Origin of the sequence: Streptomyces sp. NPDC002619 (assembly GCF_042889305.1) — a bacterium.
Lineage (GTDB): Bacteria > Actinomycetota > Actinomycetes > Streptomycetales > Streptomycetaceae > Streptomyces.
Genome location: NZ_JBIAQV010000012.1, coordinates 1 through 55445, shown reverse-complemented (window position 1 = coordinate 55445; position 55445 = coordinate 1). Strand labels below are relative to the sequence as shown.

The following is a 55445-nucleotide window of genomic DNA, read 5'->3' as shown; positions in this document are numbered from 1 at the left end:
AGAACTAGAACGCGTACTAGTTCTGTCAGCAGTCTGCTGACACCGCGTCCATAACCGCAAGAGTGGTGCATGAATTGGGGGCTCCGTGCCCCTTGCGACTTGTAGAACCCGTTACTACCTTCTCGGCAGCCCTGAGTTCCTGATGGACCGTCAGAATGCTGGGAGTGAGTCGCCCATGCCCTGTCCCGCGCTGCCCGACGGCTTCGACTTCACCGACCCCGACCTGCTGCACCGCCGCGTGCCCCTGCCGGAGTTCGCCGAACTGCGGCAGGCCGAGCCGGTGCGCTGGATTCCCCAGCCGCACGGGCTGGCCGGGTTCGCGGACGACGGCTACTGGGCCGTGACCCGGCACTCGGACGTCAAGTACGTCTCCACGCACCCGGAGATCTTCTCCTCCTGGCTCAACACCGCGATCATCAGGTTCGGCCCGCACATCGAGCGGGACGCGATCGACATGCAGCGGTTCATCCTGCTCAACATGGACCCGCCCGAGCACACCCGGGTCCGGCAGATCGTGCAGCGCGGGTTCACGCCGCGTGCCATTCGCGCCCTGGAGGAGCGGCTGCGGGCGCGGGCGCTGGCCATCGTCGAGAGTGCTCGGGCGCAGTCGGGCCCGTTCGACTTCGTCACCCAGGTCGCCTGCGAACTGCCCCTCCAGGCCATCGCCGAGCTGATCGGCGTACCGCAGGAGGACCGGACCAAGATCTTCGACTGGTCCAACAAGATGATCGCGTACGACGACCCGGAGTACGCGATCACCGAGGAGGTGGGCGCGGAGTCGGCCACCGAGATCATCGCCTACGCCATGAACATGGCCGCCGACCGCAAGCAGTGCCCGGCACAAGACATCGTCACCACGCTGGTGGCAGCCGAGGACGAGGGCAACCTCAACTCCGACGAGTTCGGCTTCTTCGTGCTGATGCTGGCGGTAGCCGGCAACGAGACCACCCGCAACGCCATCACCCACGGCATGCACGCCTTCCTCACCCACCCCGACCAGTGGGACCTCTACAAGCGCGAGCGCCCGGCGACCGCCGCCGAGGAGATCGTCCGCTGGGCGACCCCGGTCAACGCCTTCCAGCGCACGGCCGCCCAGGACACCGAGCTGGGCGGGCAGCAGATCAAGAAGGGCGACCGCGTCGGCCTCTTCTACGCCGCCGCCAACCACGACCCCGAGGTCTTCACCGACCCCGACGTCTTCGACATCACCCGCGACCCCAACCCCCACCTCGGCTTCGGCGGCGGCGGACCGCACTACTGCCTGGGCAAGTCCCTGGCCGTCCTGGAGATCGACCTGATCTTCCACGCGATCGCCGACGCCATGCCCAGCCTGAAACTGGTCGGCGATCCGCGCCGTCTGCGCTCCGCCTGGATCAACGGTGTGAAGGAACTCCAGGTCAGCGCGGGCTGACGTACACATACTCGGGCCGACGGCTCCCGGCGCCGCCGGCCCGTCCCGAGGGAGGCAGGTGCACTCCCCATCCCCACACCCCGCCCCTGCCTCCCCCGAGACGGACGCAGCCGGTGCTCAGTCCCGGCCCGACGCCAGTACGGCCAGCGCCGCCGAGGCCACCGCCGCGACCAGCAGCGGGATGCCCAGGCCGTGGTGGCGTACGAGGAGTCCGCCCCCCGCGGCGCCCACCAGCATGGCGACGACGGCGCCCACCCGGCGTGGGGAGCGGCGGCCGGGGCCCTCGGCGCGGGGGTCGTCGGAGGCCAGGCCGGTGAGGGTCATGGTGAGGATCGTGGTCGTGAGGTCGGCCACGCCCAGCCTGCGCACGGTCGCGTTGCGCAGGCCCATGGCGATGGCGGTGAGGCCGATCAGGGCGTCCGTCGTGCCGTCGGTGTGCGGCTCGGCGAAGGCCACCGCGGCCGCCGCGGCCACCAGGACCGCCTCCGCGCCGAGCGTCGCCCGGGCCCAGGTCCGGCGCGAGCCGCCCTTGAACCGCGTGGCCACCCGGCCGCCGATGTGCGCGCCGATCAGGAAGCAGGCCAGCGAGGTCGCCGTGTGCGGCACGGAGAAGCCGGGTGCCCCGGCCATGGCGAAGCCGAGGACGACGACATTGCCGGTCATGTTGGCCGTGAAGACGTGGCCGAGGCCCAGATAGCTCACGGCGTCGATGAGCCCGCTCACCACGGTCAGGAGCAGCAGCACGAGCACGAGGCGAATCCCGCGCGCTTCCGGATCAGGGCCGGTTGTCCCGGTTTCCGCCGTCGTCATCGGTCCTCCGGTCGGCCGGGTCGGCCGGGTCGGCCGGGTCGGCCGGGTCGGCAGGGGGCGTCAAGTTCACCATGGGTGGGGGGACATACGAACGCACCCCCGCCCGGTGTGGGCGGGGGTGCGTCGAGTTGAGGGACCGGCTCAGTACCAGTGGTTGGTCTGCCAGAAGTTCCACGCGTCGACGGGGCTGCCGTAGCGGGAGTCCATGTAGTCCAGGCCCCACTTGATCTGGGTGGCCGGGTTGGTCTTCCAGTCGGAGCCGGCGGACGCCATCTTGGCGCCGGGCAGCGCCTGGACCAGGCCGTAGGCGCCGGAGGAGGCGTTGGTCGCGGTCGGGTTCCAACCGCTCTCGTGCTCGACGATCTTGCTGAACGCGTTGTACTGCGCGGCGTCCGGGATCATCTTGTGCGCGATCGCCTGAGCGGAGGAGGCCGAGGTCAGGGTGGCGGCCTGGGCGGGAACCGAGGTCAGAACCATTCCGGTCGTGGCAGCGGCCACGGCGGCAGCGGCGAGGGCCTTCTTCGGGGAAGCGATGCGGCGGATGAACGAGACGGACACAGAACACCTCTTCGTCGGGGACAAGGGATCGCGGTGTGCCCGAATCCCGATCGAGTCGGTGGGGGCGTTCACCCGGCTCCGTGGCCCTGGCGGGCTTGTCGGTGCCTTGCGACGGGATCCAGAGAAGCAGGCGGAAGAAGCGTCCGCAATGACCCCTTTTACTAGTTGTGGCCGGATGGGAGAGGAAGGTCGTTTGTGTGACCTGGGTCGCAAAGTGCAGGTCGGAGGGGGTGTGGATGTCGACATTTCGGACAAGTCGCACTACGATCCGGCATCGTAGGTGACCTGCGTCATGTGGCGTGCTTCACCGGGTGGCCAACTGTCCGCACACGCACGCTCACACCGAAGTCATGCCTGAGGGGCCTCGAATGTGACCCGGGTCTCGAAGGCGGCCCGGCGGGTGGCCCGGCGCAGGGCGCGCAGCAGGGCCGGGCCGAGTACGAGGGTGAGGACGACGGTGCAGACGGCCCGGCCGAGGTCCCAGCCCAGGGACGTGGCCAGGCAGTACGCGACGAAACGGGCCAGGTTGGCGGGGACGCCGGCGTGCGCGTCGAGGGCGATGTTCGAGGCCAGGGCGCCCATGAAGGGCCAGCCCGCGAGGTTCATGACCGTGCCGTAGGCGAACGCGGCGAGGAAGCCGTAGGCCGCGAGGAGCGCGAGTTCGGTACGCCCGCGCAACCGGTCCGGGCCCGGGAGCAGCCCGGCCCCCATGGTGAACCAGCCCATCGCCAGCATCTGGAACGGCAGCCACGGGCCCACGCCGCCCGTGAGCAGCGCCGAGGCGAACATGGTGAGTGAGCCGAGGGTGAAGCCGAAGCCCGGGCCCAGGACGCGTCCGCTGAGCACCATCAGGAAGAACATCGGCTCGATCCCGGCGGTGCCCGCCCCGATGGGGCGCAGCGCGGCCCCGGTCGCGGCCAGCACGCCCAGCATCGCCACCGCCTTCGGGCCGAGCCCCGACTCGGAGATCGTCGCCCCGACCACCGCCACGAGGAGTGCGAGCAGACCGGCGAAGAGCCAGGGCGCGTCCTGCGCATGTGCGCTGATCTGCGAGGACGGCGGGGCGAGGAAGGGCCAGCCGAAGGCGACGACCCCGACCGCGCCGACGAGGAGGAGGGCGGCGGTGGAACGGGGGCCGAGACGGACGGCCCGTGATTGAGGGGTCGTACTCGTACGGGGGCTCATGCGAGGGCCTCCCGGACCTGCGCGACCGTGAGCCACTCCTGTGGGGCAAAGATCTTGGTGACCTGCGGGGCGAAGGACGGCGAGGAGACGACGATGCCGGCGGTCGGGCCGTCGGCGATGACTTCACCGTCGGCCAGCAGCACCACCCGGTGGGCGAGCTCCGCGGCCAGCTCCACGTCGTGCGTGGCCAGCACGGTGGCGTGTCCCTCGGCGGTGAGCTCGCGCAGCACGCCGACCAGCCGGGCCTTCGCCGCGTAGTCCAGGCCGCGGGTCGGCTCGTCGAGGAGGAGCAGGGGAGGGCGCGCGGTCAGGACCACGGCCAGAGCGAGGGCCAGTCGCTGGCCCTCGGAGAGGTCGCGCGGGTGTGTGTCGTCGGTGACGCCGGGGAGAAGGCCCGACACCAGTGCGCGGCAGGTCCCGGCGGCGGCGCCCGCGTCCCGGTCGGCGGCCGCGCACTCGGCGGCGACCGTGTCGGCGTACAGCAGATCGCGCGGCTCCTGCGGCACAAGCCCGACGCGGCGCACCAGTTCGCGGGGCGGGGTCCGGTGCGGGACGGCCCCGCCGACGCGTACGGAACCGGCGGTGGGTTCGACGAGCCCGACGAGAGCGTTGAGCAGGGTGGACTTTCCGGCGCCGTTACGGCCCATGAGTGCGATGGTCTCGCCGGGGGCGACGGTGAGGTCGATGTGCCGGAGGGCGTCGACGCGGCCTCGGCGGACGGCGAGGGAGCGGACTTCGGCGACTTGTGGGGGTGCGGGGGTGGGGGTGCGCCTGCGGAGGAGGCGACGCGGGGAGGGGAGGAGTGGGGCTGGGGGTGGCGGGGGTGTCTCCGCGTGTGGGGCCTCCCGACCGGCGAGGCGTTCGCGCAGGTCGGTGGCTCGGCGACGGGCGTCGCGGATCGTCAGGGGGAGCGGGGTCCAGCCGGCGAGGCGGCCGAGGTCCACCACCGGTGGGTAGACCGGGGATACGGCCATCACCTCGGCCGGGGCGCCGAGTATTGGGGCGGCGCCCGGCTCGGGCATGAGGACGACCTGGTCGGCGTACTGGATCACCCGCTCCAGACGGTGTTCGGCCATCAGGACGGTCGTACCGAGGTCGTGGACGAGGCGCTGGAGGACCGCGAGCACCTCCTCCGCGGCGGCCGGGTCGAGCGCCGAGGTCGGCTCGTCGAGGACGAGGACCTGGGGATGCGGGGTGAGGACCGAGCCGATCGCGACCCGCTGCTGCTGTCCGCCGGACAGCGTGGCTATGTGCCGGTCGCGCAGGTCGGCGAGCCCGAGCAGGTCCAGGGTCTCCTCCACCCGCCGTCGCATCACGTCCGGTGCGATCCCCAACGACTCCATGCCGTAGGCGAGTTCGTCCTCCACCGTGTCCGTCACGAAGTGCGCGAGCGGATCCTGGCCCACCGTGCCGACGACGTCGGCGAGTTCGCGCGGCTTGTGCGTACGGGTGTCCCGCCCGGCGACCGTGACGCGACCGCTCAGGGTGCCGCCGGTGAAGTGCGGCACGAGTCCGCCGACCGCACCGAGCACCGTCGACTTGCCGACCCCGGACGGGCCGACGAGCAGCACGAGTTCGCCTTCCGGCACCTCGAAGTCAACGCCACGGACCGTGGGTTCGGCGGCGCCGTCGTATGTCACGCTGACATCCTCGAAGCGGATCACGACGGCTCCCGGGGTACGACGAAGGCGGGCAACAGGGCGAGGAGTACGGCCGCCGCCGGCCACAGGGGGAGCGTGGGCGCGGTGAGCGGGACGACCCCGGGGTGCAGGGCGGACGGGTCCCTCGCGGACGCCAGCGCGAGCAGCGCGGCAACTGCCGCACCGGACGCGGCGACGAGCCAGGCCCGCGCGTCCCAGGGGTCGGGCCGGTACCGGGTGCGCGGCGAGCGGCGGCCGCCGAGACGCAGGCCCGCGAGGGCGGCGACGACTCCGGCGAGCAGGACGGGCAAGCCGTACGTGCCGCCTTCGGCGGTGAGCAGTCCGTACGTTCCCGCGCAGACGCCGAGCAGGCCGCCGAGCGTGAGCGCGGTGGTCGTACGGCGGACGGGGGCGGGAACCTCGGCGGTACGGCCGTACCCGCGCGCGTCCATCGCGGCGGCGAGGGCGACGGAGCGCTCCAACGCCCCCTCCAGCACAGGGAGTCCCACCTGGAGCAGTCCGCGGGTGCCGCTGTCCGGGCGGCCGCGCAGTCGGCGCGCGGCGCGCAGGCGCTGGACGTCGGCGATGAGGTTCGGCGCGAAGGTGAGCGCGACGACCACGGCCACGCCCATCTCGTACAGGGCGCCGGGCAGGGACTTGAGGAGGCGGGCCGGGTTGGCGAGGGCGTTCGCGGCGCCGACGCAGACGAGGAGGGTGGCGAGGCGGAGGCCGTCGTAGAACGCGAAGACGAGCGACTCCGCGGTGACCTTGCCGCCCAGTCGGATGCCTTGCGCCCAGTGGGGGAGCGGGACTTCGGGGAGGGTGACGAGTACGTGGGTGCCGGGGATGGGGGAGCCGAGGGCGATCGCGAAGACGAGGCGGATGAGGAGGACGGCGAACGCGAGCTTTGCGAAGGCCGTGTAGGAGCGGGACCAGGGTGCTGTGGTGCGGTGGGTGGCCACTACGTAGCCCGCGGTGGCTATGAGGAGGGCGAGGAGGAGGGGGTTGGTGGTACGGGTGGCGGCGGTGCCGAGGGCCAGGGACCAGAGCCACCAGGCGCCGGGGTGGAGGGCGGCTCGTCTAGGCACGGTTCCGCGCACGCCAGACCGCCGCAGCTCCCAGGAGGACCACCGCTCCAACTCCGGCCCACAGGCCCAGTGACGGGCCGTTGTTGTCGGGGGTCGCCGTCTCCCTCGGTTCCTTCTGCTCCTTCGATATCTGCTCGCCGCAGCCCTTCTCCGGGTACCCGGAGATCGCGCACAGCAGGGCGTTCGTGTCGTAGCGCAGGGGCTTGGCCACGGTCGCCAGGGCCTCGGCTGTCGTCGCGTCGGACGACACGCGCGCGCACGCCGTTCTGGCCGCGGGCGGCGTCTCGCCGGACGGGGCGTCCGTCGCCGTACCGAAGTCGATGACCAGGGCCACTCGCTTCTGGCCCTCCCTCGCGGGCGTCTTCGCGCAGATGGAACCGAAGTCCGCCGTGCCGCGCGGGCGCGTCGCGTCGGCCGAGTCCTCGCTCACCGCGAAGCGGAAGCCCTGGACGTCGCCGTCGGAGGGGCGGGCGGAGGAGGGGCCCTCGGTGGCGTACGTCCAACTGCCGTCGGCGCGCTCCCAGAAGGACCAGTAGCGGTAGCCGACGGCCTGCGCCTGGCCGACGGTTCCCAGGACGAGGAACGCGGTCAGGAGCAGGAGCGCGGCACGGCGGACGGCGGTCACAGCTGTTGCTGCTTCCGGCGGCCGCTGAGCAGGAAGCCGATGCCGATCCCGGCGACGAGTCCGGTGCCGACGATCCACCAGACGCTGGTGCTGCCGGAGTCGTCGGACTTCTTGTCAGCCTTCTTGGCGGGCTGCTGTGGGGCCGGTCCTGTCGCGTTGAGGGCCCGCACCAGGTCCGTACCGCCGAAGTCTCGGGGATCCGCCCCCGAGGCGTCGGCCGCGAAGATCAGCTGGGCGTAGGCGGCGGGGCCGCTCTGCTTCGCCCAGGCCGCGGCGTTGTTCTCCAACCACGCCAGCGGCTTCTGCGCCCGCTCGGCCCCGCCCTGCGCAGCGAGCGCGACGACCGCGTCGGCGGTGTTGCCGTAGTCGGGCTGGGCGGGGGCGCCGGGGAGTGCGGAGGTGAGGTGGCCGTCCTTGGCGACGGCCTGCGCGAGGTACGAGGCACCGTTGGCGGCGGCCTGCGCCGGGGTGAGCGTGCCGGAGTCGGAGCAAGCGGCGTCGGACGTCTTCCCGGCCCCGGTGTTCAGACCCTGCCCCAGGGCACCCAGCACGGCCGCCGCGGTCGCGTCCGCGTTGGCGGCGGGCTTGCCCTTCTTGTCGGGCTGGTAGGCGAAGGCGCCCGCGCCGTCACCGGTGCAGGGCAGGGCCAGCTTCAGGAGGGCGTCGTACGGGGAGCTGCCGCTCTTGACGACGTCGGCGGGCTTATCGCCGGCGGCCGTGAGCGCGCCGATGACGACGGAGGTCGAGTTCGCGTCGCTGGGCCCGCCGGGGGCGTACCCCCACCCACCGTCGGCGTTCTGCACGGACTTGAGCCAGCCGACGGCCTTGGCCATGTGACCGTCCTGCCCGCCGACCGCGTGCAGGGCCTGTACGGCGGCTGCCGTGCTGTTGCTGTCGACCATCACCTTGGCGTCGCAGGCCTGGGCGGGGTCGGGGCGGAAGGCGGCGAAGGCGCCGTTCGCGCACTGCTGTCCCGTCAGCCAGTCCACTGCCTCGGCGGCGGGCCGGTAGCCGGTCGCGCGCTGGGCGAGCAGGGCGAGGGACTGGCGCCAGACGCCGTCGTACTTCGGGTCCGTGCTGCCGTACAGCCCGGACGGGAGCACGGGGGACGCGGACGGTGACGGCGACGAATCGGCGGCCATGGCGGGCGATGTGGCGGCGAGCACGCCGACGGCGGCCAGGGCCGCTGCGCTGCGACGGACGTTCATGGTCGGCGGGTGCCTCTCCCTACGGGGAGCCGCGCAGCACGGGACGGAACCCACCCCGGGCGGCTCGACTCCGTAAACCTCGACGGTGCCGTGCGCGGGCGGACGCCTGCGCACGAGAGCCGGTCAACGTCCCGTACGAGGCAGTCCGGCTCACCGCCTGTCCGGCGGCTCACGGTTGCGGGTCAGCGCCGGAATTGCACCGGCTTCCCCCCGTACGGGTGTGATGACGACGCGGCCACTCTACCGGGCCGTAGCCGGAGGCTGAGGGGCGGCTGTGCACGGGTAATACGGTGAGCGCCATGACGACGGGGAGACCGCTCGGCTCGGGCCGCTCGGCGGACGTGTACGAGATCGACGAGGCGTGGGTGCTGCGCCGGGACCGGGAGGGGTGGGGGGCGCGGCGGCCGAGGGGGAGGTAATGACGTACGTACGCTCCCACGGCTATCCGGCACCTCGAGTACGCCCGTCCACGTCCCGCACGGACCTGGTGATGGAACGCCTGTCGGGCCCGACGATGCTGGGAGCGCTGCTGGAGGGCTCGCTGGCCCCGGCGGAGGCGGGCAGGGAGATCGCGCGCCTCCTACGGCAACTGCACGCGATCCCCGCCCGTGACACGGCCGCCCCCGTGTCCCGCGTCCTCCACCTCGACCTGCACCCCGACAATGTGATCCTCACGCCCGCCGGCCCACGGGTCATCGACTGGTCCAACACGGAGAACGGCACCCCGGGACTGGACTGGGCCATGCCGGCGGTGATCCTCGCCCAGGTGGCGGTCTCGGACACCGAGATCGCGGCCCCGGCCCGAACGATGCTCACCGCACTCCTGGCCGACCCGACACCGCTGACTCCCGAAACCCTGAAGGAGGCCCGCACCCGCCGGGCGGCCAACCCGACGATGACGCCGCGAGAAACCGAACTCCTCGGCGAAGCGGAGGACTTGATACGGACGCCGGCGTTCTAGTCACACCGCCACGTACGTCACCGGATCGCTCCCCGTCACCGGTTCCGCCCGCCCCTGCTTCACCAGTCGCCGTAGATGGGCCTCGGCCTCCGAGACCGCGATGTTTCTCGAGCCGTACGGGATCTGCTCCCAGGGCCTGTTCCACTCCATGAGTTCCGCCAACTGCCAGGGCGTGTGCGGCTCGACGAGCAGGGCCAGCAGGCCGGCGAGCCGTTCCTCGTGGTGGGCCAGCAACTGCCGTACGCGGGACGGTGCGTCGGCGAAGGCGTGCTGGTGGGCGGGGAGCACCTCGGCCGGGGACAGCCGGCCCACACGCTCCAGGGAGTCCAGGTAGTCGCCCAGAGGGTCCGTGACCGTCGCGTCGTCCGGATCCTCGTACAGGCCGATGTGCGGGGTGATCTCCGGGAGCAGGTGGTCGCCGGAGAACAGTCGGCCGTGGCCCGGGAGTTGGGCCGGGTGGTCCTCCTCCAGGTGCAGGCAGACGTGACCGGGGGTGTGGCCCGGCGTCCAGATGGCCCGGAGACGGCGGCCGGCGAGGTCCAGGAGTTCGCCGGGCACGATCTCGCGGTCCGGGAGGGCAGGGGAGAGGCCGGGGAGGGTGCGGCGGCGGACCGTGCGGAGAGGGGCGACGTGGTCCTCCGGGGCCCCTGCCGCCGTGAGCTTCGCCGCCATGTACGTGAACCACCGCTCGGGGCGCGTCTCGCGCGTGCGCCGTACGATCGCCGCGTCCGCCGCGTGCATCGCGATCCAAGCGCCGGAGGCGTCCCGCACTTGCCCCGACAGCCCGTGGTGGTCCGGGTGGTGGTGTGTGATGACGACGCCGTGGACCTCCGCCGCCGACGTACCGCACGCCACCAGCCCCTCGGCGAGGGTGTCCCAGGACCCGGGGTCGTCCCAGCCCGTGTCGACCAGTACCGGCCCCCGGTCGGTGTCCACGACGTACACCAGCGTGTGGCCGAGCGGGTTGTCCGGGATGGGGACCGCGACCGACCGCACGCCCCCACCGTGATCGAACGTCCTCGTCGCCGTCATCCGTGTCCTCCGCCCCCGGGGTGGCTCCATGACCGTTGCCGACTGACCATTCTCCACCGACCATTGCCCACTATAACGAGAACTGATTGAACGTCAGATACGTGTGCGAGCGCTCCAGTGGGGATCACGCTGACCAGCTGAGGAACCTGGTGTGGCCTGTCGTTGTCGGTCGTTGTCGGCCACCCTTGGACGGCCCAGAGGTGGCCCAGCCCGGGGCGACTCGGCAGATTTGCAGCGGGCTCCGTTCCCCTCATCTGACCTGCGAGTTCCCTTGAGGCTGGAGTTGGCGGGGGGCGCCTGGGGGAAGCAGGGCTCGACGCCGTCGCGCGCACCCGGGCGGGCCTGTGGCACGTCGACTTCGTTCAACCGGTTCGGCTGGTCGGCCCTCGCCATCGACCCAGGCGTCCGTGCCGTGGCTGGCACGTGCCACGCCGGTTGCAACACTCCCGGTTCGAGTTATTTACTAGTAGGTACATAACCGAACAAATAGGCGGAATGTCGATGGCTCCCGCCGGCAACGAGGGCGTCGGTTCCCTCTGAGGGTCTCTGCAGGCTGAACACGCCGCCGGGTCGGCTGTGCGAGCCGATGCCGGGCAGCTCGCACGGTCTTGGCACACGAGCGAGGAAGAACACCGTGACCACACACCGCACCATTGGCGTACTCGGCGCAGGAGAGGTGGGACAGGCGGTCGCCGACAAGGCCATCCGCCACGGCCATGAGGTACTCATCGGCAACAGCCGGGGTCCCCAGACTCTCGAAGCCCTCGTGGGCAAGCTGGGGCCGAAGGCCCGCGCGGTAACGGCCGAGGAGGCGGCGAAGCCGGAGCTCGTCTTCCTCGCGGTGCCATTCTTCGCCGTGCCGGAACTGACAGACCTCACCAGCTGGCCCGGGAAGATCGTCGTCGACACGACGAATCAGTTCGCGGCGGCCAACCCCTACCGGGGCCGGTACGACGTCGGAGACCTCACGGGCAGCGAATGGGTCGCCCGCCACCTTCCCGGTGCCCGGGTCGTGAAGGCTCTCAACACGCTGTACGGCCCGTTCATCGCCGCGGACCCCCGGCATGCCGAAGGACGGCTCGTGGCCTTCTATGCGGGCGACGACACCGGCGCGAAGGCAGCCGTGGCCGGCTTGCTGGACGAGTTCGGATTTGCCGCCCTGGACCTTGGCGGTCTGCGAGAGGGCGGCCGGCTGATGCAACTGGACGGAGCACTCAGCGCAAAGCACCTGCTGCTGCAGGACGTCGGCTGACGCCCTGGCCAAGCCCCACACATACCAGCGCGCAGGAGGAGAATCATGAACCGTCGAGTCGTCTACACCCGCGGCGGGCCACCCGCCGACGTCCTGACCGTCATCGAGGAGCCGGAGCCGGCGGCTGAGCACGGCCAAGTCCTCATCCGCACCACGGCCTTCGCAGTGCACCGCGGTGATCTCCTGGCCGTCGAGGCCTACCCCGGGACGGCTACAGAGCCGGTTCCGGGCGGTGTGGAGGCCACCGGCGTGGTGGAGGCGATCGGCCCGGGGACGCGCGTGGCGCCGGGTGTCGAGGTCGGCGGCCGCGTAGCGGTCTTCCTCCATCCAGGCGCGTGGTCCCAGTGGATCGTGGCGGATGCCGAGGTGGTCGTCGCCGTTCCGGACGAGCTGCCGGACGAGGTCGCCGCGCAGATGATGGTGAACCCGCTCACCGCGGTGATGCTGCGCCGTGAGGCACAGGAGCATCTGGCCTTCGGATACGACGGCTTTCTGGTGCAGACCGCCGCGGGCTCGTCGGTCGGGCGGCTGGTGACGGGCGTGTGCCAGTTCCACAACCTGCCGCTCGTCAATGTCGTCCGCAGCGACAGCGGTGCCGCCGAGCTTCGCAAGCGGTTCCCGGACGTGCCGGTCGTGGCGACAGAGCATCCGGGCTGGGCCGACGAAGTCCGAAGGGCGGCCGGCGGCCGTCCGGTGAGTGTGGCCTTCGACCCGATCGGCGGGAAGCTTGTGGAGGACCTTTTGGACCTGTTGGCACCAGGCGGGAAGCTGGTCATTTACGGGCAGCTCGCCGAAGAGCCGATCACGGTGCATGCATCGACGCTGCTGCACCAGTCGCTGACCCTTAGGGGCGCAACCCTCGGCCGGTGGGTGCTGGAGGCCTCCGCCGACAGGCGGGCATCCGACATCGCGACCGCGAAGCAGATCGCGCTGGCGCTCACGGACCAGTTCGACGTGGCCGCTACGTACAGCCTTGACGAGTTGACCACCGCCGTGGAGCACGCAGTACGGCCCGGCAAGGTAGGCGCCGTCCTCGTCCGCCCCTGATGGCCGCCCCTGTCTGTACGGGTGTCCTGATCGAAGGTCCAACGCAGTCGTTCATCGTCCGACAAGATGTCCCACAGGCCCATTCGCCGCAGCCCACGACGAGTCGTTCGGCCAGGCTCCAGGCCCCCGACTCGACGCGATCGCGTGATCGACCGGACAGCTCCAAACCGGTCACCGGAGGCGATTTTGGCTGTTGTACGCGGCGTACAGTTGCCCCATGGCTCGGCCTCGACAGTTTGACGAAGAAGAGGTTGTGCACGCTGCCCGCGACCAGTTTTGGTCTGTGGGCTATAACGGCACCTCCCTGGATGACCTGAGCGCCGTGACGGGCCTGGGTCGAGGAAGTCTGTATGGAGCCTTCGGGGACAAGCATGCGCTGCTCCTGCGGGCTCTCGACAGCTACAACAGTGACGCCCTGGGAGCCTGGCGTACAGCTCTGGGGGGCCCAGGACCGGCCCTGCTGAAGCTGGAGCGGCATGTACGTAACGTCGCTGAAGGCATCACCAGGGATAGGGAACGACGCGGCTGCATGATGGCCAAGATCGCAGCGGAACTGTCGTCCGTCGACCAGACCGTTGCCGAGCGGATCGCCGCGGTTGTCCGTGGGCTGCACGGCGCGCTGCGGGGCTGTATCGCGCAGGCCCAGGCCGAAGGCTCGCTGGATGCCGATGCGGACGCGGACGGCCTCGCCAGCCTCCTACTTGCCGTGCTGCGGGGGCTTGAGGCCCTGGGCAAGGCGGGCGCCACTCCGGAGGTTGTCAATGGGGCTTCTGAGCAGGCCTTGGCACTGCTTCCCCGCGTTTCGACGGACGAACGTGCGCCGGGTTCCACGTCCCCGGCTGGGGCCTGATCGCCGCTTCGGCGTCACCGGGCGGCCGTCGTCGGCGCGCAGTCGGCCGGCCTCCGGGGCGGCATGGGCCTCGGGCGGGAGCGCCTCCCCGACCTCGGTCAGTCGAATGGCGCGTCTAGAGCGGATGAGTAGTTCGAACTCGAGATGGATGGCAGAGGAGGCATCATGCGCGTACTACTGACCGGCGGTACCGGCTACATCGGCGGCACCGTGCTCGAACGGCTCATCGCCAAGGGCCATCAGGTCACCGCCCTGGTGCGGAACAGCGACAAGGCGAAAGTCGTCCGCGCCAAGGGCGCCGAAGCGGCGATTGCCGACCTGTCAGACGGTGAGGCCATCCGCAAACTCGTCGCGGAAAGCGACGGCGTCATCCATCTGGCGTCGCCCGGTGACGAGACCGGCGCGGCCGTCGAAGAGGTGGCGGTCGCCAACATGCTCCGAGCACTACAGAACACCGGCAAGGCCTTCGTCCACACCACAGGCGTCTGGGATCACGGCAGTGGCAGCGCCATCACCGAGTCGACCCCGATGAACGCGCCGCGACTGACGGCGTGGCGCGTGCCCATCGCCGAGCGTGTCCGCACAGCGCCGGGTGTGCGTTCCTCGGTTGTGGCGCCGGCCGTGGTCTACGGTCGCGGCGGCGGACTGCTGAACCTGGTTGCCGCCGGTCAGAGAACCGCCGGGGACGCACCCGCACTCACCATGATCGGCCCCGGAGACCAACACTGGAGCACGGTCCACGTGGACGACGTCGCCGAGCTGTACATACTCGCGTTGGAGAAGGCTTCTGCGGGCTCGTATTTCCTCGGTGCGAGCGGCGTGAACCCCACCGTTCGTGAGATCACCGAAGCGGTGAGTCAGTCCGTCGGCCTGTCCGGCCGGGTCCAAGCCGAGCCCGTGGCGCACACACTCGAGCGGCTCGGACTGCACGGCGAAGCACTGCTGCTCGATCAGCAGGCGTCGGGCGAGACCGCACGGCGTGCCCTGGGCTGGTCGCCGTCGCGCCCGACGGTACTGGAGGACATCGCCGCGACGTCCTTCGAGTCGGCCAGCTGACCGCATCCCGGGGCCTTTCAAACCAGGTTGAGGGAGTGCGCGTGGCCCTTCATCACTGAGCAAGCACGGCATGTGCGCAGACCGGCACCAGGCCGGCTCGCTGCGGGAACCGAACGCACCGATACAAGGGCATCCGCCCGGGTCCGGGGCATCCCCAGGCCGGCCACGCCCCTGAGCCCGCGGTGATGCCCTCCGTCAGCTGATCGACGCTCTCCCTTGCCATGTCCGGCAGCCTTACAGCGGGCTCCGTGCACCTGCTGCGGCCTGCAAGTAGCCAACGTATCAGCCGTGTTCGCACCGCCGGAGCGTGGGAAGGTGCGCGACGTGTCCTTACCCGAACGGGTCGTCGGGCAGGCGTTCGCGGCCCACATGAAGCGGTTCCCGCCCAAGGAGGTGACGTTGCCGTGGCTCGTGCCGGGCGGGCGGCCCGTCACCAAGAAGCTGTTGTTCACCGCCCCCGAGGGTGGCGCGCTCGTGCGCAACAACTGCAACGTGCAGGCGTGGAAGCCCGCCCTCGTAGCCGCTGGTGTCCTCCCTGAGCCTGAGTCGGGCCAACGGATCGCGGAGTCCCGGGAGGGCGGCATGCACGCGCTCAGGCACTTCTACGCGTCCGTCCTGCTGGACGCGGGGGAGAACGTGAAGGCGCTGAGCCGGTACCTGGGGCACAGTGACCCCGGGTTCACCCTGCGGGTCTACACGCACCTCATGCCGAGCAGTGAGAGCCGCACGCGGAAGGCGGTCGACGGCATGTATCGCGCGGCCGGTGAAGGGAACGATGGCCCACGCGGCATGACGGCACCCCCACCGGCGGGAAACCCGCTGGTGGGGGCCCATTTGGTCCGGACTCTGGCTTAGTTTAACTAGAACTGATATCAGTTCTGAAACAGCGTCAGAAAACGTGCCGCAGGAGGCAGTCGGCCATGACCGAGCTCGTGGAACACGGACAGCTGTTCATCGGCGGGGAGTTGACCGACCCCCTCGGCAAGGACGTCATCGAGGTGATCTCCCCGCACACCCAGGAGGTCATCGGTCGCGTCCCGCACGCCTCACGGGAGGACGTCGACCGGGCCGTGGCCGCCGCCCGCCGTGCCTTTGACGAAGGGCCCTGGCCGCGTCTGACTCTCGACGAACGAATCGAGGTCGTCACCCGCATCAAGGACGCGATCGCCGTCCGCCACGAGGAGATCGCCCGGGTCATCTCCTCCGAGAACGGCTCCCCGTACTCCTGGAGCGTCCTCGCCCAGGCGCTCGGCGCGATGATGGTCTGGGACTCGGCGATCAAGGTCGCCCGCGACTTCACGTACGAGGAGACGCGGGACGGGGTTCTCGGGAAGCTCCTCGTGCGGCGCGAGCCGGTCGGGGTCGTGGCGGCCGTGGTCCCCTGGAACGTCCCGCAGTTCGTCGCCGCCGCCAAGCTCGCGCCCGCGCTGCTCACTGGCTGCACGGTGGTGCTGAAGCCGTCCCCCGAGTCGCCGTTGGACGCGTACCTCCTCGGCGAGATCGCGCGCGAGGCCGGGCTGCCGGAAGGGGTGCTGTCCATCCTCCCCGCCGACCGCGAGGTCAGCGAGTACCTGGTCGGGCACCCGGACGTGGACAAGGTCTCCTTCACCGGCTCGGTCGCGGCCGGCAAGCGCGTGATGGAGGTCGCCGCGCGCCATCTCACCCGCGTGACACTGGAGTTGGGCGGCAAGTCGGCCGCCGTCGTCTTGCCGGACGCGGACGTGGCGGCGTCGGTCGCGGGCATCGTCCCGGCCGCCTGGATGAACAACGGCCAGGCCTGCGTCGCCCAGACCCGCATCCTCGTACCCCGCTCCCGTTACGACGAGTTCGCGGACGCCCTCGCGGCGGCGGCGAGCGCGCTCGTGGTCGGCGACCCGCTGGACCCGGCGACCCAGGTGGGCCCGCTCGTGGCGGAACGGCAGCAGCGCAGGAACCTGGACTACATCCGCATCGGCCAGGAGGAGGGCGCCAAGATCCTCACCGGCGGCGGGCGCCCGGCGGGCCTGGACCGGGGCTGGTACGTCGAGCCGACCCTCTTCGGCGACGTCGACAACTCCATGCGCATCGCGCGGGAGGAGATCTTCGGCCCGGTGATCTGCCTCCTTCCCTACGGCGACGAGTCCGAGGCGGTGAAGATCGCGAACGACTCGGACTACGGCCTGTCCGGCAGCGTGTGGACCTCCGACGTCGCGCACGGCATCGAGATCGCGCGACAGGTCCGTACCGGCACCTACTCGGTGAACACCTTCAGCCTCGACATGCTGGGCCCGTTCGGCGGCTACAAGAACTCGGGCCTGGGGCGGGAGTTCGGGCCGGAGGGGTACGGCGCGTACCTCGAGCACAAGATGATCCATCTGCCGGCGGGATGGGAGGCGTGAGCGGCGATGGGGGACCGCTGGCATCTTGAGGTCGACCGCTCCGTCTGCATCGGCTCCGCCCAGTGCGTCCATCACGCCCCCGACGCGTTTCTTCTCGACCCGGGCCGCCAGTCCCGGCCCGTCGAGCCGGACACCGACGCGGGCGAACAGATCTTGGCGGCGGCCGAGAGCTGCCCCGTGGAGGCGATCGTGATCACGCTGCTGGGGAGGGGGGAGGCGGTGTTTCCGCCGGAGGAGTAGCGGAGGGGCTGGGGCGGAAGTGGCGGGCTTGCAAAATTTCCGCTTTGGGGGGTTCCGTATCCGCTCGTCCGGTCTATCCTGAAAGTGGCCTACGGGACGAGTGAGGGAGTTCGACCGGAGTAGCCGACTTGGGCGTGACGCTGCGGCATCCGCCGAGGCCGACGTCGACGGTCGGGCTGAGAGGCTGGAAGGCAGCAGTCAGGCCGGAAGGCGACCCCCAATACCTGATCCGGACAATGCCGGCGAAGGGAACCCGTCTCGTAGGTTCTTCTTGTGCCCCCTCGGTTCTACTTCTGCCCTTCGGGCGTCGTCAGGTCGATCAGTCGGCACACCGTCTCGATGTCGATCTTGACCTGGGCGATGGAGGCGCGGCCCGAGAGCCACGTGATCAGGGCTGAGTGCCAGGTGTGCTCGATGACACGGACCGCCGAGAGCTGCTCGGGGGTCGGATTCTCCAGGCCCATCGCGTCCAGGATGATCGCCGTCGTCTGACGGGAGACCTGGTCCACCTCGGGCGACACGCTCCGGTCTGCGAACGTCAGCGCACGGACCATCGCGTCCGCCAGGTGCGGCTCGCGCTGCAGGGCGCGGAACGCCCGCATCAGCGTCTCCGCGACCCGCTCCGCCGCCGTGTCACCCGTGGGGGGCTTCTTGCCCAGCGCGCCGTGCAGATGCTCCAGCTGGTCCTGCATCGTGGCGACCAAGAGGTGCACCTTGGAGGGGAAGTAGCGGTAGAGCGTGCCCAGGGCGACCTGCGAGGACTCCGCGACCTCCCGCATCTGCACCGCGTCGAAACCGCCCCGGCTCGCCAACTGCGCGCTCGCGTGCAGGATCCGCCGGCGGCGGGCCTCCTGTCGCTCGGTGAGGGGCGGCGAGGCCGGCTGTCTCGCGTGGGCGGCAGTGGCTTCCACCTTGGCTTCCGCAGGCATGGGTCCCGTTCCGTGACAGTCGGTGAGGGCAGGTGATCACACAGCATGGCAGGGGTCCGCGCCGTGGCGCGAATCACCTGATCCACTGCTCACAGCACCCCTACCTGCCGGTAGATTCAGAGCCTCTTGAACGATCAAGTCTGAAACTTGTTCTAGATTACCGTCCCGTCGTAGTCTCGCGGGAAGTGCAGGGAGAAGGGGGTCCGGAGTGACCGCTGAGGCCAGGGGTGCGGGTGCCCGGCAGGACTCCGCAGCCGACGGCGAGCGACCGCTCGACATCGCGCTTCTCACCTATAAAGGGAACCCGTTCTGCGGCGGGCAAGGTGTCTACGTACGGCACCTCTCGCGCGAGCTGGCCCGCCTCGGGCACCGCGTCGAGGTCATCGGTTCGCAGCCGTACCCGATCCTCGACGAGGGCGCGGAGTACGCCGACCGGCTGAGCCTGACCGAGCTGCCGAGCCTGGACCTCTACCGCCAGCCCGACCCCTTTCGCACGCCGAACCGGGACGAGTACCGGGACTGGGTCGACGCCCTCGAAGTCGCGGCCATGTGGACCGGCGGCTTCCCCGAGCCACTGACCTTCTCCCTCCGCGCACGCCGTCATCTGCGGGCCCGGCGGGGCGAGTTCGACGTCGTGCACGACAACCAGACGTTGGGTTACGGGCTGTTGGGGGATGTGGGTGCGCCTCTCGTCACCACCATCCATCACCCCATCACCGTGGACCGGCAGTTGGAGCTGGACGCGGCCGAGGGGTGGCAGCGCCGGTACTCCGTGCGTCGCTGGTACGCCTTCACGCGCATGCAGAAGCGGGTCGCCCGGCGCCTGCCGTCCGTCCTGACGGTCTCCGGCACCTCGCAGCAGGAGATCGTGGACCACCTCGGTGTCTCCCAGGACCGTATCCACGTCGTCCACATCGGCGCCGACACCGACCTTTTCTCGCCGGATCCGTCGGTGCCTGTGGTGCCGGGCCGGATCGTGACCACGTCCAGCGCGGACGTGCCGCTCAAGGGGCTGGTCTTCCTCGTCGAGGCGCTGGCGAAGGTGCGTACCGAGCACCCCGACGCCCATCTCGTGGTCGTCGGCAAGCGCGCCCAGGATGGGCCGGTGGCGCAGGCCATCGAGCGGTACGGCCTGGAGGGCGCCGTCGAGTTCGTGAAGGGCATCTCGGACGCCGAACTGGTCGACCTGGTCCGTTCGGCCGAGGTCGCCTGCGTGCCGTCGCTGTACGAAGGCTTCTCCCTGCCGGCCGCCGAGGCGATGGCCACCGGAACGCCGCTGGTCGCCACGACCGGCGGCGCGATCCCCGAGGTCGCGGGCCGCGACGGCGAGACGTGCCTGACGGTACCGCCGGGCGACGCGGGCGCGCTGGCCGCCGCGCTCGGCCGGCTCCTGTCCGACCCGGACCTGCGCACCCGCCTCGGCACGGCGGGCCGCGAACGGGTCCTCAGCCACTTCACCTGGGCCAGAGCCGCCCAGGGCACGGTGTCCCGCTACCGAGAGGCGATCGCCTCCGGCGGTTCGGCGGTACGGGGTCCGCGCCGCGGCGCGAGCGGGACCGGGGGCCGTGCTCCAGCGGTTTCCGAGGGTCCCGGGGTCGATGCCGGTCGTGCTGCGGGGGGTTCCGAGGGTCCCGGGGTCGATGCCGGTCGTGCTGCGGGGGGTTCTGCGGGTCTGGGGGTCGATGGCGGCCGTGCTGCGGGGGGTTCCGACGGGCTCGGGGCCGATGGCGGCCGTGCTGCGGCGGTTTCCGAGGGTCTGGAGGCCGATGGCGGCCGTGCGGTGGGGGGTTCCGGGGGGCTCGGGGCCCATGGCGGCCGTGCCGCGGCGGGCTCCGGTGGGGTTGCGGCCGACGGCGGCAGCGGCGGCGGTTCGGGCGGCTTCGCCGAGTCCCCGGCCGGTAGCCACGGCCGTATGACGAGTGTCTCCGCGGCCGACGACCTTGTTGGCTCCCCGGGCTTGGCCGAGTCCCCGGCCGGCAGCCAGAGCCGTATGACGAGTGTCTCCGTGGCCGACGACCTCGGTGGCTCCCTGGGCTTGGCCGAGTCCCCGGCCGGCAGCCGCGGCCGTATCGCGAGTGTCTCCGCGGCCGACGACTTCGGCGGCTCCCCGGCCGAGGGGGCCGTGGGTGCTGCCCCGAACAGTGTCACCGGTGTCTATCCCGAAAGCAGGGCCACGTGCTGACCGTCGACTTCTCCCGGTTCCCGCTCGCCCCGGGCGACCGCGTCCTGGACCTCGGCTGCGGGGCCGGCCGGCATGCCTTCGAGTGCTACCGGCGCGGCGCGCAGGTCGTGGCCCTCGACCAGAACGGCGAGGAGATCCGCGAGGTCGCCAAGTGGTTCGCGGCGATGAAGGAGGCCGGCGAGGCCCCCGCCGGTGCCACCGCCACCGCCATGGAGGGCGATGCCCTCGCGCTGCCCTTCCCCGACGAGTCCTTCGACGTCGTCATCATCTCCGAGGTGATGGAGCACATCCCCGACGACAAGGGCGTCCTCGCCGAGATGGTGCGTGTGCTCAGGCCGGGCGGCCGGATCGCCATCACCGTGCCCCGCTACGGCCCCGAGAAGGTCTGCTGGGCCCTCTCCGACGCCTACCACGAGGTCGAGGGCGGGCACATCCGGATCTACAAGGCAGACGAGCTGCTGGCCAAGATCCGCGAGGCCGGTCTCAAGCCCTACGGCACGCATCACGCCCACGCCCTGCACTCGCCGTACTGGTGGCTGAAGTGCGCCTTCGGTGTGGACAACGACCAGGCGCTGCCCGTGAAGGCGTACCACAAGCTGCTGGTCTGGGACATCATGAAGAAGCCGCTGGCCACCCGGGTCGCCGAGCAGGCGCTGAACCCGGTCATCGGCAAGAGCTTCGTGGCGTACGCGACCAAGCCCCACCTTCCCCGGGTGGACTCCAAGTGACCACTCCCCGGACAGAACACCTCGTCCTGCCCGGGGTCCTCACCGCCGAGCAGGCCGCCGCGACCGTCCGTGGCGTCCTCGCCGTGCAGCGGGAGGACGGCGCCATCCCGTGGTTCCGCGGTCACCACCTCGACCCGTGGGACCACACCGAGGCCGCGATGGCCCTGGACGCGGCGGGCGAGCACACGGCTGCCGAGCGGGCGTACACCTGGCTCGCCACGCACCAGAACGAGGACGGCTCCTGGTACGCGGCCTACGCGGACGGCGCCCACGACGACGTCACCGACCGCTCCCGCGAGTCCAACTTCGTCGCCTACATAGCCGTAGGGGTCTGGCACCACTACCTCTCCACCGGCGACGACACGTTCCTGGACCGCATGTGGCCGTCCGTGTACGCGGCCGTCGAATGGGTGCTCAGGCTCCAGCAGCCCGGCGGCCAGATCGGCTGGCGGCGCGAGGACGACGGCATCGCCACCACCGACGCGCTGCTGACCGGCAGTTCGTCGATCCACCACGCCCTGCGCTGCGCGCTCGCCATCGCCGAGCAGCGCGAAGAGCCGCAGCCGGACTGGGAGTTGGCGCTCGGCGCTCTCCGGCACGCGATCCGCCGCCACCCCGAGCGGTTCCTCGACAAGGACCGTTACTCGATGGACTGGTACTACCCGATCCTGGGCGGCGCGCTCACCGGCCCGGAGGCCAAGTCCCGCATGGAGGAGTCCTGGGAGCGGTTCGTGGTCCCCGGACTCGGTGTGCGGTGCGTCGTCCCCAACCCCTGGGTCACCGGCGGCGAGTCCTGCGAACTCGCCCTGGTCCTCTGGGCGATGGGCGAGTCCGACCGCGCGCTGGAGATCCTCCAGTCCATCCGGCACCTGCGCGATGCGGACTCCGGCCTCTACTGGACGGGCTACGTCTTCGACGACGGCACGATCTGGCCGCGCGAACTCACCACCTGGACGGCGGGCTCGCTCCTGTTGGCGGTCGCCGCCCTCGGCGGCCACGAGGCCACCTGCGCGGTGTTCGGCGGCGAGCATCTGCCCAGTGGCCTGGACCCCGACTGCTGCACCTAGACCACCGGGTCGAGGCCGTATCCGGCCTCGACCCGGGCCCACGCCTCGTCGAAGGTGCTGTGTCATGCGGGAGGGACCCCCGCTCCCCGGTGGTCGTGCGACCAGCCGGCTGTGTCGTTGCGCCCGGGCCGCCCGGCGGCGTGGGTTCTCAGTGTCGGTGCAGGCGGTTGGCGACGGCGTGGCCGACGAAGAGGTAGACGACCGCGGCGAGGCCGTATCCGGCCACGACCCGGGCCCACGCCTCGTCGAAGGTGAACAGATCGTGCGACCAGCCTGCGAGCCACGCGGCCGCGTCGTGCACGAACTGGACGAGATCGTTTGCGCGATTGGCGTCCAGCAGGTACATCAGGATCCACAGGCCCAGGACGAAGGCCATGACGTCGGCGACGATCGCGATGACCGTGCCGGTCTGGTTGGCTCCATTGCGATATCGAGGGGACATGTCCTTCGGCTTGCCGCCGGCGGCGCGGTGAAACAGGAAACGCTCCGGTAAAACCGGAAAGGTGAATTCCGTACCGGTTCCCCCAAGTGGCGTAAGCAGCCGAGTTGGGTGACGGTGGCTGAGGGGACATCTGCTCGCGAGAAGACCCCGGAGGTCCTCGTGCCCGTACCCATACGGCGCCTCGTCCTGGCGCTCACGCTGTGCTGTGCCCTGCTCGCCGGTGCCACCACCGCCTACGCGGGCAGCGAGACCACCGACCGGGACAACGCGGCCACGTCCCTCGTGGCCGCAGCCGAACCAAGTCCGAGTACGTCGGCGGAGAAACAGAAGTTCGCCAAGACGCGCTTCGTGGCGAACGCGGGCCTCGCGGCCGGAGCCACCTACCAGTGGATCGTGAAGCCGTGGAAGGCCGGCAAGTTCAAGAAGGGGGCGCACGGGCGCAGGGCCGCCCTGATCAAGGCCGGGGTCGCCGGAGCCTTCGCGTACAACAGGCTCAAGGCGGCGCTGCGGAACGCCAAGGGCGACCCGACGCTGTCCAAGGCTGTCGCACCGCTGACCGCCGGCGTCGACGCCCTCAAGGACCTGCCGAAGAAGCTGCGCAAGGGCGGCGGCTCGACCGACTCTGCGGCCGGTTCCTTCAACGACATCATCGGTCAGGTCAAGGACGCCGGGAAGAGCGCGGGCGCCGAGGTCAAGGACAAGGTGCCGTCCGCCGGTCAACTCGCAGGCGGATAAGGACGGGTGACGCAGCGTCAGGCAGGCACGACGGGACTGGCATTCGCCCCGAGTTCGCCCGCCGTTGGCCCTTCCGGCGGTGAGCGTTGGGCGTGGTTCCTGATGATTCTGCCCCCGAAAGAGGCAGGAGAGCAGGTGTCCGACGCCAGACTCGGATCCGGTCGCCATCTTCCGGGCGGCGGCTAGGAGTTGAGCTCCGCGAGCACCGCTAGCGTGTGCGGGTCCGGTGCCAGGGCCAGCAGGTCCGTCACCGGGCCCTTGCGCCACGACTCCAGCCGCTCGGCGATGCGTTCGCGCGGGCCGACCAGGCTGATCTCGTCGGCGAAGGCGTCCGGTACGGCGCGCACCGCCTCCTCATGCCGCCCGGCCAGGAACAGCTCCTGGATCCGCCGGGCCTCCTCCTCGTACCCCATGCGTGACATCAGATCGGCGTGGAAGTTGCGGGCCGCGTGGCCCATCCCGCCGATGTAGAAGCCGAGCATGGCCTTGACGGGGAGAAGGCCGGCGGCGACGTCGTCGCAGACCCGCACCTGGGCCATGGGTGCGACCAGGAAGCCCTCGGGCAGGTCGGCGAGCGCCGGTCCGTACACCTCGGGGCGGCTCGGCGACCAGTACAGCGGCAGCCAGCCGTCCGCGATCCGGGTCGTCTGGGCCACGTTCTTCGGGCCCTCGGCGCCCAGCAGGACGGGGAGTCCGGGGCGCAGGGGATGGGTGATCGGCTTGAGAGGCTTGCCGAGTCCGGTGCCGTCCGGGCCCCGGTAGGGCAGGGTGTGGAAGCGGCCGTCCGAGGACACCGGCGCCTCGCGGCGCAGCACCTGCCGTACGACCTCGACGTACTCCCGGGTCGCGGTCAGCGGTGACGCCGGGAACGGGCGCCCGTACCAGCCCTCCACCACCTGCGGCCCGGACAGCCCGAGGCCCAGCATGACGCGCCCGCCGGAGAGATGGTCCAGAGTGAGGGCGTGCATCGCCGTCGTGGTGGGGGAGCGAGCCGCCATCTGGGCAACGGCCGTACCCAGCTTAATGGTTGAGGTCTGTGCGGCGATCCAGGTGAGCGGGGTGAAAGCGTCCGAGCCCCAGGACTCGGCCGTCCACACCGAGTCGTAGCCGAGCCGCTCCGCCTCCCGCGCCAGCGACACATGGTCCGCGGAGGGGCCGCGCCCCCAGTAGCCGAGTGCGAGACCGAGCCGCATACCTGCCTCCTGACGGATCGTCAGATTTTCGGGGTCGGAGCGACTGTACGACGACGGCCCCCCGCCCGGAAGGGTGAGGGGCCGTGCGCGACGGGGGTGGGCTCAGCCGCGCTGGATCCCGGACGTGTCCTGCAGCACACCGCGGCGGCCGTCCTGGGTCTGCGCGACGAGCTGCGCACCGCGCTGCTCGACCGCCAAGTACCAGGTGCCCGGCGCCAGTTCGGCGATCGGCGTCGGCGAACCGTCCTCACCGAACAGCGGGCGCGGCACCGGCACGGCGAACCAGAACGGCGAGAAGTCCGGCGCAGGGGCGGCCTGCTGGGCCGGCGGCTGCTGCCCGTACGGCTGCTGCGGCTGCGGCTGACCGCCGTACGGCTGCGGCTGGGCACCCGGGTAGCCGTAACCGGCCTGCGGCTGCGCACCGTAGGGCTGCGGGGCCGGGGGCTTGGGAGCCGGGACCAGGGGAGCCTGGAGGGCCGGGACGAGGGGGCCGGCGATGGCGGCGCCGGCCAGGACGAGGGAGGCGACGAAGCCGAGGATCAGACCGGAACCGGCGTCGACGTCGCCCAGGTCAAGGAGCGTCCACAGCAGGGTCCAGGCCGTCATCACGGTGAACGCGGCGCCGACCGTGCCGAGGTCGAGCCCGGCCACCTTGCGCGGCTGCGGCAGGCTGCGGTTGACGACGATCAGGGCGCCACCGATGACACCGGCCATGAACGTGCCGATGCCCTGCCCGAGCGAGTCCCACGCGTTCCGGCCGACCGAGTAGCCGGTGCCGGAGATGGTGTAGAGATCGAGGAACGACGCGATGAAGAGCAACACCGCTGCTCCGATCACCACGCCGTCGCCTCGAGTGAGGGAGCGGATATTCACTTCAGGTCCTTCGTAGGTCGTCTCGTCGGTAGAGGCGTCGCTGTCACCCTGTCGCCCTCGGGCCCCGGTGTGAAGCGCGGGGGTGGCCCCTCGTCGTAGGAACGACATTATCGTCCGTACGATCACGGTGTCCGCCGGGATCGGCAGCCCGCTGCCTACCCGCGCAGGAAACTCACGATTCCCTCAGAGATCCCCTGCGCCGCCTTCTGCCGCCACGCGCCGCTCGTCAGCAGCGCGGCGTCCTTGCCGTCGCGCATGTTGCCGCACTCGATGAACACCTTCGGAACCGTCGACAGGTTGAGACCGCCCAGGTCGGTACGGGTGACGAGACCGGTACCGCCGCCTACGTAGTTGGACGGCGCGCTGCCCGTCGCGCGCACGAAGTTGCCCGCGATGCGCTCGCCGAGGTCGCGCGAAGGGCCCACGATCGGGCGAGTGTCGGCGGCACCGGAGTGCACCGACCCCGGCAGGATCACATGGAAGCCGCGGTTGCCCGCCGCCGAGCCGTCCGCGTGGATCGAGATGGCCGCGTCGGCGCGCGCGGTGTTGCCGATCCGCGCCCGCTCGTCCACGCACGGGCCCCACGCCGGCTCGTCCCCGTCATGGGTCAGCTTCACCGTGGCACCCTCCTTCTCCAGGAGCGTGCGCAGCCGATGGGACACGTCCAGCGTGAACTCGGCCTCGGGCCAACCGTCATTGGTGGCCGTACCCGTCGTGTCGCACTCCTTGCGGCTGTTGCCGATGTCCACCTTGCGGTTGATCTCGGCCGTGTGCCGGAAGTTGCCGGGGTTGTGCCCCGGGTCGATCACGATCACCTTGCCCTTGAGGGGGCCGGACGCGGCAGGGGCGGAACGGGTGGGTGCCGGGCTGTGTTTCTGGTCACTGTCGGAGGACCTGCTCGGGGCAGGCGACGACGCCGTGGCGGACGCCGACGTCGCGGCGCCCCCCGGCTTCGCGGAGTCCCCCGCCCCACCCCCCGGCGCGCCCACCGCCTCGTACACGAGCCAGCCGAGCAGCGCTCCCGGCGCCAGCGCGGCGAGAGCGACGGTCAGGGGCGCCCGCCGGGACCGGCGCGGTTGCGGGGGATCGAAGTCCGGGCCTACGTACGACACGCCTGCCACCCTAGCGGCCGGGTGTGGGGCTCAGGCTCACCTGGCGGGAGCGTCCCAACGGATGGGTGCACCCGGGTACTCAGCTGCCCGCCCCCGTCCGGCGCAGCACGCGCAGCGAACCTGTGACGGACGTCTCGGTGAAGGCGCCGGACTCCAGGGCACGCAGGTAGACGCGGTACGGGGCCTGGCCGGTGAACTCGTCCTTCGGGTCCGGGAACACGTCGTGGATGACGAGCAGCCCGCCCTCGGCCACGTGCGGGGCCCAGCCCTCGTAGTCGGCGCGGGCGTGCTCATCGGTGTGGCCGCCGTCGACGAAGACGAGGCCGAGCGGGGAGTTCCAGATCTTCGCCACCTGCGGGGAACGCCCCACCAGGGCCACCACGTGCTCCTCGAGACCCGCCTTGTGCAGCGTCCGGCGGAAGGTCGGGAGCGTGTCCATCAGGCCGACCTCGGGGTCGACGGTCTCCGGGTCGTGGTAGTCCCAGCCCGGCTGCTGCTCCTCGCTGCCCCGGTGGTGGTCGACGGTGAGCGCGGTGACCCCGGCCTGCCGGGCCGCGTCCGCGAGCAGAATCGTCGACCGCCCGCAGTATGTGCCGACCTCCAGCAACGGCAGCCCCAACCGCCCCGCCTCGATGGCGGCGACGTACAGGGCAAGCCCCTCATCCAGGGGCATGAACCCCTTCGCCACCTCGAACGCGGCGAGGATCTCGGGCTTGGGTGCCGCGGACATGGGGTTCCTCTCGGTCGTACGACGCTCTCGGCGGCCCATGCTGTCGTACCCCCTGCCGCCGGGGCGACAGGGGGTACGGGTGGCGTCGATCTCAGGTGGTCGTCAGGCCGGTCTTCAGGCGCTGACCGTCTCGCCCGGCAGCGCGAGGTCCAGGTCCACCGCGCGGTCGTCGCCCGCGTGGGTCGCCGAGGAGGCGTGGGGGCCGTGGCCCGTGGCCCTTGCCGCCAGTACGTACGCGCCCTCGGCCGGGACCGTGAGGGTGTAGCTGCCGTCCTCGGCGGAGAGGGCCGCTCCTGCCTGGCGGCCCCTGCGGTCGATCAGCGTCACCTTGGCGCGGGGAACCGGGGTGCCGTGGGCGTCCAGGACCCGGCCGCGGAAGCCGCGCAGCGCCTCCTCCGCGCGGGCGAGGTTGGCGTCCTCCTCGCTGCTGGCCCGCAGTTGCGGATGGGCCGCCGGGCGCCGGCCGGGCAGGAACAGGGCCAGGATCAGGCCCAGCGCCACCGCGCCCGTCGCGATCAGGAAGGAGACGCGGAAGCCGTGCATGGTCGGGATGGCGACCCCGCCCACGTTGTTCGCGGTGTTGGCCAGCACCATGCCGATCACGGCGCTCGACACCGACGTACCGATGGACCGCATCAGGGTGTTCAGGCCGTTGGCCGCCCCCGTCTCCGACGCCGGGACCGCGCCGACGATCAGCGCGGGCAGCGAGGAGTAGGCGAGGCCGATGCCCGCGCCGAGGATCACGGCGATGAGGAGGCTCTGCCAGGGGGCGCTCATCAGGCCGAGGCCGGCGCCGTAGCCGATCGCGATGATCAGCATGCCGAGGATCAGGGTGACCTTGGGGCCGTACTTGGCGGAGAGGCGGGCGTAGACGGGCGCCGTGAACATCATCGTCAGGCCGAGCGGCGCCACCAGCAGACCCGCGGCGACCATCGACTGGCCGAGGCCGTACCCGGTGGCCTTCGGCAGCTGGAGGAGCTGGGGCAGGACGAGCGACACGACGTAGAAGCTGACGCCGACCATGATCGACGCGAGGTTGGTGAAGAGGACCGCCGGGCGGGCCGTGGTGCGCAGGTCGACCAGCGGAGCCTTCAGGCGCAGCTCCAGGACGCCCCACAGGAGGAGGACGAGGGCCGATGCGCCGAACAGGCCGAGCGTGGTGCCCGAGGTCCAGCCCCAGTCGCTGCCCTTGGTGATGGGCAGGAGGAAGAGGACCAGGCCCGTGGACAGGCCGAGTGCGCCAAGGAGGTCGAAGGAGCCCTTGGCGCGCATCGGGGACTCCGGTACGACGAGGAGGGTGAGGACGATGGAGACGACGCCGAGACCGGCGGCGCCGTAGAACAGGGCGTGCCAGTCGGCGTGCTGGGCCACCAGGGCCGCGGCCGGCAGCGCGAGGCCGCCGCCGACGCCGATCGAGGAGCTCATCAGGGCCATCGCGGAGCCGAGCCGCTCGCGCGGCAGCATGTCGCGCATCAGGCCGATGCCGAGCGGGATCGCGCCCATCGCGAAGCCCTGGAGGGCGCGGCCGACGATCATCGTCAGCAGCTGGCTGGTGAGCGCGCTGATCAGGGCGCCGACCACCATCACGGCGAGGCTGAGGATCAGCATCCGTCGCTTGCCGTACAGGTCGCCGAGGCGGCCCATGATCGGGGTGGCCACGGCGCCGGAGAGCAGGGTCGAGGTCAGGACCCAGGTGGCGTTGCTGGGCGCGGTGCCCAGGAGTTGCGGCAGATCCTTGATGACCGGGACGAGCAGGGTCTGCATCACCGCGACCACGATGCCCGCGAAGGCGAGTACGGGGACGAGTGCCCCGTTCGCGCTCCGGGTGGGCTGGTCGGTCGTCGTGTGCGTCATTGAGTGAGGCCTCCCGCGTGACATAAGTGTTGGGTGAACCTCGTATGCATGAGCAACTATTCCGTTGCTTCGGGCCGCTAAGGAATTCTTGACCTTCCCATGGGGATCTGGTCTTCCGTCAGGTCTGGCCTGTTCGTGGAACGTGCTCTGGCGCGACAGCTCGTCGAGGACGGGGCGGCGGCCGTGACGCTGCTGCGGGTGGTCTAGGACCTTTGGCCCAGACCCGCCTGCAGCGAAAAGCCGATGCAAGGACTGTAACCGGGTTGAGAGCATGACACCCATGCTCGAAGCCGCCGGCACCACTCCGATATACCGTCGCACCACGCCCCCCACCTGGCTGGTGGTGGCACTCGCCTGCGCGGGACAGTTCCTGGTCGTGCTGGACGTGTCCGTCGTCAACGTGGCGCTGCCGTCCATGCGCACCGACCTGGGGCTGAGCGCCTCGGGACTCCAGTGGGTGGTGAACGCGTACGCCATCGCCTTCGCCGGATTCATGCTGCTCGGCGGACGCGCCGGTGACCTCTACGGCCGTAAGCGCATGTTCCTGGTCGGGCTCGGCCTGTTCACGCTGGCCTCGCTGGGCGGCGGCCTCGCCCAGGAGGGGTGGCAACTGCTGCTCGCGCGGGCCGTGCAGGGGCTCGGGGCGGCGGTCCTCGCGCCCTCGACGCTCACGCTGCTGACCGCCGCCGTGCCGGAGGGGGCGGCGCGGGCTCGGGCCATCGCCACGTGGACCGCGGTCGGCGCGGGCGGCGGCGCGGCGGGCGGGGTCGTCGGTGGCGTGCTGGTGGACGTGCTGTCGTGGCGCTGGGTGCTGCTGATCAACGTGCCCGTGGGTGCCCTGGTGCTGGCGGGCTCCCTGGTCTGGCTGGTGGAGAGCCGGGCGGGGGACCGGCGGCGCCTCGATCTGCCGGGCGCGCTGCTGGTGACGGCGGGACTCGCGACGCTGGCGTACGGGATCGTGCAGACCGAGGCCGAGGGGTGGACGGCCGCGGCCACGCTGGTACCGCTCGCCGCCGGGCTCGCGCTGCTCGGGCTGTTCCTCGTCGTCGAGGCGCGTACGGCGGCTCCGCTGATGCCGCTCGGGCTGCTGCGGCTGCGCGCGGTGGCGTCGGCGAACACGGCGATGCTGCTGAGCGGTTCGGCGATGTTCTGTATGTGGTACTTCATGACGTTGTACGCCCAGAACGTGCTCGGCTACTCTCCGCTGGACGCCGGACTCGCCCTCGTGCCCAGCTCGCTGGCCGTCGTCGTCGGCTCGAAGCTCGCGCCGCGGTTCATGCCGGTCGCCGGGGCGCGGAACGTGGCGGCGCTGGGCACGCTGGTGGCCGCCGCCGGGTTCGCCTGGCAGTCGACGATGAACGCGCACGGGCAGTATGTGACGGCGATCATGTTCCCGGGAATCCTGATGATGCTGGGCGCGGGCCTGGCCGCGACACCGCTCGCCTCGCTGGCCACGTCAGGGGCGGCGCCGGGGGAGGCCGGTCTGGTGTCGGGGCTGATCAACACCTCGCGCACGATGGGCGGTTCGCTGGGGCTCGCGGTCATGTCGACGATCGCGGCGGCCCGGACCGGGAGTGGAGGCGGGGCGGAGGCGCTGACCGAGGGCTACGCGCTGGCCTTCCGCACGAGTACGGCGCTGCTGCTCGGCGGGGCGGTGCTGATGCTGGTGTGGCTGCCGAGGAGGATCCCGGTGGGTGCCGCGCGATGATGTGCGACGGGTGAGGCAACGATCCGGGCCGTCCGTGGACTCCTTCCTACATCTAGGAGGTGCCCATGGGGGATCGGAACAAGGCTCGGGACGAGGAGTTCCAGAGCTTCGTCGTCGGCCGCTGGCCACGGCTGATGCGTACGGCATTTCTCCTCACGGGGGAGCAGCACGCTGCCGAGGACCTGGTCCAGTCGACTCTCGAACAGGTCTATGTGGCCTGAGTACGAGCCCGGGGACATGGTGATCCGCCCCGTGGCCGGGGCTTCGGCGAACTGGTTCGTCTGCCTGGCCCCGGCAGGTACGGCCTACAAGTCGGTGGAGGTGACGAAGTAGCGGCAGGCGGAAGGAGCGCGGTGGCAGGTCGTCACAGCCAGCCCTGCTGCCGCGCCTCGCGCATCGCTTCCATCCGGTTGCGGGTGCCCGTCTTGCCGATCGCGGAGGACAGGTAGTTGCGGACCGTGGACTCCGACAGATGGAGCTTCGCGGCGATGTCGGCCACGGTCGCCCCGTCCACGGACGCCTTCAGTACGTCGCACTCGCGGGCGGTGAGCGGACTGGGCCCGGCGCTCAGCGCGGCGGCGGCGAGCGCCGGGTCGACCACCGTCTCTCCGGTGAGCACGCGCCGGATCGCCACGGCCAGGTCCTCCACCGGACCGTCCTTGACCAGGAACCCCGCCGCCCCGGCCTCCATGGCCCGGCGCAGATAGCCGGGCCGGCCGAAGGTGGTCAGGATCAGCACCCGGCAGTCGGGCACCTGTTCGCGCAGCTCCGCTGCCGCGTCCAGGCCGCTGAGGCCCGGCAGTTCGATATCGAGGAGGGCTACGTCCGGCCGGTGGGTGAGCGCCGTGTCGACGATCGCGTCGCCCGCCGCGACCTGGGCGACGACCTCGATGTCCGGCTCCATGCCGAGCAGCAGCGCGAGGGCGCCGCGCATCATGCCCTGGTCCTCGGCGAGCAGGACCCTGATGTTCTTCACGCGCCAAGCTTAGCCAACCAAAGAATCGGCATTGTCCGGTCCGATGGGTTGACGCCCGCCGACGATACACAAAACAATCGCCTCTGCATTTCCGGTAATTGTTCGGAATTTCGACTCCGAATAGTTCGGTATTTCGATCGAACGACGTTCGGCATCTCGACCAAGTCTGCGTCCCGGCCCCGCCCGCACCCTCGATCGTGAGGTCGTTGTGGCGGGACGACGCCGTACAGAGCAACATCGTCTCCGTCGGCTACGGCGGCCCGACCGGCAGCACCGGGTCACTGAACCCCGGTTCCGAGATATCGCTGCGCGCGACGACCTCCTGCTGCACCACCGAATACGTCCGTCTCCAGAACGACGCGGCCGTCATCTCCCCGGTGACATCGAGCAGTTCGGCCCTCGACAAGAACGACGCCACCTGGATCGTCCGCCGCGGCCTCGCCGACAGCTCCTGTGTGTCCTTCGAGTCGCGCAACTACCCCGGCGATTTCCTGCGGCACTACAACTACCGGCTCCAGCGGCAGCCCATGACCGGCACCGCGCAGTTCAGGGCCGACGCCACCTTCTGTCCCCAGACGGGGAAGAGCGGCACAGGGACGTCGTTCGCCTCCTACAACTACCCGACCCGCTATCTGAGGCACTACGACCACAACGTCTACATAGCGAGCAACGGCGGCTCGAACACCTGGGACAGCGCCACGTCGTGGAGCGACGACGTGAGCTGGGTGGTCACGACGCCTTGGGCGCCGTAGCCAGTACGACGTCCGGAAACTCCGCCGGTTCCACGGGAAGTTCGGCGGTCACGGTGAAACCGCCGCGCGGCGACGGGCCGGCGTGCAGGGAGCCGCCCGCCGTCGCGAGGCGCTCGGTCAGCCCCTTGAGGCCGGTGCCGCCGATGCCTTCCCGGGGTTCGGTCACCCGCGCACCGGTGCCGTTGTCCGTGACCGTGAGCCGTACGCGCTCGGCGCCGGAGGAGACCGTGATCTCGCAGCGGCTCGCGTCGCTGTGCCGGACGACATTGGTGACCGCCTCGCGGACCACCCAGCCCAGCAGGGCCTCCGTCTGCGGGGCGAGCGGGGTGCCGGACCGGCGGACCACCGGCTCCACGCCCGCCGCGGACAGGGCGGAGTCGGCGCGGGCCAGCTCGGTGGCCAGGCTCCCCTCCCGGTAGCCGGTCACCGCCTCGCGGATCTCGGTCAGCGCCTGCCGGCCGACGGACTCGATGTCGCCGATCTGCGCCAGCGCGGCGTCCATGTCGCGCGGGGCCAGCCGGCGGGCCGCCTCCGACTTCACCACGATCACCGACAGGGTGTGCCCGAGCAGGTCGTGCAGATCGCGGGAGAAGCGCAGGCGCTCCTTCTCCACCGCGCGGCGGGCCAGTTCCTCACGGGCGGCGCGCAGTTCCCGTACGGCCTCGGCGAGGGAGAGTATCGCGGCGGTCACCATCGTCGCCAGGAACGTGCTGTACGCGATGTTCACCGCGTCCCACCCCTCCCGCACCCCGGAGACACCGCCCGCCAGCGCGCTCAGCGCGAGACCGATCTGCCCCAGCCGCGGGCCCCGCAGGATCGCGCCGGTCGCGAGGCCGAGCAGCGGGAAGAACAGCAGCCAGTTGCCGCCGTAGCCGACGGCCAGAGCGCAGGTCACCAGGGCCATCAGCAGCAGCGCCACCCGGGTGGAGACCTCCTCGCGCTTCTGCTTGTCGAAGGCGCGGAACACCACGTAGATGTACAGCGAGTTGAAGGTGAGCAGACCCAGGCCGCCGATCCACGGATTCGGGGTCTGGCCCTGCAGAAGGTTGGACAGCGAGCCCAGGCCCAGCAGCAGCCAGGGCAGCAGGGCGAACCCGGTGGGCGGCGGGCCCGGGTGCTCAGGCACCTCCCCGTTCTTCCGGGCCTCCTTCTGCGCAGCCCTGAAGCGGTCCATGTCCTCCCGCCACTCCGCCCGCGCCGTCCGCCACGCGCCCAGCTGACACGAGCCCTTGCTCCACCACGACATGTCGTCCGCTCCCCCGGGTCAGATGTTCTCGGCGCTGCGGCGGTACGAAAGGACGGCGTAGGAACCGAACGCCAGCAGCCAGAGCGCCAGCACGAGGATCGCACCCGGCGCCGGCGAGTGCCCCTCGGCGACCGAGGTGCCGAGCTGGGCGAAGCGATTGGTGGGCGTGTAGGCGGACAGGGCGCGCAGCCAGTCCGGGAACAGGGTGATGGGGAACCACAGCCCGCCCACCACCGCCAGACCCAGGTTGCACACCATGTTCGCCACGCCCGTGGCCGGGCCGGTCAGCCGATAGCCGTTGCCCAGACCGAGCAGCGTGAAGGGGACCGAGCCCAGCCACGGCAGCAGCGCGATCGTCGTCGACTTTCCGGCGCCGTTGCGGCCCAGCAGGGCGACCGTCTCGCCGCGCGTGATCTCCAGATCGATGCCGTCCACGGCGCGGACCGCGCCGTATGTCTTGACCGCCCCCGTGAAGGACACGGCGGTGTTCTCCGTCTGTGTCATGCCTACGACGGTAGGGAGTCGGGCGCTCCGTCCGGCAGATGCTGATGTCCGCACTCGGGCAGTACAAATGTCACGGCCGAGCGATCTGACACCTCGTCAGGAGCCTTCACAAGTGCCGGGTGCTCGGCTATACAGGGGGCGCCGGACTGGAACGCGTTCTAGGTCGGCCCGTGACGACCTCGGTGCGGCCGACGGTGCGGACAGTCGCACCGAGGTCTCGAAGCCGCCAGTGTCAGGAGCCGTATGCCCATCGACGCAGCCAAGGCCCTCGCCGCCGAACCCCGCTCGGGGGAGATCGCCTGGGACCACCGGGACGTCCAGCTCTACCACCTCGGCATCGGCGCCGGCCGCCCGGCCACCGACCCCGACGAGCTGCGCTACACCCTGGAGTCCCGGCTGCATGTCCTGCCGAGCTTCGCCACCGTCGCGGGCAGCGGCTCGCCCGGAGTGATCAGCGGCCTGTCCATGCCCGGCGTCGAGGTGGACCTCGCCAAGGTCCTCCACGGGGGCCAGTCGCTGACGATCCACCGCCCCATCCCGGCGCGAGGCACCGCGACCGCCACCGGCCGCATCGCCGCCGTGTACGACAAGGGCAAGGCGGCCGTGCTGGTGATGCGCACCGAAGTCACCGACACCGACGGCCCGTTGTGGACCAACGACGCGCAGATCTTCGTACGAGGGGAAGGCGGCTGGGGCGGCGACCGCGGCCCCTCAGCACGCCTCGACCCGCCCGTCGGCGAGCCGGACCGGACCGTCGAGCGCGCCGTCCGCGAGGACCAGGCCCTGCTCTACCGCCTCTCCGGCGACTACAACCCGCTGCACGCCGACCCCGAGTTCGCCAAGCTCGCCGGGTTCGACCGGCCCATCCTGCACGGGCTGTGCACGTACGGCATGACGCTCAAGGCCGTCGTCGACACGCTGCTCGGCGGGGACGTGACGCGGGTGCGGTCGTACACCACACGGTTCGCCGGCGTCGTGTACCCGGGGGAGACCCTGCGCATCCGTATGTGGCGCCCGGGCAGTGGTGCGGTGCGGGTCGCAGTGAGCGCCGTCGAGCGAGGTGACGCGCCCGTCCTCGCCGACACCGTCGTCGAACACACCTGAGCACAGTCTTCGAGGGGAGCCGCACCATGCGCGCAGCCGTACTGCACGAGATCGGCCAGGACAAGCTGGAGGTCCTCGACGACGTCGAGGCGGTGGGCTTCGGCCCCGGCAAGGTGAGGGTGCGGGTGCGCGCCACGGGGCTGTGCCACTCGGACCTGTCCGCGATGAGTGGGGTACTGCCGCAGCCCGCACCGTTCGTGCCGGGCCACGAGGGTGCGGGCGAGATCCTCGAAGTCGGAGAAGGTGTACGGGACTTGAAGTCCGGGGACCGGGTCGTCATCTGCTGGCTGCCCGCCTGCGGCGCCTGTCCCGCCTGCAAGCGCGGGCAGACCGAGCTGTGCCTGGCCGGATTCATGAATGCCGGAACCCCCAACTTCAAGCGGTCCGGCGGCAGTTCAGCCGACGTCTTCGGCTTCGCGGGCACCGGCACCTTCGCCGAGGAGGTCGTCGTCGACGCGGGCTGCGCCGTGCCCATCCCGGACGACGTGCCCTTCGGCATCGCGGCGCTCATCGGCTGCGGTGTGACCACCGGGCTCGGGGCCGTGCTCAACACCGCCGACGTGGAGGCCGGTTCGTCGGTCGCCGTCATCGGCTGCGGAGGTGTCGGCATCTCCGCGATCCAGGGGGCGCGGCTCAAGGGCGCCGCCGAGATCGTCGCCGTGGACCCGGTCGCCTCGCGCCGCGAGTCCGCGCTCACCTTCGGCGCGACCAGGGCCGTGTCACCGGACGAACTGGCCGCCGCCAAACAGGAGATCACCGGCGGCGAGGGCTTCGACTACGTCTTCGAGGTCGTCGGCAGGTCCGCCACGGCGCGGACGGCGTACGAGAACACCCGGCGCGGCGGCACGCTCGTCGTCGTCGGCGCGGGCGCCATGGACGACTTCCTCCAGCTCAACATGTTCGAGCTGTTCTTCGACGAGAAGCGGATCCTGCCCTCGATGTACGGCGGCGGCGACGTCCTGCGCTCCTACGAGCGCACCATCGCCCTGTGGCGGGCGGGCCGCGTCGACCTTGAGGGCCTGATCACACACCGGGTGCCGCTGACCGAGATCAACGAGGCACTGGACCAGATGCGTACAGGGACCGCTCTTCGTACGTGCATCGAGATCTGAGGGCGGCGCAGTATGGCACTGCCACTTGAAGGGCTCACGGCGATCGTCACCGGCGCCGGCCGGGGTCTGGGCCGGGCCGAGGCGCTCGAACTCGCCCGGCTCGGCGCGGCCGTCGTCGTCAACGACTACGGACAGCCCGGCCGGGACGGCTCCGGCGCCGCCTCCACCGGTCCCGCCGAGGAGGTCGCCGCCGAGATCCGGGCGGCGGGCGGCACGGCCCTCGCCCACACCGGGGACGTCGCCGACTTCCAACAGGCCGGGGAACTGGTCGAGTTGGCGATCAGTGAGTTCGGGAAGCTGGACGCCCTGGTCAACAACGCGGGCATCCTGCGCGACCGTATGGTCTTCTCGATGTCCGAGTCCGAGTGGGATTCAGTGATCCGGGTCCACCTCAAGGGACACTTCAACACCACCCACTTCGCGGCCGCACACTGGCGGGAGCGGTCCAAGGCGGCCGGGGCACCGGTCTACGGGCGGATCGTGAACACCTCGTCGGAGGCGTTCCTCGCCGGTTCGGCGGGCCAGCCCAACTACGCGGCGGCGAAAGGCGGAATCGTCGGGCTGACCACCTCCACGGCCCTCGCCCTCGCCAAGTACGGCGTCACGGCCAACGCGATCTGCCCACGCGCCAGGACCCGGATGACCGAGGACGTCTTTGCGGGCTTCCAGGAACCCGACGAGGGCCTCGACCCGCTCGCCCCCGAGCATGTCGCGCCGCTCGTCGGCTATCTGGCCTCGCCCGCGGCCGAGCGGGTCAACGGGCAGCTGCTCGTCGTGCACGGCGGGATGGTCGCGGTCGTCGAACGGCCGCGGGTCCGGGCGCAGTTCGACAGCAAGCAGAACACCTTCACGTACGACGAACTCGACGCGCTGCTCACCCCGCACTACGCGGACCGGCCGCCGGGGGAGACGTTCGCGGCGACCGAGGTGCTGGGGCTCAGGCGCGCCTGACAGCCGTACCCGGGCGCCGCTGACAACGGAAAGGGGGCCACCCGCCAGGGTGGCCCCCTCTTCTCTCGTACCGTCAGGCAGCCGACTCGGCCTGCTCCGGCTTGCGATGGCGGCCGTGGGGGGTCGCCTCACTGTCCTGGCCCGAGACCGGGCCCCGGTGCTTGCCGTGGCCGTCGGGCTCGTGAGAGCCGGCAGACAGCGGATGCGTGGTGCTGGTGTCGCTCATCAGTAGAATTCACCCCGTAAACATGATCTTTCTTACAGCCGGGCGAGTCTAACCAGCACACCTCGGGTCGAATCCAGGCAGGCACGCCGATCGCCACTACTTCGTTACAAGACGTCCCAGAGGTGCTTCCCGCAACGGCACAGGACGGGGCACAACCGGCTCGGAAGCCTCCGGTTCCGCGGCTTCGGCCTCCGGTTCGGCGACTCCGGGTCGCGCCGTCTTCGGCTCCGAGGCCCCAGCCGACGCCGAGAGCTCCGACCACTCCCGCCCCGTAGGCTCCACCAGCCCCGCCACCCCGCACGGCACCTCCTGCGTGGCGTACGGCAGGCGCAGTACCCCGTCCTCCCTCCACACCCCCGCCCCCGCGAGCCAGCCCTCCGGCGCCGGAAGGTGGTGCACCCGCCGCTCGGACGGCCGCCACATCGCGACCCAGTTGCCGAACTCCCCGTCGACGCGCAGCGCCACCGCACAGTCCTCCGGCGTCAACACCTGTCCCGGCTGGATCGCGAACGGCGTCACCGTGCACTCCGGAACCCGCAGGCAGTCCGGGAAGCGCACCGGCAGCGTGCTGCCCAGCACCCCCCAGCCCAAACGTTCCTGCCCGGGCGAGGGCGCGTCCGAGCCGATCAACAGCAGTCCGCTGTCGCGGTCGGCGAGCAGCAGCCGGTCGTCGCTGCCCAGCGCGATCTGCAGCAGCGGAGACACCCCCCCGCCCCGCCCCAGGTCCACCACGATCGCCTTGGTGTGTCCGCTCACCTCCCGGTCCAGGGCCAGCATCCGCCCCGCCCGGTCCAGCCAGACCCCGCCGGAGCAGCGCCCGGGGATCTCCGCGAGCTGCTCGGGCCCGAAGGCGCCGCCCGCCACGAGCCACACCGCCGTGGACCACGAGCCGACCGCGAGGGCGTACGCGTACACGCCCCCCGGCGCCGGCGGCAGCAGCCTCAGTCGGGTCGCGGGCTCCGGGCACTCGACCGCGCCCAGCGGCAGCTCGCCGGTACCGGGTCCGGTCGGATACAGCAGCGCGAACGCATGCCGTCCGTCCACCACCCGGTGGATCAGGACACGTCCGTCGCCCATCGGCTGTACCTCGGTGCCGGGCTCCTCGGGCTGGTTGCCGGGCAGCGGTACGGCGTACGGCTCGGGTCCGTCCAGGGTCCAGCGCTCCGGGAACCAGGAGCCGTTGTCCAGCGCGAGGCGGGCGGCGTAGGCGCCGTCCACCGTGATGGTGCAGCCCGCTTCCGGCATACCGTCGTCCTCACCGGTAGCCGAGGGCTCGATCGCACAGGCTGTCATCGTTCGGTCACCTCCCGCGACGACGGTAGTTTTCGCACGCACAGCCGTGGGACCGGCGGGCGGCCGCTTCACACATAAGGGTGTCCACGCGGCGGTTCGCCTGAGGAAACGGGGGCGGATGTGCTGTGCCGGGTCATTCCAGGCCGTATCGATCCGTATCGGGCCGCATTGTGCCGCATCGGGCTCTTCGCGGCCCGAGCCGGTACATCCCCGCAGGACAGCCAGGTAGCCTTTTCCCCGTGCCCCGTCTGTCTGAAGTCATCGCCGCGCTGGAGTCCCTGTGGCCCGCCGAGCGGGCCGAGTCCTGGGACGCGGTCGGCACGGTCGTCGGCGACCCCGGCCAGGAGGTCGCCCGGGTCCTGTTCGCCGTGGACCCCGTGCAGGACGTCGTCGACGAGGCGGTGAAGCTGGACGTCGACCTGCTGGTCACCCACCACCCGCTCTATCTGCGCGGGACGACCACGGTCGCGGCGACCACCTTCAAGGGCCGCGTCGTGCACACGCTGATCAAGAACGACATCGCGCTGCATGTCGCCCACACCAACGCCGACACGGCCGACCCGGGCGTCAGCGACGCGCTGGCCGGCGCGCTGGACCTGCGGGTCGTACGGCCCCTCGTGCCGGACCCCACCGACCCCGAGGGCCGCCGGGGCCTCGGCCGGGTCTGCGAACTGGACCACCCGCTCACCGTCCGCGAACTCGCCGCCCACGCAGCCGAGCGGCTGCCCGCCACCGCGCAGGGCATCCGCGTCGCCGGAGACCCGGAGGCGGTCGTCCGCACGGTCGCGGTCAGCGGCGGCTCGGGCGACAGCCTCTTCGACCAGGTCAGGGCGGCCGGCGTGGACGCGTTCCTCACCGCGGACCTGCGACACCACCCGGCCTCCGAGGCCGTACTCCACAGTCCGCTCGCGCTGCTCGACGCGGCGCACTGGGCCACCGAATGGCCCTGGTGCGAGCTGGCCGCAGCCCAGCTCGACGAGATCTCCGACCGACACGGATGGGACCTGCGCGTCCACGTCTCGAAGACGGTCACCGACCCCTGGACCGCCCACGCGGCGTCCAACCCGACGCACACCCCTGGAGCCCCCAACTGAACGCCGCGCCCGCCGACCAGATCCGACTCCTCGACGTCCAGGCCCTCGACGTCCGCCTGCAGCAGCTGGCGCACAAGCGGAAGTCCCTGCCCGAGCACGCCGAGATCGACTCGCTGACCAAGGACGCCACCCAGGTGCGCGACCTCCTCGTGGCCGCGCAGACCGAGGAGAGCGACTGCGCCCGCGAGCAGACCAAGGCCGAGCAGGACGTCGACCAGGTGCGCCAGCGCGCCACCCGCGACCAGCAGCGCCTCGACTCCGGTGCGGTCACCTCCCCGAAGGACCTGGAGAACCTCCAGCACGAGATCGTCTCCCTCGCCAAGCGGCAGGGTGACCTCGAGGACGTCGTCCTGGAGGTCATGGAGCGCCGTGAGGCCGCGCAGGAGCGGGTCGGCGAGCTGACCGAGCGGGTGGCGTCGGTGCAGGCGAAGATCGACGACTCGACCGGCCGCCGGGACACCGCGTTCGAGGAGATCGACCGCGAGGTCGCCTCCGTCACCAAGGAGCGCGAGGTCATCGCCGGGGCCGTCCCCGCGGACCTGCTGAAGCTGTACGACAAGCTGCGCGAGCAGCAGGGCGGCATCGGCGCGGCCAAGCTGTACCAGCGCACCTGCCAGGGCTGCCGCCAGGAGCTGTCCATCACCGACATCAACGAGATCCGCGCGGCGGCGCCCGACACGGTGGTCCGCTGCGAGAACTGCCGCCGCATCCTGGTGCGCACGGCCGAGTCGGGTCTGTAGCACTCGACGGGCTGAAGGGGCTTACGGCGTGCGGGAGTTCATCGTCGAGGCGGACGGCGGTTCCCGGGGCAACCCGGGGCCCGCGGGGTACGGGTCCGTGGTGCTCGACGCGGCGTCGGGGGAGATCCTGACGGAGGCCGCGGAGTACATCGGGATCGCCACCAACAACGTCGCCGAGTACCGGGGGCTGATCGCCGGGCTGCGGGCGGCGCACGAACTCGACCCGTCGGCCACGGTGCACGTCCGCATGGACTCCAAGCTCGTCATCGAGCAGATGTCGGGCCGCTGGAAGATCAAGCACCCCGACATGAAGCCCCTGGCGGCAGAGGCGAGCCGCGTCTTCCCGCCGGACCGGGTGACGTACGAGTGGATCCCCCGCGAGCGCAACAAACACGCGGACCGACTGGCCAACGAGGCGATGGACGCGGGGAAGCGGGGGCAGCAGTGGTCTCCGACGGACTCGAGGGCCGCGCTGGACTCGTCCGCCGAGTCCGCCAGGAGGACGGCACCGGAGCCGTCGGGCCCGCCCGGCGACGCGGCGGCGGGCGCGGCACGGGCGCGGGCGGCGCTGGTGGAGGGGCGGTCGGTCGACAGCGCGAAGCCTGCCGGCGGCGGAGCGGCGAAGGCCGGCGCCGGTGTGCGTGCCGCCCGTAACGTCGCCTCCGGCGGTTCGGCCACGGCTCCCGCCACCTCCACCACCGGCTGGTCCGCGTCCGCCGACCTCGGGGCGCCCGCCACCTTCGTGCTGCTGCGGCACGGTGAGACCCCGTTGACCCCGCAGAAGCGGTTCTCGGGGAGCGGCGGCAGTGATCCGGCGCTGTCGGACGTCGGGCGGGAGCAGGCCGAGCGGGTTGCGGTCGCGCTGGCCCGGCGCGGCACCATCCAGGACATCGTGGCCTCGCCGCTCGCCCGTACCCGGGAGACCGCCGGTATCGTCGCCGCCCGCCTCGGACTGGACGTGTCGATCGACGAGGGGCTGCGCGAGACGGACTTCGGGGCCTGGGAGGGCCTCACCTTCGGCGAGGTCCGCGAACGCTACCCGGACGACATGAACGCCTGGCTGGCCGACCCGGAGGCCGAACCGACCGGCGGCGGCGAGAGCTTCGCGGCGACCGCCACCCGGATCGCCGCCACCCGGGACAAGCTGGTCGCGGCATACACGGGCCGTACGGTCCTGCTCGTCACGCACGTCACCCCGATCAAGACGTTCGTCCGCCTCGCCCTCGGTGCCCCGCCCGAGTCCCTGTTCCGCATGGAGCTGTCGGCGGCCTCACTGTCGGCGGTGGCGTACTTCGCGGACGGCAACGCGAGCGTACGGCTGTTCAACGACACCTCTCATCTGCGCACGCCCTGATCATCGCCGTACGCCCTCATCGTTTGCGCGCGCCCTGAGGATGCGCGCGCTCTCGGCATCGGCTGGCAGGAACGCCTCCAGGTGCAGCTCGGCGAGCGTGACGTCGACGGCCGTGGCGAACGACGTCAGCGTGGTCAGCAGCCGCAACTCGCCCTCCGCGCACCGCAGTCGGAGCGGTACCGCGAAGCCGAGATAGTCGTCGTCCGGTGCGTACGGCGGCAGATACCCCATGAGTTCCGCCGCCAGCGCGTCGAGTTCCGGGTCCGGACTGCGTACGGCCCGCGCCCGCAGGCTCACTGGTTTAGTTAAAGATCCTGAGTGATCCTGGTAACGTGATCGCCATGGAACTTCTTCGTCTCTCAAGAGCTGCGAAGCGTCTGGGTGTTCATCCCGTAACGCTTCGCCTTTGGGCTGACTCGGGGAAGATTCCGGTGACTTGGGTGGGTCGTGAGCGTCGCTTCTCCTCGGTCGATGTCGAGGCGATGAAGGTCACCAGCGGTGCGGATCGTGTGCGCTTGGAGGCCCTGTACGTACGCGTCTCCGGTACTTCCGGGCAGGAATCCTCCCTGACCGCGCAGGAGGAGGAGCTGCGGGCCACGTCCAGCGGAGATATCGTCCGTGTCTTCAAGGACCGGTCGTCTGGCCTGCGGGAGGACCGGCCGGGGCTCAACCGGCTGCTGCGGCTGGTCGCTGACGGCAGCGTCACGGTCGTCCGCGTCACGCATGAGGACCGGCTGGCCCGCTTCGGTGTCAGGTGGCTCAAGCAGTTGTTCGCCGTGTACGGCGTGACGCTGGAAGTCCTGCACCCGAAAAGGCTCGGCGGGCGGGAGGAACTCCTCGAAGACTTCGTCTCCTTGGTCACCACCTTTGCTGGTCGCTTGTACGGGATGCGTTCGGCGGACGCTCGCAGACGGCTACTGACGGAGTCACGACAGTGCCACGATGGTGGTGAGGGCCGGTGAGCCGGAAGCTGCCGCTGGCCGAGGGCGAGACCTCCCATACCGCATGTGCCCGTGGCGTGTTGCGTGCGGGAGTGGATGAGAACAGCGGTGAACTTCTCAACTCCCCGGCGCTGAAGGAGCGCGTTGGCTGGGCTGTTGATCTGGTTTCCGGCATGGTCGCCTCGCTGTTTGAAGCGCACTGGAACACCACCGACGTGAATGTGCTGGCCTCCGGGCGGGACGCGGGCGGCAGGAAACTGCCGTCCAATGCCTGGATGGCGTTGCGGCGTCTGGGCTGGAATGCCTCCGTGCCCGAGGGCGTCAAAGCCAACGACCGCATCCTGCGCATGGCGCAGGAGCAGGCTGGGCGTACTCTGCGCTCCGCGAAGTGGCGAGCCGACCTCACTGGCGCGGTGCTTGCGACGTGGCCTGCCGATCCGGGCAAGCGCACCACCGCGGAATGGGATGCCGTCCGTGAGGCGGTACTGGGCGGGCAGTATCTGCCGGGGAGCGTCATCAACTCCCGGACCCGGCAGATTGCCGCCTTCGAGCGCCAACATGGGCGGCTGCCTGTGGATGTGTTCCAGGCGGAAGGACTGCCGTGTGTGGCGCGGATGTTGCTGCTGTCCGCGTGCGACGGGCAGCAGGCCACCATCGAACGCGGCGACGACCCCACGCGGGCGCTGCTGCGGCTGCAGCTCCCCACCCGTCCCGGACCGCAGTCCTACCGGGACTGGACATGGGTGGCTTGTCCGATCACGCTGCCGCCCACCATCCCGGTCGGCGCGGTGCTGCACCTGCCCACCCTGCGCATCCATCAGGGCAAGGTACGGGCTGATCTCGCCTACACCTATGCGGTCCCCAAGACCCGACACACGGGTCACACGGTCGCGCTCGGTGTGGACTGGGGCCTGAACACGCTCCTCAGCGCGGGCTCCGCCCGCCGAGGCGACGACGGACGCATCACCGCCCTGGGCTCCGGCGCCCAGTTCCGGGCCGCTGGCGTAGTGGCCAAGCAGCACCGCCTGCGCCGCCTGTCCGAACACCTGCACGCCAAAATCGACCATTACCAGCGACTCATCGGCGAAGACGCCGATCACCCCCTGGCCGCCAGGCACGCGGTCCTGACCGGCGAGATCACGGCGGCGTCCGAGCGCAGGTCGCACCTCAACGAGGCCCTGGCCTGGTCCGCCGCCCGCTGGGCCGTGGACCAGGCCATCGCGGCCGGTGCCACGGCCATCTACCTGGAAGACCTGCGCTCCATGGAAGCCAGGGGCATGGGCCGCAGCATCAACACGCGCCTGTCCCAGCAGGTACGCGGACAGATCGCCAACCGTGTGCGGCACCTGGCCGCCGAGACGGGCATCGCCGTGGTCACCGTTCCAGCCCGGAACACCTCCAGGCACTGCCCCCAGTGCCTGACCCCACTGTGGCACCGCAAGGCACCCGACCGGCCCACCGCTCCGGGCTGGAAATGGGCGATCTGCCCCGACCGCGACGGCTGCGGCTGGCAGGGCGACCGCGACATGGGTGCATGGCGGCGTATCGCCGCACGCGGCCTGACCCACCAGGCCGAAACCGTCACCGACCGCACCACCGGGCAGCTGGCCATCCGCAGCGTCGTGGATGAACTCGAAGCCACAGCGGTCATTATACCGACCGCACGACAAGCCAGCCGGATAGACCGGTCCAAGACCGGCCCCACCCGGCAACAACCCACACGCCCCGCGCCCAGGCGACGCAGGGCACCCTCCCCCACCAGGCCCCACGGCCCGGTGGGCAAGCGTCCGGAGGGACACGCACCCACGGATCGGACCCGGCTGCCCCGCGCAGTCCACCGGCACCAGGGCGTGACGACGATCAGCACACCCTCCCCCGGACCTCGTCCGGGGGAACCCCCATCCAGCCGACACCGGCCACGCGGGGCAACACTGGGCGCGGGCTTCCATCTCCACGCCCACGCCACCCGCCCACGATGGGAAATCCCGTTGCCAGACACTACGTCTGACACGGGATCACTTAGCTGATCAGAGACGCTCTCCACGATGTGCCGCCCCCACGCCCCCAGGTTCACCACCCGCGGCGCCATCCCGCGCGGATGCAGCGCGAGCCGCAACAGATTGACGGGCGGTTCCAACAGCGCGGCCGTGGCACCCTCCGTCAGCACCTCCAACGCCGCATTCGCCGCGACGAGTTCACCACGCGGCCCCGCCACCACCGCCGGATACGGCAGATGCCCTTCCAGGATCCCGTCCAACGCCTCTCGCACGGGCCCCAGTTCGGCCGCGGCCAGGGGTGACTCGGCGTACGCGGGTGCGTAACCCGCCGCCAGCAGCAGCGCGTTGCGCTCCCGCAGGGTCAGCTCCAGGGACTCGGCGAGCCGCAGCACGACGGCCCGACCCGGCACCGAGCGCCCCCGCTCGATGAAACTGACGTACCGCTGTGTCGTCCCGGCCCGCGAGGCGAGCTCGAGCTGACTGACCCGGCGTGCGGTGCGCCAGCGCAGCAGCTCCCGGGCGAAGGGCGGTGGTTCGACGGCGGCCATGGGTTCAGTTGTACGACACGGCTACGACAACGCGCGCGGCAGCGCTACGGCAGCTGCTGCCCCCTCCGCCTCATACCCTGCCGGGACCCATACCCTGCCGGGAATTGAGCCCCTCCGACCCGCCCGACGAGCATGACCGCATGCGCACCTACCACCTGCACACACCCGGCCGCATCGACGGCATCGTCGCCCGCGACACGGCCCACCGCCCCGCCCCCGGCCCCCGCGACATCGTCGTCCGTATGCGCGCGGTGTCCCTCAACAGGCGCGATCTGCTGATCCTGCACGGGAGGTACCCGCTCGCCGCCGCCCCCGACCAGATTCCGTTGAGCGACGGCGCCGGGGAGGTGGTCGCGGTGGGGGACGAGGTGACGCGGTTCACCGTCGGCGACCGCGTCACCAGCACCTACTTCCCGAACTGGATCGACGGCCGGATCACCCCCGCCGTCATCGACCAGCCCGGCGCCACCCTCCCCGGCATGCTCGCCGAGTACGTCCGCCTCGACCAGGACGCCGCCGTACGCGCCCCCGATCACCTCGGCTGGGAGGAGGCGGCCTGTCCGCCCTGCGCCGGCGTCACCGCCTGGCACGCGGTCACGGGAGGCGACCCCCTGCTGACCGGCGAGACGGTGCTCACGCTCGGCACGGGCGCGCTCTCGCTGTTCGCCGTGCAGTTCGCGAAGACCCGCGGCGCCGAGGTCGTCGCCACGACGTCCGGCCCGGCGAAGGCCGAACGCCTCAAGGCGCTGGGCGCCGACCACGTCATCGACCATGCCGCGAACCCGGCCTGGGCACAGGCCGTGCGGGAGGTGACGGGAGGGCGCGGGGCGGACCTGGTCGTCGAGACCGTCGGCCCGGACACGATCGAGCAGTCGGTCCGCGCGGCCGCGCTCTACGGCCGCATCGTCCTGATCGCCGCCAACAGCCCGCGGCGGGACTCGCTGGAGATCAGCACCGACGCACTGGCGTCGAGCCTGGTGACCATGCGGCGGATCTTCGTCGGCAGCCGCACGCAGGTCGAGGCGATGAACAAGGCGATCGCCCTGAACGCCCTCCGCCCCGTCGTCGACCGCGTCTTCGGCTTCGACGAGGTCCACGAGGCGTACGGCTACTACGCGAGCGGCGCGGCCTTCGGGAAGGTCGTCATCCGGATCGCCTGAGCCCTGCCGCCTCCCTGGCCAGCGTCTCGATCCGCCCCCAGTCGCGGGCGGCCACGGCGTCCGCGGGGAGCATCCAAGTGCCGCCCACACAGCCGACGTTGGGGAGGGACAGATACTCCGGCGCGTTGTGCGGTCCGATGCCGCCGGTGGGGCAGAAGCGGGCCTGGGGCAGCGGGCCGGCCAGGCACTTCAGGTAGGCGGTGCCGCCCGCCGCCTGCGCCGGGAAGAACTTCATCTCCCGCACCCCGCGTTCCAGGAGCGCCACCACCTCCGACGTGGTGGACACCCCCGGCAGGAACGGCACCCCGGACGCTCGCATCGACTCCAGCAGCGCGTCCGTCCAGCCGGGGCTCACCAGGAAACGCGCCCCGGCGGCGACGGAGTCGGTCACCTGCTGCGGCGTCAGGACCGTGCCGGCGCCGACCACCGCGTCCGGCACCTCGGCGGCGACGGCCCGGATCGCGTCGAGCGCCGCGGGCGTGCGCAACGTGACCTCGATGGCGGTCAGCCCGCCCGCGACCAGCGCCCGCGCGAGCGGTACGGCATCGGCGGCGTCCTCGATCACGACGACGGGCACGACCGGGGCGAGATCCAGTACCGAGGCAGCCGGAAGGGAGGGCAGCGGTGAGGTCATGTCCACATCGTGCCCATGACGAGCAACATGCGCAAAGATCGTTGCGCATGTTGCAACAGTCGATTCAGTAGATCTCGTCCACCAGCACGTCCAGCGACCACGGCTGCCCCGCCCGCGCGGGCGCCTGCGCCTCCACGACGTACCCGAGGTCCCGCAGCGCCTCCACCAGCCGGGCGGGGTCCTTCGGCGCGGACCCCGACGACAGCAGGCTGCGCACGATCCGGCCCTTCGTCGCCTTGTTGAAGTGGCTGACGACCTTCCGGGTCGGCGCGTGCAGCACCCGTACCGTCGCCGTCCGCGCGGCGACCTCGCCCTTCGGCTTCCAGGCGGCGGCGTACGCCGAGGAGCGCAGGTCGAGGACGAGTCCGTCGCCGGCCGCCTCGGGGAGGGCGGTGGCCATCGGGGCGCGCCAGTGCGTGCCCAGCGCGCCGACGCCGGGCAGCTTCACGCCCATCGAACAGCGGTAGGAGGGGATGCGGTCCGTCACCCGGACCGCGCCCCACAGCCCCGAGAAGACCAGCAGCGAACGCGCGGCGCGCCGCTTGGCTGCCGTGTCGAGGGAGGCCAGGTCCAGCGCGTCGTACAGGACACCCGTGTAGATCTCCCCGGCGGGGCGGGCCCCGACCGTGCGCAGTCCGGCGTTCTTCGCGACCTCGCCCCGCAGCCCCTCGCTCAGCCCGAGCACCTCGCACGCCTTCTCCTCGTCACCGGCGCACAGCTCGACCAACTCGTCGAGGACGGCCTCGCGGGCGGCGGTCAGCCCCGGCAGGGACAGCGACTCCGGCTTGAGCGGGGCGCCACGACCCGAGGACGCCTTGCCTTCGGAGGGCGGCAGCAGGACCAGCAACACGAACTCCTTCTCTAGACCTCGCGCCAGCGTACGGCGTGTCGTCCAACGGCCTCGGCGCCGGCCGATGGTGCGCATCCCGGCTTGCCTCGGGCGTAGCCGCGAACCCGCCCCGCCCCACGGCGTGCCGCGCACCCGCCGCCGCCCTACGCTCGCTGTATGCCCCGCCGCCACATCCGCGTGACCGGTGCCCCCGAGGCCCCCCTCCGGGCCGCGCTCGCGGCACTGCGTGCCGAACTCGGTGTGCCCGAGAGCTTTCCCGATGACGTGCTCGCGGAGGCCGAGCGGACGGCGAAGGCCCCGGCCCTGCCGGCATACGACGCCACGGACGTCCCCTTCTTCACCATCGACCCGCCCACCTCCACCGACCTCGACCAGGCGATGCACCTGTCACGGCAGCCCGGCGGCTACCGCGTGCGGTACGCCATCGCCGACGTCGCCGCCTTCGTCGTACCCGGCGGAGCACTCGACGCGGAGGCCCACCGGCGGGTGACCACCCTCTACTTCCCCGACGAACGCGTCCCCTTGCACCCCACCCTCCTCAGCGAGGGCGCGGCGAGCCTGCTCCCCGGCCAGACCTGCCCGGCCGTCCTGTGGACCCTCGACCTCGACGCCGACGGGCGCACCCGGGCCGTCGACGTGCGCCGAGCCCTCGTCCGCAGCCGGGCCAAGCTCGACTACGCGGGCGTACAGAAGCAGATCGACACCAAGGCCGCCGAGGAACCGGTCGCGCTGCTCAAGGAGGTCGGCGAGGCCCGTGAGCGGCTGGAAGCCGAGCGCGGCGGGATCTCGCTCAACGTGCCCGAGCAGGAGGTCGTCGAGAGCGACCACACCTACCAGTTGACCTACCGCGCCCCGCTGCCCGCCGAGCGCTGGAACGCCCAGGTCTCCCTCCTCGCCGGCCTGGCCGCGGCCGAGCTGATGCTGGCCCACGGCACCGGCGTCCTGCGCACCCTCCCGGCCGCCCCGGACGGCGCCGTCGCCCGGCTCCGCCGTACCGCGCACGCCCTGCACATCGACTGGCCGCACCACGTGTCGTACGCGGCGCTCGTCCGCTCCCTCGACCCGCACCGCCCGGAGCACGCGGCCTTCCTCCAGGAGTGCACGACCCTGCTGCGCGGCGCCGGTTACACGGTCTTCCGGGACGGCGCCCTGCCGGCGATCACCACGCATGCCGCCGTCGCCGCCCCCTATGCCCACTGCACGGCCCCGCTGCGCCGCCTCGCCGACCGCTACGCCTCCGAGATCTGCCTGGCCGCGACCGCCGGACGGACCCCGCCCGACTGGGTGCTCGCCGGGCTCGACGCACTGCCCAAGGCGATGGCCGACGGCTCCCGGCGTGCGGGCACGGTCGAGCGGGAGAGCGTCAGCATCGTCGAGGCGGCCCTGCTCAAGGACCGGATCGGGGACGTCTTCGAAGGCTGCGTGGTGGAGGTGGAGGATCGCCAACCCACCCACGGGACGGTCCAGTTGGTCTCCCCGGCAGTCATCGGCCACATCCAGGGCCCGGACCCCCTCCCGCTCGGCGAACACCTCACCGTCCGGCTCGCGGAGGCGGATCCGGGCACGACGAAGATCCTGTTCGAGCCCGCGTGAGGGCTGCTGACGGCTGGTGATCCTGGAGATCCACGGCCGCTTTCCCGACGAGGCGGACCTGGCCGCGGCATGGAAACGGGGCCTGAAGGCGTTGTACCTGCCTGTAGGAGTGTGAGGGGGGCGAGGTATGGCCGAGCAGGCGCGGTGGACCAGGGCACACATGGGCACGTGCGGCCCCCCGTTGGACCTGCTCACGGCCCGTTTCCGGCAGCACGTCTACGCCCCGCACGCGCACGAGGAGTTCACCATCGGCGTCTGCGTCGACGGCTCCGAGGTCATCGACTACCGCGGCGGCCACATCCGCACCGGCCCCGGCTCGATCGTCGTCCTGGCCCCCGGCGAGATGCACACCGGCGGCCCCGCCACCCTCACCGACGGCTACGCCTACCGCGCCCTGTACGCCGACCCCGCGCTCCTCGCCGACGGCACCCTCGGCGGCCTCCCGCACTTCCGCGAACCCCTCCTCGACGACCCCGAGCTGGCCGCCGCGTTCAGGCTCGCGCACACCGAACTGAGCGCCTGCCCCGACCCGTTGGAGGCCGAGTCCCGCGTCCCCTGGCTGCTGACGGCCCTGGCCCGCCGCCACTCCACGGCGAGCTCCGCCCCCGACCGGATCCCGGGTGCGGCCACGATCGCCCTCCGCGTCCGCGACCGCCTGGCCGACGACCTGACCGCCCCGCCCACCCTCGCCGACCTGGCGGCCGACGCCGGCCTGTCCCGCTACCAACTCCTGCGTGCGTTCCGTACGACGATGGGGATACCGCCGTACGCCTGGCTGGCGCAGCACCGGGTGAACCGGGCCCGGGGCCTGCTGGAGTCCGGGCTGCGACCGGCGGAGGTGGCCTCGCTCGTGGGCTTCGCGGACCAGGCACACCTCACCCGCTGGTTCCGGCGGGTGCTGGGGGTGACCCCGGCGGCGTACCGCGCGAGCGTGTCCCCGTCGCCGTAGCGCAACAACGTTCAAGACGCCGCACGTCGAGGCGGCCGAAACTGCCCGTATGACTGCACGTGGCTGGTTCCTGTTCTCCCTGATGGGAGTGGTCTGGGGCATCCCCTACCTGATGATCAAGGTGGCGGTGGACGGCGTGTCCCCGTCCATGGTGGTGTTCACGCGCTGCGCGATAGGCGCCGCGCTCCTGCTCCCCTTCGCGATACGCCAAGGCGGCCTGACCCGGACCGTACGAACCCACTGGCGCCCCATGCTGGCCTTCGCCTGCATCGAGATCATGGTCCCCTGGTGGACCCTGACGGACGCCGAGCGCCATCTGTCCAGCTCCACCGCGGGCCTCCTGATCGCGGGCGTGCCGATCGTCGGGGTGGCCGCGGCCCGCCTGTTCGGCGACACGGAACGGCTCGGCGCCCGCCGAATGGCCGGACTCGCGCTGGGCCTCGGCGGCGTCGCGGTCCTCACCGTCCCGCACCTGACCGGCGGCGACGCCCGCTCGCTGGCCGAGGTACTGCTGACGGTCGTCGGCTACGCGACGGCACCGGTAATCGCGGCGCGCCATCTCAAGGACGTACCGACACTCCAGCTCACGGCCCCGTGCCTGGCCCTGGCGGCGCTGGTGTACGCCCCCGCGGCGGCCGCGACCTGGCCCGCCACGACCCCTTCCCCGCAGGTCCTGTCGGCACTCGCCGGCCTGGGCGTCATCTGCACGGCGGTCGCCTTCGTGGCCTTCCTGGAACTGATCAAGGAGGCGGGCCCGACGAGGGCGACGGTGATCACGTACGTCAACCCGGCCGTCGCGGTAGCGGCGGGAGCGCTGTTCCTGGACGAACGCCTGACAGCGGGGATCGCCGTGGCCTTCGCCCTGATCCTGGCGGGCTCTGTCCTCGCGACGGCCGGACCGAAGCGCACCGCACGCCCGGTACCATGGTCGACACGGCAGACGAGCCGGGCGGACGGCCGCGTGGAGGTCCTTGTGGACCTCCCCGAGGAACGTCCGGGCTCCACAGGGCAGGGTGGTGGCTAACGGCCACCCGGGGTAACCCGCGGGACAGTGCCACAGAAAGCAAACCGCCGAGAGCTCCGGCCCTCGGTAAGGGTGAAACGGTGGTGTAAGAGACCACCAGCGCCTGAGGTGACTCAGGCGGCTAGGTAAACCCCACCCGGAGCAAGGTCAAGAGGGAGCGCCTTTTCGCAAGAAGGGGCGTTCCTGCGCGGACGCTCGAGGGCTGCCCGCCCGAGTCCGCGGGTAGACCGCACGAGGCCGACGGCAACGTCGGTCCTAGATGGATGGCCGTCTCCCCGGCCGCCGCGAGGCGACCGGGTGACAGAACCCGGCGTATAGCCCGACTCGTCTGCCATCTGGGCTTTGACCTGGGCTTATGGTCTGGTCGGGGCCCTTTACCGTGTCCAGGCAGTGCCCGCTTCGACCTGCGAGTTCCCGGGCGTTCCCGGGCGAGTGTGCACGCGTTGTGCACTCGCGTACCTCTCCGGGGAGGCGTTCAGCGGTGAGCGCTGCAGCCGAAGGCCGTCGGCCTGAGCGTCGAGCGTGAGATCACGCTGTGCGTGGTGACTGAGCTCGTGGGCGCGGTGGTAAGGCTGACGTTCCTGCCTCGCGCTGCAGGGTGCTCCCGTTGGGCAGCTGCGCCCCGCGCGGCGGCTGTTGGTGTTCTCCAGTGCGATGACGCCGGGCCGCCCAGCAGGTCCGAGCCGCCCTCGGCAGCATCCGAACCTGCGCACACGACTCCGGAGGCCGACGCGGTTCACCAGGTTTGCCCAGCTGAGAGGGCTTCGCCCGCTGCGGGCTGCCCGGCCATCCCACAGATACGCCGCGGGGCTGCCGCCGACCGCCGCTTTAGGAGTTCGATCCCGGCCCACTTCGGCTGCGGTCGGCGACTGGTGGGACGGCCGGACAGAGTCGCTGGTGTACGCCCCCGTCCGGCATCGTTGATGTCAGCCGTGGATGTCAGATGCCTTCTGATGCGTGGCTCTGGGCGGATCGGTCATTGGCATACAGGCTGCGGGGAGGGTCGCGGCGGCTGGCCAAGGGCAGCAAGCACACTCTGCCGTCTCACCGCTCGCGAATTACAGACCCCGCAACCCGGCCCGTCCGCACTGTGGCAAGGTGACCGGCATGGCGAGCACACCCGAGATGCGCGAGACATCGCTGCAACTCCTTCGCGTCGACTCCCCGGGCCTGGCCAGCCTGTCCAGGGCCCTGCTCTCGTTCGCTGAAGCCCAGCGACGGATGCAGGCCAACCTCGACATGACCGGCCTGTCCAGGGCTCTGCTCTCGTTCGCTGAAGCCCAGTGACGGATGCAGGCCAACCTCGACATGACCGGCCTGCCCCAGTTGATGAGCACAGTGGAGGGGCTCCGCACCCTCAGTCAGGCTCAGCTCATGACCGCCGCAGCCGCAGTGGAAGAGAGCTGCCGGGCCACGGCCGAGGACGACGTTCCCGAGGAACTGGTGGCCGAGCTGGAGGACACCGTTCGTGACTTCACCGCCTCGGAAGCCATCGAGTACCTTCCGGTCGAGGTGGGCCGAAAGCAGTTTGCTCTATACGTCGGCGCCGTCATCATGACGTCCTTGATGACGGTGACATTCTCCAGCGAGACCGCTGACGGCATCCTCGGCAAGTTCCTGGAGCTAAGCGGATTGGTAGCGCTCGTGATGGTCGCCGCAGAGAAGGCACACGACCGCGTCACCGTCACCAGCACCAGCACCAGCACCGAAGCGAACTCCGACGGCGTTAGCGACAGCCCCGAGGACAGCTGACCGCTACAGAACCGGGATCGACTGCGCCGGCCCCCAGTCCCACAGGCAGCGCTGTGCGTGGGGGCCCGTGCGCACGTCAAGCGCGTTGAAGCGTGCGGGCCAAGGACAAGGGCGGCGAAGGCTGGTGGGCTGTCTGCGAGGAGCACCGTGCTTCGTCGATGGTTTTGAACACGGACCCTCGGTGACCGATGACCTGCACAGCCACAACTGACCATCGGCGGCCGTGACCTGCGACCGCCTCCTCGACCAACGCTCTGACCTGCTGCTGAGCTGTCAGCAGTTGTCGACGTTGGTCATCCTTGAGCGCCCTTCCACGGCCCCAGGACGGCCCGGGAAGGGCGCTCATGCGTTGGGGGGACGCCCGCCTTGTAAGGGCGGGAGTACGGGCTGGCCCTGGTGCCCAGGTCACACGGGCTTTGGCGGCAGCCCAGGTGAACGGCGTATCTCGACTGCGTCGAACCGTCGTTGACCGTGGTTGACCGCACGATGTGGCACGAATGTGGCACGTTCCGAACGACGGAGCGCTTAGAAGGCGCCTTGCGGGTTGCATGCCATCCCTCTGTTGGCCTGTGACTCTTCCTCAACTGAGCTGCGCTGCCGGGGGAACTTCGACACGCATTCGACACGCACCGTGCTGGCGGCTGTGTACCAGGGGGCTGTCGAAAAATAACTCCTCTGCTTGCTCTGGCTGTTGGCCCCGTAGGATCCGGGTGTGTCGGAGGGGAATGAGACAGGTCTGGCGGAAGCGTTCGAGCTGTTGCTGCCGCACCTGGATGAGCGGCAGCGGCGGCTGGTTCTCGGGGCCGCTGCCGGCGTGCGGGGACGTGGCGGGATCCGCCTGGTGGCTGGGGCTGCTGGCGTGGCCGAGTCGACTGTGTCACGCGGACTGCGTGAGCTGCAGCAAGACGGTGAGCCCTCACCGCGTGTCCGGGCGCCGGGTGCGGGACGCAAGCAACTGCGGGATTCTGACCCGGATTTAGTGCCTGCACTGCTGGCGTTGGTCGAGCCGGACGAGCGGGGAGATCCGGAGTCTCCGTTGCGGTGGACGGTGAAGTCCACCCGCGCCCTGGCCGCGGAGCTCTCCCGGCGGGGGCACCGAGTCGGACATGACACGGTGGCCGCGCTGCTGAAGGCGGAAGGGTTCTCCCTGCAGGGCACCTCGCGTACCACCGAGGGTGCCCGGCATCCGGACCGGGACGCCCAGTTCCGGTACATCAACGCCCGGGTCACCGAGTACCTGACGGCCGGTGAGCCTGTCATCAGCGTGGACACCAAGAAGAAGGAGACCCTGGGCAACTACGCCGTCGGCGGGGCGGAGTGGCACCGCGCCGGGCAGCCGGTGAAGGTACGGGCCCATGATTTCCCCGAGAAAGAGGCGCTCAAGGCGGTCCCGTACGGGGTCTATGACATCGGCGCGGACGCCGGCTGGGTGTCGGTGGGCTGTGACGGGGACACCGCCGCCTTTGCGGTGGCCACCCTGCGCCGCTGGTGGGACGGGGAGGGCCGGCACCGTTACCCGACTGCTTCCCGGCTGCTGATCACCGCCGACGCAGGTGGCGCCAACGGCTACCGGGTCCGCGCCTGGAAGAAGCAGCTCGCCGACTTCGCCCTGCACACGGGACTGACGGTGACCGTGTGCCACTTCCCGCCGGGAACGCAATGCCGTTGCTTGAGGATGGCAAGCAGTTCCCCGTGACGCCGGGGCAGTGCGGTCGTTGGACCCGGTATGCATCCGTGGGTGGGGTTATCCG

General features: G+C 71.0%; 49 protein-coding genes, 1 tRNA gene, 1 other RNA gene, 6 pseudogenes and 2 riboswitches. Of the genes and pseudogenes, 32 read left to right on the top strand and 25 right to left on the bottom strand.

Translation table 11 applies throughout. The annotated features are described in order from the left end of the window. Nucleotides 1-175: 175 nt before the first annotated feature. Nucleotides 176-1411, top strand: a complete 1236-nt coding sequence (locus ACFYXB_RS20610; protein WP_389584256.1) for a cytochrome P450 — start codon at nt 176-178, stop codon at nt 1409-1411. Nucleotides 1412-1528: 117 nt separating this feature from the next. Here the strand turns inward: ACFYXB_RS20610 and ACFYXB_RS20605 are convergent, their stop codons facing one another. The 7 genes from ACFYXB_RS20605 to ACFYXB_RS20575 all read right to left on the bottom strand — a co-directional run bounded on the left by ACFYXB_RS20605 (nt 1529) and on the right by ACFYXB_RS20575 (nt 8525). Then, nucleotides 1529-2221 (bottom strand): YoaK family protein, encoded by a 693-nt coding sequence (locus ACFYXB_RS20605; protein ID WP_389584254.1) that lies wholly within the window; start codon nt 2219-2221, stop codon nt 1529-1531. A gap of 141 nt (nt 2222-2362) precedes the next feature. Next, nucleotides 2363-2779 carry a transglycosylase SLT domain-containing protein gene (locus tag ACFYXB_RS20600; RefSeq protein WP_389584252.1) on the bottom strand — a complete coding sequence of 139 codons (417 nt, stop codon included), beginning with the start codon at nt 2777-2779 and terminating at the stop codon, nt 2363-2365. A 348-nt stretch (nt 2780-3127) separates the two neighbouring features. Next, nucleotides 3128-3964 carry an ECF transporter S component gene (locus tag ACFYXB_RS20595; RefSeq protein WP_389584250.1) on the bottom strand — a complete coding sequence of 279 codons (837 nt, stop codon included), beginning with the start codon at nt 3962-3964 and terminating at the stop codon, nt 3128-3130. Next, on the bottom strand, nt 3961-5628 hold the full coding sequence (locus ACFYXB_RS20590; protein ID WP_389584247.1) for an ABC transporter ATP-binding protein: 1668 nt from the start codon (nt 5626-5628) through the stop codon (nt 3961-3963). Before ACFYXB_RS20590 ends, ACFYXB_RS20595 begins: the two co-directional genes overlap by 4 nt. Further along, a complete protein-coding gene (locus tag ACFYXB_RS20585) occupies nt 5625-6719 on the bottom strand; it encodes a CbiQ family ECF transporter T component (protein WP_389584551.1) in 1095 nt (364 codons plus the stop codon). The genes ACFYXB_RS20590 and ACFYXB_RS20585 overlap by 4 nt, the downstream gene beginning before the upstream one ends. Beyond that, nucleotides 6685-7317 (bottom strand): SCO2322 family protein, encoded by a 633-nt coding sequence (locus ACFYXB_RS20580; protein ID WP_389584244.1) that lies wholly within the window; start codon nt 7315-7317, stop codon nt 6685-6687. Before ACFYXB_RS20580 ends, ACFYXB_RS20585 begins: the two co-directional genes overlap by 35 nt. Beyond that, nucleotides 7314-8525, bottom strand: coding sequence for a prenyltransferase/squalene oxidase repeat-containing protein (locus ACFYXB_RS20575; RefSeq protein WP_389584242.1), 1212 nt, complete (start codon nt 8523-8525; stop codon nt 7314-7316). The genes ACFYXB_RS20580 and ACFYXB_RS20575 overlap by 4 nt, the downstream gene beginning before the upstream one ends. A gap of 139 nt (nt 8526-8664) precedes the next feature. After that, nucleotides 8665-8734, bottom strand: a riboswitch (cobalamin riboswitch). Between the two features lie 90 nt (nt 8735-8824). Here ACFYXB_RS20575 and ACFYXB_RS20570 point away from each other — a divergent pair. Then, nucleotides 8825-9486: pseudogene (locus tag ACFYXB_RS20570) on the top strand (phosphotransferase). Here ACFYXB_RS20570 and ACFYXB_RS20565 read toward each other — a convergent pair. Beyond that, nucleotides 9487-10518 carry an MBL fold metallo-hydrolase gene (locus ACFYXB_RS20565; protein ID WP_389584239.1) on the bottom strand — a complete coding sequence of 344 codons (1032 nt, stop codon included), beginning with the start codon at nt 10516-10518 and terminating at the stop codon, nt 9487-9489. It lies immediately after the preceding pseudogene. Between the two features lie 634 nt (nt 10519-11152). Between ACFYXB_RS20565 and ACFYXB_RS20560 the strand changes: the two genes are divergently transcribed. The 7 genes and pseudogenes from ACFYXB_RS20560 (at nt 11153) to ACFYXB_RS20530 (ending at nt 17341) form a co-directional block, all read left to right on the top strand. Next, on the top strand, nt 11153-11770 hold the full coding sequence (locus ACFYXB_RS20560) for an NADPH-dependent F420 reductase (protein WP_389584236.1): 618 nt from the start codon (nt 11153-11155) through the stop codon (nt 11768-11770). 45 nt (nt 11771-11815) lie between these two features. After that, on the top strand, nt 11816-12817 hold the full coding sequence (locus tag ACFYXB_RS20555) for a zinc-binding dehydrogenase (RefSeq protein ID WP_389584233.1): 1002 nt from the start codon (nt 11816-11818) through the stop codon (nt 12815-12817). Between the two features lie 217 nt (nt 12818-13034). Continuing rightward, entirely contained in the window at nt 13035-13667 is a 633-nt protein-coding gene (locus ACFYXB_RS20550) for a TetR/AcrR family transcriptional regulator (protein WP_389584230.1), read from the top strand. Between the two features lie 165 nt (nt 13668-13832). After that, the gene (locus ACFYXB_RS20545; RefSeq protein ID WP_389584227.1) at nt 13833-14723 is read left to right on the top strand and encodes an NAD-dependent epimerase/dehydratase family protein; all 891 of its coding nucleotides are present in this window, start codon (nt 13833-13835) and stop codon (nt 14721-14723) included. A gap of 282 nt (nt 14724-15005) precedes the next feature. Further along, a pseudogene (locus tag ACFYXB_RS20540) lies at nt 15006-15578 on the top strand (hypothetical protein); the annotation flags it as partial. Nucleotides 15579-15643: 65 nt separating this feature from the next. Further along, entirely contained in the window at nt 15644-17101 is a 1458-nt protein-coding gene (locus ACFYXB_RS20535) for an aldehyde dehydrogenase (protein WP_389584224.1), read from the top strand. A 6-nt stretch (nt 17102-17107) separates the two neighbouring features. Beyond that, entirely contained in the window at nt 17108-17341 is a 234-nt protein-coding gene (locus ACFYXB_RS20530; RefSeq protein ID WP_351356647.1) for a ferredoxin, read from the top strand. Between the two features lie 92 nt (nt 17342-17433). Continuing rightward, nucleotides 17434-17609: riboswitch (TPP riboswitch) on the top strand. Between the two features lie 19 nt (nt 17610-17628). Here the strand turns inward: ACFYXB_RS20530 and ACFYXB_RS20525 are convergent. Continuing rightward, a complete protein-coding gene (locus ACFYXB_RS20525) occupies nt 17629-18270 on the bottom strand; it encodes a TetR family transcriptional regulator (RefSeq protein WP_389584222.1) in 642 nt (213 codons plus the stop codon). Nucleotides 18271-18478: 208 nt separating this feature from the next. Between ACFYXB_RS20525 and ACFYXB_RS20520 the strand changes: the two genes are divergently transcribed. Genes ACFYXB_RS20520 through ACFYXB_RS20510 form a run of 3 tightly spaced genes read left to right on the top strand, consistent with a single transcriptional unit; the run spans nt 18479 to nt 22247 of the window. After that, nucleotides 18479-20452 carry a glycosyltransferase family 4 protein gene (locus ACFYXB_RS20520; RefSeq protein WP_389584219.1) on the top strand — a complete coding sequence of 658 codons (1974 nt, stop codon included), beginning with the start codon at nt 18479-18481 and terminating at the stop codon, nt 20450-20452. Further along, nucleotides 20446-21180: a class I SAM-dependent methyltransferase gene (locus ACFYXB_RS20515; protein WP_389584216.1), complete on the top strand. Its 735-nt coding sequence runs from the start codon at nt 20446-20448 to the stop codon at nt 21178-21180. The genes ACFYXB_RS20520 and ACFYXB_RS20515 overlap by 7 nt, the downstream gene beginning before the upstream one ends. After that, nucleotides 21177-22247: a prenyltransferase/squalene oxidase repeat-containing protein gene (locus ACFYXB_RS20510; protein WP_388501433.1), complete on the top strand. Its 1071-nt coding sequence runs from the start codon at nt 21177-21179 to the stop codon at nt 22245-22247. The genes ACFYXB_RS20515 and ACFYXB_RS20510 overlap by 4 nt, the downstream gene beginning before the upstream one ends. A gap of 148 nt (nt 22248-22395) precedes the next feature. On the opposite strand, the gene ACFYXB_RS20505 is transcribed toward ACFYXB_RS20510, so the two are convergent. After that, on the bottom strand, nt 22396-22689 hold the full coding sequence (locus ACFYXB_RS20505; RefSeq protein WP_351355725.1) for a hypothetical protein: 294 nt from the start codon (nt 22687-22689) through the stop codon (nt 22396-22398). Between the two features lie 159 nt (nt 22690-22848). Here ACFYXB_RS20505 and ACFYXB_RS20500 point away from each other — a divergent pair, with 159 nt between their 5' ends. Continuing rightward, complete coding sequence (locus ACFYXB_RS20500) at nt 22849-23424, top strand: hypothetical protein (protein WP_389584212.1); 576 nt, start codon at nt 22849-22851, stop codon at nt 23422-23424. Nucleotides 23425-23606: 182 nt separating this feature from the next. Here ACFYXB_RS20500 and ACFYXB_RS20495 read toward each other — a convergent pair whose 3' ends face one another. The 5 genes from ACFYXB_RS20495 to ACFYXB_RS20475 all read right to left on the bottom strand — a co-directional run bounded on the left by ACFYXB_RS20495 (nt 23607) and on the right by ACFYXB_RS20475 (nt 29186). Continuing rightward, nucleotides 23607-24617 (bottom strand): LLM class F420-dependent oxidoreductase, encoded by a 1011-nt coding sequence (locus ACFYXB_RS20495; protein WP_389584210.1) that lies wholly within the window; start codon nt 24615-24617, stop codon nt 23607-23609. A 102-nt stretch (nt 24618-24719) separates the two neighbouring features. Then, entirely contained in the window at nt 24720-25490 is a 771-nt protein-coding gene (locus ACFYXB_RS20490) for a DUF5336 domain-containing protein (RefSeq protein WP_389584207.1), read from the bottom strand. A gap of 155 nt (nt 25491-25645) precedes the next feature. Then, entirely contained in the window at nt 25646-26602 is a 957-nt protein-coding gene (locus ACFYXB_RS20485; RefSeq protein ID WP_389584205.1) for an N-acetylmuramoyl-L-alanine amidase, read from the bottom strand. Between the two features lie 79 nt (nt 26603-26681). Next, complete coding sequence (locus ACFYXB_RS20480) at nt 26682-27332, bottom strand: class I SAM-dependent methyltransferase (RefSeq protein WP_351355621.1); 651 nt, start codon at nt 27330-27332, stop codon at nt 26682-26684. 114 nt (nt 27333-27446) lie between these two features. Beyond that, nucleotides 27447-29186: an MFS transporter gene (locus ACFYXB_RS20475; RefSeq protein ID WP_351355624.1), complete on the bottom strand. Its 1740-nt coding sequence runs from the start codon at nt 29184-29186 to the stop codon at nt 27447-27449. 271 nt (nt 29187-29457) lie between these two features. Here ACFYXB_RS20475 and ACFYXB_RS20470 point away from each other — a divergent pair, with 271 nt between their 5' ends. Together ACFYXB_RS20470 and ACFYXB_RS20465 are read left to right on the top strand one after the other, a co-directional pair. Then, nucleotides 29458-30894 (top strand): MFS transporter, encoded by a 1437-nt coding sequence (locus tag ACFYXB_RS20470; RefSeq protein WP_389584202.1) that lies wholly within the window; start codon nt 29458-29460, stop codon nt 30892-30894. 65 nt (nt 30895-30959) lie between these two features. Further along, nucleotides 30960-31112 (top strand): annotated as a pseudogene (locus ACFYXB_RS20465) (SigE family RNA polymerase sigma factor); the annotation flags it as partial. A gap of 146 nt (nt 31113-31258) precedes the next feature. On the opposite strand, the gene ACFYXB_RS20460 reads toward ACFYXB_RS20465, so the two are convergent. Then, on the bottom strand, nt 31259-31870 hold the full coding sequence (locus tag ACFYXB_RS20460; RefSeq protein ID WP_351355636.1) for a response regulator transcription factor: 612 nt from the start codon (nt 31868-31870) through the stop codon (nt 31259-31261). 197 nt (nt 31871-32067) lie between these two features. Here ACFYXB_RS20460 and ACFYXB_RS20455 point away from each other — a divergent pair, with 197 nt between their 5' ends. Continuing rightward, nucleotides 32068-32622, top strand: coding sequence for an AbfB domain-containing protein (locus tag ACFYXB_RS20455; protein ID WP_389584199.1), 555 nt, complete (start codon nt 32068-32070; stop codon nt 32620-32622). Here the strand turns inward: ACFYXB_RS20455 and ACFYXB_RS20450 are convergent. Both ACFYXB_RS20450 and ACFYXB_RS20445 read right to left on the bottom strand, forming a co-directional pair. Further along, nucleotides 32600-33868 carry a sensor histidine kinase gene (locus ACFYXB_RS20450; protein ID WP_389584197.1) on the bottom strand — a complete coding sequence of 423 codons (1269 nt, stop codon included), beginning with the start codon at nt 33866-33868 and terminating at the stop codon, nt 32600-32602. The genes ACFYXB_RS20455 and ACFYXB_RS20450 overlap by 23 nt on opposite strands. A gap of 18 nt (nt 33869-33886) precedes the next feature. Then, a complete protein-coding gene (locus ACFYXB_RS20445; protein ID WP_389584194.1) occupies nt 33887-34372 on the bottom strand; it encodes an ATP-binding cassette domain-containing protein in 486 nt (161 codons plus the stop codon). Nucleotides 34373-34615: 243 nt separating this feature from the next. On the opposite strand from ACFYXB_RS20445, the gene ACFYXB_RS20440 reads away from it, so the two are divergent. Genes ACFYXB_RS20440 through ACFYXB_RS20430 form a run of 3 tightly spaced genes read left to right on the top strand, consistent with a single transcriptional unit; the run spans nt 34616 to nt 37539 of the window. Then, on the top strand, nt 34616-35476 hold the full coding sequence (locus ACFYXB_RS20440) for a MaoC/PaaZ C-terminal domain-containing protein (RefSeq protein ID WP_389584192.1): 861 nt from the start codon (nt 34616-34618) through the stop codon (nt 35474-35476). A 26-nt stretch (nt 35477-35502) separates the two neighbouring features. Further along, complete coding sequence (locus ACFYXB_RS20435; RefSeq protein WP_389584190.1) at nt 35503-36588, top strand: Zn-dependent alcohol dehydrogenase; 1086 nt, start codon at nt 35503-35505, stop codon at nt 36586-36588. Nucleotides 36589-36600: 12 nt separating this feature from the next. Next, nucleotides 36601-37539: a 3-oxoacyl-ACP reductase gene (locus tag ACFYXB_RS20430; RefSeq protein WP_389584187.1), complete on the top strand. Its 939-nt coding sequence runs from the start codon at nt 36601-36603 to the stop codon at nt 37537-37539. A gap of 73 nt (nt 37540-37612) precedes the next feature. Here ACFYXB_RS20430 and ACFYXB_RS20425 read toward each other — a convergent pair whose 3' ends face one another. Both ACFYXB_RS20425 and ACFYXB_RS20420 read right to left on the bottom strand, forming a co-directional pair. Continuing rightward, nucleotides 37613-37765: a hypothetical protein gene (locus ACFYXB_RS20425; protein WP_351355656.1), complete on the bottom strand. Its 153-nt coding sequence runs from the start codon at nt 37763-37765 to the stop codon at nt 37613-37615. A 96-nt stretch (nt 37766-37861) separates the two neighbouring features. Beyond that, complete coding sequence (locus ACFYXB_RS20420) at nt 37862-39058, bottom strand: hypothetical protein (protein ID WP_389584184.1); 1197 nt, start codon at nt 39056-39058, stop codon at nt 37862-37864. 239 nt (nt 39059-39297) lie between these two features. Here ACFYXB_RS20420 and ACFYXB_RS20415 point away from each other — a divergent pair, with 239 nt between their 5' ends. From ACFYXB_RS20415 to ACFYXB_RS20405, 3 genes are read left to right on the top strand one after another with little or no spacing between them, the layout of a single operon-like run. Beyond that, on the top strand, nt 39298-40152 hold the full coding sequence (locus ACFYXB_RS20415) for a Nif3-like dinuclear metal center hexameric protein (protein ID WP_389584181.1): 855 nt from the start codon (nt 39298-39300) through the stop codon (nt 40150-40152). After that, the gene (locus tag ACFYXB_RS20410; RefSeq protein WP_389584548.1) at nt 40149-40892 is read left to right on the top strand and encodes a zinc ribbon domain-containing protein; all 744 of its coding nucleotides are present in this window, start codon (nt 40149-40151) and stop codon (nt 40890-40892) included. Before ACFYXB_RS20415 ends, ACFYXB_RS20410 begins: the two co-directional genes overlap by 4 nt. 28 nt (nt 40893-40920) lie before the next feature. Further along, nucleotides 40921-42246, top strand: a complete 1326-nt coding sequence (locus ACFYXB_RS20405) for a bifunctional RNase H/acid phosphatase (protein ID WP_389584178.1) — start codon at nt 40921-40923, stop codon at nt 42244-42246. On the opposite strand, the gene ACFYXB_RS20400 is transcribed toward ACFYXB_RS20405, so the two are convergent. Next, the gene (locus ACFYXB_RS20400) at nt 42247-42543 is read right to left on the bottom strand and encodes a hypothetical protein (protein WP_389584176.1); all 297 of its coding nucleotides are present in this window, start codon (nt 42541-42543) and stop codon (nt 42247-42249) included. A 44-nt stretch (nt 42544-42587) separates the two neighbouring features. On the opposite strand from ACFYXB_RS20400, the gene ACFYXB_RS20395 reads away from it, so the two are divergent. Then, on the top strand, nt 42588-43208 hold the full coding sequence (locus tag ACFYXB_RS20395; protein WP_389584545.1) for an IS607 family transposase: 621 nt from the start codon (nt 42588-42590) through the stop codon (nt 43206-43208). Further along, nucleotides 43205-45214, top strand: a complete 2010-nt coding sequence (locus ACFYXB_RS20390; RefSeq protein WP_389584174.1) for a zinc ribbon domain-containing protein — start codon at nt 43205-43207, stop codon at nt 45212-45214. The genes ACFYXB_RS20395 and ACFYXB_RS20390 overlap by 4 nt, the downstream gene beginning before the upstream one ends. Before the next feature lie 5 nt (nt 45215-45219). On the opposite strand, the pseudogene ACFYXB_RS20385 reads toward ACFYXB_RS20390, so the two are convergent. Then, nucleotides 45220-45732: pseudogene (locus ACFYXB_RS20385) on the bottom strand (helix-turn-helix domain-containing protein); the annotation flags it as partial. A 140-nt stretch (nt 45733-45872) separates the two neighbouring features. Between ACFYXB_RS20385 and ACFYXB_RS20380 the strand changes: the two are divergent. After that, on the top strand, nt 45873-46892 hold the full coding sequence (locus ACFYXB_RS20380) for an NAD(P)-dependent alcohol dehydrogenase (RefSeq protein ID WP_389584171.1): 1020 nt from the start codon (nt 45873-45875) through the stop codon (nt 46890-46892). Here the strand turns inward: ACFYXB_RS20380 and ACFYXB_RS20375 are convergent. Together ACFYXB_RS20375 and yaaA are read right to left on the bottom strand one after the other, a co-directional pair. Next, entirely contained in the window at nt 46876-47526 is a 651-nt protein-coding gene (locus ACFYXB_RS20375; RefSeq protein ID WP_389584168.1) for a bifunctional 4-hydroxy-2-oxoglutarate aldolase/2-dehydro-3-deoxy-phosphogluconate aldolase, read from the bottom strand. The genes ACFYXB_RS20380 and ACFYXB_RS20375 overlap by 17 nt on opposite strands. A gap of 64 nt (nt 47527-47590) precedes the next feature. Next, a complete protein-coding gene (yaaA, locus tag ACFYXB_RS20370) occupies nt 47591-48373 on the bottom strand; it encodes a peroxide stress protein YaaA (RefSeq protein ID WP_389584542.1) in 783 nt (260 codons plus the stop codon). Between the two features lie 159 nt (nt 48374-48532). Between yaaA and ACFYXB_RS20365 the strand changes: the two genes are divergently transcribed. The 4 genes and pseudogenes from ACFYXB_RS20365 (at nt 48533) to rnpB (ending at nt 52273) form a co-directional block, all read left to right on the top strand. Then, entirely contained in the window at nt 48533-49969 is a 1437-nt protein-coding gene (locus tag ACFYXB_RS20365; RefSeq protein ID WP_389584166.1) for an RNB domain-containing ribonuclease, read from the top strand. Nucleotides 49970-50096: 127 nt separating this feature from the next. Then, entirely contained in the window at nt 50097-50918 is an 822-nt protein-coding gene (locus ACFYXB_RS20360) for an AraC family ligand binding domain-containing protein (RefSeq protein ID WP_389584163.1), read from the top strand. 49 nt (nt 50919-50967) lie between these two features. Beyond that, nucleotides 50968-51795 (top strand): annotated as a pseudogene (locus ACFYXB_RS20355) (DMT family transporter); the annotation flags it as partial. Between the two features lie 64 nt (nt 51796-51859). Further along, an RNA gene (rnpB, locus tag ACFYXB_RS20350) (RNase P RNA component class A) lies at nt 51860-52273 on the top strand. Nucleotides 52274-52626: 353 nt separating this feature from the next. Here rnpB and ACFYXB_RS20345 read toward each other — a convergent pair. Continuing rightward, nucleotides 52627-52705 (bottom strand) — tRNA-Arg (locus ACFYXB_RS20345). A gap of 344 nt (nt 52706-53049) precedes the next feature. Here ACFYXB_RS20345 and ACFYXB_RS20340 point away from each other — a divergent pair. The 3 genes and pseudogenes from ACFYXB_RS20340 to ACFYXB_RS20330 form a co-directional block, all read left to right on the top strand. Then, nucleotides 53050-53229 carry a hypothetical protein gene (locus ACFYXB_RS20340; protein WP_389584160.1) on the top strand — a complete coding sequence of 60 codons (180 nt, stop codon included), beginning with the start codon at nt 53050-53052 and terminating at the stop codon, nt 53227-53229. A 3-nt stretch (nt 53230-53232) separates the two neighbouring features. Beyond that, entirely contained in the window at nt 53233-53694 is a 462-nt protein-coding gene (locus tag ACFYXB_RS20335; protein WP_389584158.1) for a hypothetical protein, read from the top strand. Nucleotides 53695-54430: 736 nt separating this feature from the next. Next, nucleotides 54431-55351: pseudogene (locus ACFYXB_RS20330) on the top strand (ISAzo13 family transposase); the annotation flags it as partial. Between the last annotated feature and the right edge of the window lie 94 nt (nt 55352-55445).

Excerpts from the sequence above, each read along its gene's own strand:
- ACFYXB_RS20360 (WP_389584163.1), top strand. The coding sequence starts at position 50,097 with ATGGCCGAGCAGGCGCGGTGGACCAGGGCACACATGGGCACGTGCGGC.
- ACFYXB_RS20555 (WP_389584233.1), top strand. The coding sequence starts at position 11,816 with ATGAACCGTCGAGTCGTCTACACCCGCGGCGGGCCACCCGCCGACGTC.
- ACFYXB_RS20430 (WP_389584187.1), top strand. The coding sequence starts at position 36,601 with ATGGCACTGCCACTTGAAGGGCTCACGGCGATCGTCACCGGCGCCGGC.
- ACFYXB_RS20470 (WP_389584202.1), top strand. The coding sequence starts at position 29,458 with ATGACACCCATGCTCGAAGCCGCCGGCACCACTCCGATATACCGTCGC.
- ACFYXB_RS20380 (WP_389584171.1), top strand. The coding sequence starts at position 45,873 with ATGCGCACCTACCACCTGCACACACCCGGCCGCATCGACGGCATCGTC.
- ACFYXB_RS20420 (WP_389584184.1), bottom strand. The coding sequence starts at position 39,058 with ATGACAGCCTGTGCGATCGAGCCCTCGGCTACCGGTGAGGACGACGGT.
- ACFYXB_RS20610 (WP_389584256.1), top strand. The coding sequence starts at position 176 with ATGCCCTGTCCCGCGCTGCCCGACGGCTTCGACTTCACCGACCCCGAC.
- ACFYXB_RS20365 (WP_389584166.1), top strand. The coding sequence starts at position 48,533 with ATGCCCCGCCGCCACATCCGCGTGACCGGTGCCCCCGAGGCCCCCCTC.
- ACFYXB_RS20605 (WP_389584254.1), bottom strand. The coding sequence starts at position 2,221 with ATGACGACGGCGGAAACCGGGACAACCGGCCCTGATCCGGAAGCGCGC.
- ACFYXB_RS20395 (WP_389584545.1), top strand. The coding sequence starts at position 42,588 with ATGGAACTTCTTCGTCTCTCAAGAGCTGCGAAGCGTCTGGGTGTTCAT.
- ACFYXB_RS20565 (WP_389584239.1), bottom strand. The coding sequence starts at position 10,518 with ATGACGGCGACGAGGACGTTCGATCACGGTGGGGGCGTGCGGTCGGTC.
- ACFYXB_RS20505 (WP_351355725.1), bottom strand. The coding sequence starts at position 22,689 with ATGTCCCCTCGATATCGCAATGGAGCCAACCAGACCGGCACGGTCATC.
- ACFYXB_RS20530 (WP_351356647.1), top strand. The coding sequence starts at position 17,108 with ATGGGGGACCGCTGGCATCTTGAGGTCGACCGCTCCGTCTGCATCGGC.
- ACFYXB_RS20545 (WP_389584227.1), top strand. The coding sequence starts at position 13,833 with ATGCGCGTACTACTGACCGGCGGTACCGGCTACATCGGCGGCACCGTG.
- ACFYXB_RS20435 (WP_389584190.1), top strand. The coding sequence starts at position 35,503 with ATGCGCGCAGCCGTACTGCACGAGATCGGCCAGGACAAGCTGGAGGTC.
- ACFYXB_RS20445 (WP_389584194.1), bottom strand. The coding sequence starts at position 34,372 with ATGACACAGACGGAGAACACCGCCGTGTCCTTCACGGGGGCGGTCAAG.
- ACFYXB_RS20535 (WP_389584224.1), top strand. The coding sequence starts at position 15,644 with ATGACCGAGCTCGTGGAACACGGACAGCTGTTCATCGGCGGGGAGTTG.
- ACFYXB_RS20575 (WP_389584242.1), bottom strand. The coding sequence starts at position 8,525 with ATGAACGTCCGTCGCAGCGCAGCGGCCCTGGCCGCCGTCGGCGTGCTC.
- ACFYXB_RS20525 (WP_389584222.1), bottom strand. The coding sequence starts at position 18,270 with ATGCCTGCGGAAGCCAAGGTGGAAGCCACTGCCGCCCACGCGAGACAG.
- ACFYXB_RS20480 (WP_351355621.1), bottom strand. The coding sequence starts at position 27,332 with ATGTCCGCGGCACCCAAGCCCGAGATCCTCGCCGCGTTCGAGGTGGCG.
- ACFYXB_RS20375 (WP_389584168.1), bottom strand. The coding sequence starts at position 47,526 with ATGACCTCACCGCTGCCCTCCCTTCCGGCTGCCTCGGTACTGGATCTC.
- ACFYXB_RS20550 (WP_389584230.1), top strand. The coding sequence starts at position 13,035 with ATGGCTCGGCCTCGACAGTTTGACGAAGAAGAGGTTGTGCACGCTGCC.
- ACFYXB_RS20340 (WP_389584160.1), top strand. The coding sequence starts at position 53,050 with ATGGCGAGCACACCCGAGATGCGCGAGACATCGCTGCAACTCCTTCGC.
- ACFYXB_RS20335 (WP_389584158.1), top strand. The coding sequence starts at position 53,233 with ATGCAGGCCAACCTCGACATGACCGGCCTGCCCCAGTTGATGAGCACA.
- ACFYXB_RS20475 (WP_351355624.1), bottom strand. The coding sequence starts at position 29,186 with ATGACGCACACGACGACCGACCAGCCCACCCGGAGCGCGAACGGGGCA.
- ACFYXB_RS20495 (WP_389584210.1), bottom strand. The coding sequence starts at position 24,617 with ATGCGGCTCGGTCTCGCACTCGGCTACTGGGGGCGCGGCCCCTCCGCG.
- ACFYXB_RS20595 (WP_389584250.1), bottom strand. The coding sequence starts at position 3,964 with ATGAGCCCCCGTACGAGTACGACCCCTCAATCACGGGCCGTCCGTCTC.
- ACFYXB_RS20440 (WP_389584192.1), top strand. The coding sequence starts at position 34,616 with ATGCCCATCGACGCAGCCAAGGCCCTCGCCGCCGAACCCCGCTCGGGG.
- ACFYXB_RS20425 (WP_351355656.1), bottom strand. The coding sequence starts at position 37,765 with ATGAGCGACACCAGCACCACGCATCCGCTGTCTGCCGGCTCTCACGAG.
- ACFYXB_RS20450 (WP_389584197.1), bottom strand. The coding sequence starts at position 33,868 with ATGTCGTGGTGGAGCAAGGGCTCGTGTCAGCTGGGCGCGTGGCGGACG.